Here is a 57,671-nt window from a genome sequence, read left to right as displayed (position 1 = left end):
AGGTTTGTAACAGTTTATTAGCTTGGTTGAGGGAATATGCACGAAAAATGCAATAAGGACAAGGTTTTGTTTAAATTTTTTGAAAATAGGACATCTGGAAGTCAAAAAAAGAAATGTTTTCAAAAAATCCTTTAGGGTATTTGAAGAATAAGCAGTCTAAAGACCAGTGACAACTTTCCTAATTTCAATTGTTCCATGGATAAGATTCAGGACTTTCCCCGCATATTCGACAAAATTCTTCATTCCCTGTTAATTCATTTCGATGTCGCAAACTATTTCATTTACATCAGATAATTGCATATATCTAGCAATTATAGGGCGCATTGAACTATATGGATTTTTGGAAACAAGGGAAAAGAGCCAGGAACTCCTCCCTATTGTGAAGCGCATATTTACACCGTACTATTTTTGGGGGAAACAATTCATTTAACTGGTTATGACACCACAATATTCCAAAGGATAGGATGACTATAGAATGCAAACACGCAAGGAAAGAATTCAAAATAATAAAAGAAAGAAGATGAAAGCAAGAGGTATGACGGCAGCCAGCACCGTTTTTGCGGCAGTAATCGCATCAGCCGGTTTCAGCGCTTCAGCAAAAGAAACTCATGCATTAACAGGATTCTATAAAGTGAAGCAAGGAGATACCTTATACAAAATCTCAAGAGTACATGATATGACTGTTAAAGAATTAAAAGCGGTTAACAACCTTAAGGCTGACACGATCCAGCCCGGCCAAAAATTGGAGGTTCGGATTGAACGACATATAGAAGATTCCATTAAGACAGCCGTTTACACCGTGGTGCCGGGCGATACACTTTGGGGAATCGCAAAGCGCTACCGTATGAGTGTCAATGAACTGAAAACATTGAACAAGTTAAAAAGAGATATGGTCCTCATCAATCAGAAATTGACCATTCAAGGTGATATTACCAAAACAAAGGCAGTCATCACAGGTGCTGCTGACAATTTTACAGTGGAATTTAAAAACGGGGATGATTATTTCACACTAAAGGTACCGTATGGGACAGCAACGTCTTATCAAAAAATGTCAGGAAGTGAAATCCTTGTGGTTTACAAGGACGATGCTCTGATCAATATTCAATAATGGGATGGAAAGCCGGATTCAGCCGGCTTTTCCTCGTTAACCACATCACCCACCCGCTCATCAACATTCCAACCACGTATGCCTGACGCTTAATAATGCAGTGATCTCATTTGACTGTCAGTTGCTTTAATCAACTCTCCCCAGGTTTTATGGCCCCTCTGCTGAAATTGATAAAGCAGCTCAACAAATAGATAAGCGGTCGTCAAAGCATCCCCAGCGGCACGATGCCGGTCATAAATGCGGGTGCCGAATGCCATGGCATACCTCTCAAGGTCGCGCATATCGCAGGACGGAGCGATAAAACCAATCAGATCCAGCGTATCAATGGTCAGGAAACTTTTTAACGAAAGCTTTTCGCGTTTACATTCACTTTTAATAGCCAAGGCATCGAAGCTAACATAATGCCCAATCAGGCATACCGCCTCCCTTGATTCGACATACTCAAAAAAGCTCTGAATAGCTTCCCAGGCCTGCGGGGCATCTTTTACCAGCTCATCGGTAATAGAGGTGAGTTCTTTTATTTCCCGAGAAATTTGTCGTTTTGGGTTAACATATGTCTGAAAAAGGTCCTTTTCCTGCACTTGAAATCCTTTTACCGGGACGGCGCCTATTTCAATGATTCGGTCTGCCGCAGAAACTTGAAATCCAGTGGTTTCCGTATCGAAGACTATAAAATTCAGATCTTCAAGGGGAGTGGATAATGGAATACTCTCATATTTTAACGAACATGACACATTTTTTCTGAGAAAAAACATACCAGCCTCCTTTTAAAGCTATAATGAGAATCTTGCCATTGCCTGGCTCTGCAGCTCCTTAAATGTCTTTAAGCTTAGAATCAATTCTTCTTTTTCTCGGGTAGACATTCTGGAAAATGAGACAACGGAAGATGGGGCGGCACCGTTTTGTTCCTGCTGCCAGCGCTGGGTGACATACAACGTAAGTATAGTGCTTACAGATCCTCTCAAATCGTGTGCAAACTCCTTTGAGAATACCTGCATTTCCTGCAGAAAATCTATTTTTTCAAGCGGTGTGCCTGATAGTTTCCCATGCATTAGGGAGAGTATCTGCAGGCTATGATGATAGGGAAATAAAACTTCTTTTTTCATATCCATGCTTTTGCGCTGCAGCTTAAATAAGGACCGGAGCGGCCGATCCAGCGTGGGAATGGTATGTTCCCTTTCAAGCTGTGCCAGACGGTATAAAAAAATTCTGGATCTTTTCATTTGCTCCTGAGCCATTGCTTCAAATTTTGCATGCAGCCCTTCACTCCCCGCAATGAACCGATAGGAGAAAAAGTTTTGCGCTAACAATAAATTGTCATTAGTGGATTGAAGCATCCAGGTTCGCAGCCGCTCCTCCCATACCGCAAGCGACCCCCGCCATTTCTCCTCACTGCTCATCATGAGACCTTTGCACCGTGCGTAACCTGCACTCTCCATGTTAGAAGTGATCCTTTTCCCAAGCTCTTCAAAAAAATCGTCAGCTTTCTCCGATTGGCTTTCATAAACCAGGAAATGATCCTGATCTGTGAGCATGAACTGCTCTCCACGGCCGCTCGAGCCCATATGATAGAAAGAAAATTCGCATGGCTGCTGCAAGCCTTTTTCCCTCAGTTCAGAAATAGATAGGTCTATAATTCTGCCGCTCATGCGATCGTACAGCTTTGTAATGATCTCAAGCGTTTTTAATATAGGAACACGGTCTCTTATTAAAGAAACAATTATCTCATAGATGCCGGTTTTCACTTGCGGAAGACTGTCCCGATCGGCTTTTTCGATTTTTTGAACCGTCTTTATCACATTCTCATTTTTCTTTCTCAGCAAATCTGATAATGTCACAATCCCAGCGACCTTTGAACCTTCCATTACCGGCAGGTGTTTGATTCCCTTAAAAAGAATCAGTGAAAGGGCGTCATAATAATAAGCGGACCTTGATACCGTGACTGGACCCGCTGTCATAATGGTGCTTGCTGGAGCAGTAATATCTGCCCCTTCAGCTGCCACCCCTTCCACAATGTCTCTTTCCGTAATAATGCCTTTTAAGCTGTCCTTTTCTGTAACAAGGATCGAGCTAATCTTTCTTTTAAGCATGAGCCGGGCAGCTTCCTGAATGGTTGCAGCGGTGCTGACTGAGGCTGCCTCACTGCTCATGACATCCTGAACCCTGATCATGAATGCATCGTTTTCCCCATAATCTGTCGCAAGCTTGACCTGTTCTGCAAGGGATGTGTATACATCCTTCAATCTGAGGGCTACCTGAGTCAGCAGGTAATCATGAACTGCAGGATCATCCCATCTTTTTCTCACCACTTCAAACGGAATGAACAGTGCCCTTACCTCACTGGAGGCTTTGACTTCAACCAGCTCTGCAGAAGTTTGTTTGGAAACACCCAGGAAATCAGCGAGGCTGGAAAATCCAATCAGCTCTCCTGTTTGGACTACTTCGAGCACTTCCTCCCGCCCGCTGTGGTCATTTTTCACTAATACCTCTGAAAGACCTTCTAAAAGGAGCAGAAGGCCTTCACGCGGTTTATTTTTTTTCAGGATCATATCATTCTTTTTGTAGCAGCGTACTTCACACATGGCTAGAAGTGAAAGGGCCGTGTCAGATTCCACCCCATGGAAAAAGGGGTGAAACCGCACAGCCTCCAAATTGTACAGGTTATACAGATTTTGATTCATCATCGTTCATCCATACTTCACCATCTTTATAGACCATTTGTTCCGGATAGCGAAGATCCATAACTTCCTCCTGAATTTTTTGCGAAGGAGCGGCTGTCATTAGAGAAACAATGATATTAGCTGCAAATGCCGCTGTGGCACCAAACACGCCGGCACCTGTATCAATGATTCCGAGGATTGTAAATCCGCCATATTTAGCTGCAAAGATGTACGCCAAGGTTACACCTAATCCGACCAGCAGACCGGCAATAACCCCCTGTGAATTTGAACGCTTCCACCAGACACCCAGAACGAGCGCCGGGAAGAATGTCCCTGTCGCGAGCGCGAAAGCCCAGGCAACAATTTGCGTAATGGCTCCTGGCGGGTTAAGTGCGATCACACCTGCCAAAAGAGTGGCGATGACAATGGACCAGCGGGCAACGGAGAGACGAGTTTTTTCAGTTGAATTCGGTTTTAGCACCCGGTAAAAAATATCGTGAGCAAATGCGGAAGAAATTGCAATCATCAATCCTCCGGCCGTTGATAACGCAGCAGCCATTGCCCCTGCTGCCACCAGACCGATGACAAACATCCCAAGATTGGCAATTTCCGGTGTCGCCATAACCACGATATCATTTGAGATAATGAGTTCCTTCCATTGCAGGACTCCATCGCCATTGCCATCCGCTACCTGAAGCTTGCCTGTATCCACCCAGGTTTTCGTCCAGGCTGGCAGCTCCGTAATTTTACTTCCGGCAACCTGTGTCATTAAAATGAAACGGGAGAATGCTGCGTATGCAGGTGCAGACAGATAAAGCAAGCCGATGAACAGCAATGCCCATGCTCCCGACCAGCGGGCTGCCTTCATCGTTGATACCGTATAGAAACGGACAATTACGTGCGGAAGTCCTGCTGTACCAGCCATGAGTGTAAACATAAGGGCAAGGAACTGCCATTTCGTTCCATTGGTAAATGGCGCAAAATATTCAGAGATTCCCAGTTCGCGGTCCAGCTCACCCATTTTACCGACAAGTTCACCGTAGGAAATCCATGGCATAGGGTTCCCTGTTAATTGCAGTGCCATGAAAATGACCGGAATTAAGTAAGCGATAATTAAAATGACATACTGAGCAACCTGCGTCCAAGTAATCCCCTTCATGCCTCCGAATGCAGCATAAAAGGCAATCAGAACGACACCGATCATGGTTCCAAGCTTTGCATCAATTTCAAACAGGCGGCCAATTACCACTCCCGAACCGGAAAGCTGGCCAATCGAATAGGTGAAGCTGATGATAATTGTACAAAGGGCTGCAATCACACGGGCAGTATGGCTTTCAAAGCGGTCACCGATGAATTCAGGAACCGTGTAGCGGCCGTATTTCCGCAGCTGGGGTGCCAGCAGGAAGGTTAAGAGCAGATACCCGCCCGTCCAGCCCATAATATAGGCAAGACCGTCATAGCCCAGAAGCATGATCGTTCCTGCCATCCCGATAAAGGAAGCGGCACTCATCCAGTCAGCACCGATTGCCATTCCATTGAAAATCGGCGGCACTCCGCGGCCGGCAACATAGAACTCAGAAGTTTCTTTTGCCTTATTGTAAATGGCTATGCCAATATACAAAGCAAATGTAGCTAAAATGATAGATAATGAGACCAAAAACTGTGTATCCAAGAACATCCCCCTTTTTTTCGATCGATTTTTTTATGACGCCCCTTTTATCTCTCTGTATTGCGGAAGTTCGAACAGCCGCTTATTTTTCGTTAATTAATGATCAAGAACTTTCCCTGAACTGATTTGTTCATTTTTGTTTTCATCAATTCCATATTTCCGGTCGATCGCATCTCCCATTTTTGCATTAACAAACAGCAGAATGATAAACGTCAGTACAGCTCCCTGTGCGCCCATAAAGTAATGGAATGGGAATCCGTTAATGGTAATGCCGCTTAATGGTTCTGCAAAGAAGACCACGCCAAAAGAAGCAAGGAAGCCAATAGCAAAATAAATGATCATATTCCGAGTCTTTTCGCGGAAATAACTGTCCGCTACCTTTTTATCGATTTTCTTCAAAACTCCACCCCCGATAAAAATAATAAATTGCATTCAAATACTGATGAATTTGGTCCAAAGTCACTCCTTAATCGTGATGTATGCAGCCGAATCGCTGCTATTTTACCGGATCCATTATCCGGACCCGGACAAAACCATTACCTTAAACTGAAAATAAATTTGACTGTATCCATGAAAGGTGCGGGAACAAGAATGATTTGAACGAGGAAGTAAGCAAAGATTGATAGAAATGGGACTGCCAGGAAGATTGGCCTTTTCTTCCTTAAAGCAAGAAAAAGGCAGGTACCTGTAATGATCATCATAGCCAGTAACGGAAGCAATTCGGTTTCCCCCTTTTAGAAAGCGTTGTCATTTTTCCGCTTTCTGTTTACACTTCAAGATGGCGCTTGATACATTTTCTGATTTCATTTAATTTTAAGAAAATTCATACTTCATTATGTACAAAAATCATTTTCAGGTCAAGTACATGCTGGGAAAAAATATAAATATTTTTGAAGGACTTTGATATATAAGGTTTTTTCAGCAAAAATAGTTGGCAAAGGCTTTTGGGTATTAGAGGAAAACACTATAGTAATAATGAAAAATGCCAAGAAAAAAAGAGCCATTCCGGCCCCTTAGTCCAATTCTGTTATGATCAGCGTAATTGCCTCCAGCAGATCGGCATCTGACCAGCTTGCCATGCTTTTTTTGCTGGCAGCCGCCAGTGCATGGGATGCCGGAATGTGTACAAAACCCGCCGGTAATTCAGTGTTTGTCAATTTCAGCAGGTGAAGCACGGAATACATAACGTTGTTGCATAGATATGTCCCCGCTGTGTTTGAGATGGCTGCAGGATATCCTGCTTCCTTAAGTCTATTAACCATCCGCCGGATCGGCAGGGTGGAAAAATAACCATCGGGGCCATTTTCCTCTATCAGTTTGTCTTCAGGTGCGATTCCGCTATTATCCGGCTCGCCGTCCTGGCAATTGATCGCGATTCTCTCAGGAGTGATGGCGGTCCGCCCGGCAGCCAGCCCGAGAGAAATCACTGCATCCGGCTTTTTTCCTGCCACTTCCTCTACTATTTTCTGTGGCGCGAGATTAAAATCCACCGGCAGCAGATGCCCCATGATTTGATAGTCTCCAATCGTCTTGCCATCCAATGCATTCACGATCTTTTCTGTAGGATTGATCGGAAAATCAAGAAAAGGTTCAAAACCGGTTAACAGCAGCTTCTTCATGTCTTCTCCCCCTATATAACACTTCGTTTATCGAAATATCATACAGGATAATGGCTGAATTGTCGAAATAATGATTATTCGACAAAATTCGGGTAATGCCAGTAACCAAAAAAGAGCCTGCCATTTCGGCAGACTCCCTATTATTATGCGTCAGTTGATTCAGTTGCAGTGTCTTCTTCAACTTGGTCGTCAGTTTGACCTTCGTCTTCAGAAGTTCCAGCTGGGTCTTCTTCTGTATCAGCAGACTCGTCTTCTTCCGTATTTCCGGCATTTTCATCTGCAGATTCTTCAGCAGAACCTTCATCTTCCGTTTTGCCGGACTCTTCAGTGGACTTGTCCTCAGAAGGAGCAGCCTCATCGTTTTCTTCAGTTGCACCGCTGTTTTCTTCAGCGTCTGCTTTGTCAGCTGTGTCCAGCTCTTGTAAAGAGCTTAGCGGCTTATTGAAGAAATCAAGCGGATTGACCGGTGTTCCGTCTTTGCGGATTTCAAAGTGTACATGTACGCCTGCTTCTTCATTAAACAAGCTTTCGCCTGCCTTTGCAAGGACATCACCTTGTTCTACCTGGTCGCCAACCTCAACATTCATCTCTGTAACAGATTGATATTGTGTTACAATTCCTTTGTCATGCTCCACTTCAATGACATTACCCAACAGTGAATCTTCTTCTACCTTGGTAACTTTTCCGCTTAATGCAGCAAGGACATCAAATGTTTCCCCATCCTTAGTGGCAATATCAATACCTGTGTTCGGATGGTATGTGTTATTGTAAAATACTAGAGCAGCTTCCTGTTCTTCAGCCTTGCCGTCATAGTCATAGAATTGTTTTTGAATGACAGCTGAGTCTGGGTCTTTGACAGGCATTACGAAGTTTTCCATTGCACGGTTAACTTCCAATGCTGGCTCGTCGTACTTTTTGCCGGTAATATCAGTGGCTTCGTAATCGTAGCTGTCAGTGTCTGTAGCGTTGTCGCTAGTCTGGTACCAAAGAACACCGGTTAGAATGATTGCTGCACTTGCAATGTAGATTGCTGGGAATGCCCACCGCTTTTTCATAAAGCGTTTAAAGCTGGAATCTTGAGAAGATCGTTTCTTTTCTTCCTCTCTCATTTATCATCACCTCAGCAATCAGTCTGAACAGATTGAGAGGATTATATACATTTCTCAAAAAAAATTTTTTGGGCTTATTTTTCGACAAACGTTTTTGGATTATGCATGATCTGAGAAAATATTTTTAAAGGAGTTACTGAAGAATGGTTAAGTGGATAATACGCGTGCTGCCTTTCCTGTATATGGCGCTGATTTGGATCCTGTCCAGCATGCCGGCAGATGCTGTGGTGGAGCTGCCGGATTTGGCTGTGGACCGATTTATAAAAGAATCTATGCATCTGATTGAGTTTGGTATTTTATATGTTCTTCTGGTTCTGGCAGCAATGACTGCCGTTAAGCTGACGCCGGGTGTGAATATTCTTTTGGCACTTATTGCGTGCTTTTACGGAATTCTCGATGAGATCCATCAGTCCTTTGTACCGTACCGGTCTGCTGCTGTGATTGATGCTGTTAAGGATATTACCGGTGTGGCGGTGTGCTGGTATTTTATCAGCAGGGCTCTTTTTTATGGGAAGTTTAAAAGGCTTGGTAAGCTTCTTAGTTTCTTTGGCAGGGCAAAACGAAAGAGCTGATTCTCTATGAACCAGCTCTTTCGTTTATTTTTTAGCCGTTACTTTCGTCAGCAGTTGGTCAGAAGCTTCAATTTCCACTCCTTTATAATAGTGAGCAACGATTTCTTTGTAGTTCTTTCCTTCAGCTGCCATGCCATTTGCGCCGTATTGACTCATGCCGACTCCGTGGCCATAGCCTTGGGTGTTGATGATGATATTGTCGCCTTTGCGTTCCCAGGTGAAGTCTGTTGATTTCAGGCCCAGTTTCTCTCTGATGTCTTTTCCGCTGACTACTTTCCCGTTAATATCCACTTTGGAAACCCGCTGGCCGGCTGTTCGCTCAGTCACTGTGCCTATGGTGCTGTCATTTGGAAGCTTCACGCCCAATTTCCTTTCAAAATCCTGTACAGAAAATACCTCTCTGCCGTTAAACTTCGGCGACTGCAGGTCCCATTTGCTTTCTACACTCTTTAAATAAGGAACGGAATTTGGCCAGATGGCTTCGGAATTTTCGGTAAAGCCGTTGCTTGTTGAAAAGAAGGAAGCTGTTATCGGCGAGCCGTCAAAGGTGAGGATCTGGCCCCTTGTTGAGTTTACGGCATCTTTAACCTTTTGAATTTTCCATTTGTAATCTGGTCCCCAAATTTGCTTCAGTTCACTTTCATTTTTATAAACCTGGTGGGTTACGGTATCATACACTAATGCCCCTTCAGGAAGTTCCACGCTATCTTTGTTCATCATTTGTTTCACGATAAAGGTTCTTGCCGCCAATGCCTGTGCCTTTAAAGCTTCTTCTTCAAACTCGGCCGGCATTTCTGATGCTACCACTCCGACAATATAATCTTCAAGCGGTACCGTCTCCACCCTTTTCTGTGCAAGGCGGTAGACTCCTACCTCTATGGCTGGCCCTTGAGGAATTTCTGCCGCCGTCTCTTTCTTGGCATCAGTTTTAAGCTCCTCACCAAGCTTCCCGCTGACATTCCCTTCTGTAAAAGGAATCACAAGCAGGGAGGGAACGATGAGCGTGACGGCAAACAACAGAGCGGCTAGTACGATGAAAGGTTTGAATTTTGTCATGTTTTAAGCCTCCATAGCAAATAAATAATTCGAACTCAATTCATGTTTATGGCTATGGACAAGCTAATATGACAATAGATTAATAATTGCTTCAAAGCAAAAACCGCAGAATCGATTTGTCAGTCCTCTGACAGCTCGATTCTGCGGTTTCAGTTTGAAATGCGCGCAAGGCGACTATTTTGATGACTCTAAGGAAGCCGCCTTGATTGGCATTACTTATGCGTTCATGTCAGAAACAAGACCATTATTAACAGGTGTTTCTTCCACTTCTGTCACACGTTCGATATCTGCTCCCAGTCCGGCAAGCTTTTCGTGGAAGTCCACATATCCGCGGTCAAGATGCTTCAGTTCTGTCACGCGTGTTACGCCTTCTGCCACCAATCCAGTCAGGATCAAGGCTGCTGCTGCACGAAGGTCTGTCGCAGCTACTTCTGCGCCCTGCAGATTGCTTGGTCCGTTCATGATCACGGAACGGCCTTCAATTTTAATATCGGCGTTCATGCGGCGGAATTCCTCCACATGCATGAAACGGTTTTCGAATACAGTTTCCGTAATCACACTTGTACCCTGAGCGTGAAGCAATAGGGCCATCATTTGTGATTGCATGTCTGTCGGGAATCCAGGATGAGGCATTGTTTTAATATCAACGGCCTTCAACTTGTCTGGACCCATAACACGGATGCCTTCAGCTTCTTCAATGAAGGTAACACCCATTTCTTCCATTTTGGCGATTAATGAAGCAGAATGCTCAAGTACAGCACCTTTTACAAGTACGTCTCCGCCTGTAATGGCAGCTGCCACCATGAATGTGCCTGCTTCAATGCGGTCAGGAATGATGTTGTGCTCTGCACCGAACAGTACGTCCACACCTTCAATGCGGATCGTGCCCGTTCCTGCCCCTTTAACCTTGGCACCCATTTTATTAAGGAAGTTAGCCAGGTCCACAATTTCAGGTTCCTTAGCTACGTTTTCCAAAACCGTTGTGCCTTTAGCCAATGTTGCAGCCATCATAATGTTCTCCGTAGCACCAACGCTAGGGAAATCGAGATATATTTTTGCTCCATGCAAGCGGCCTTCCGGTGCTTCCGCTTCAATAAAGCCATTACCAACCTTTACTTTCGCACCCATCGCTTCAAAGCCTTTTAAATGCTGATCGATCGGGCGGGAACCAATTGCGCAGCCCCCTGGCAATGCCACACGGGCACGGCCATTTCTTGCTAATAAAGATCCCATGACTAAAACTGAAGCACGCATTTTGCGTACATATTCAAATGGTGCTTCTACCTTCAACTCTCGAGATGCATTTACTGTTACTGTATTATTTTCAAACTCCACTTCGGCGTTTAAATAGCGTAATACTTCATTAATAGTATATACATCGGAGAGTGTTGGGACATCACGAATTACGCTTTTGCCATCACTTGCTAACAGTGTTGCGGCGATAACCGGTAAAACAGCGTTTTTTGCTCCTTCAACTTTGACAGAACCGCTTAACCTATTTCCGCCGCGGACGATGATTTTATCCAAAGTGTATTCCCCTCCGCGTCCAATTTCTCTATATTAATATTCAATCATTATGATGGGTGTGCCAATAACTATGTTTGTCTTGGCGCCCATTCCATTTGTCCGTAATCCAAGCTGCATGTTCATTTCATTGCCATTTGTCTCAATCGATTCACCAAAAAGCGGCGAATTTGCTGATGCTGAAATAAATTGGTCTTCTTTTAGTGCTTCTATTTCTGTCGCATTAAAAGCGTCCAGTAATTGACTAGCAGTATCAGGCAAAGACTTATTAATCTTACCATTGAATTCGCCTTGGATACAAGAGAAAATTGTGGCATTTCCTCGAAAAATGTCAGAAATCTTACTATTTAGTTCTGCAGCCAGTTTGCTCTGTTCTTGTTTCCACCCCTGACCTTTGGCCTCATAAATCACATACGTCTGAACTTGACCTTTTGTGGGGGTTGATAAAATTTTTACTGTTTCTGACTGAGCATCTGTCTGCTTAATAATAGCTTTTGCTTCCCATGATTTTTCTGTTTTTTGAAAGCTCCATTCCCAATCAGGATATTGAGACTGCAGATCATTGGTGAATGCTTTTACTTCCTGAAGGTTTTGGCTTTCCATTTTTTCTCTCGCATGCAAAGTCCAATCTTTGATAAAAATATTCTCGCCCTGTAAAACCGAGGCCATCGTCAACAGGTCAAGCTCCCCTTTGGCTACAGTCGTCTTATTCCCAATGTTTATCATCATGAAACCAATAATGGCAATAATAAATAATGTACTGAATGATTTTTTCATTTGTAAACTCCTCCCCTTAGTACCATTGTTACCAAGGATAGAGTGAGCATACTTGGGAATTGTCGTCACTTTTTGACAAACTGAAAGGCAGTTAAAATACTGTTAATTTGGAGCTCTTTGTGCGCTTTAGTGCATACTTTGAAAACCATTTCACAAAATAGTATGTATGCAAGGAAACTAGCAACAAAAAGATTTTACTCAATAATTGTCAAAATGAAAACATGTATGAAGACCTATATTTATAAAAAATATGGCTATCTTATACAGTACCTAAAAAAAGGTGATGTTCTGCAGTATAAGCGGAAGCTGCTGGGACCATAAAAGATAGTCGAGAAAGAAGTTGCTGACGGAAGATCCAATTACAATTGAAAGCAGAACATACAATACACGTGCCTGAAAAACATGATTTGCCCGCAAAAGAGTTTCAAACCGCAATGCCTGAAGCGCCCACCAGGCCAGCGCAATAAACACCAGATGCGACATAATGCTGATGAGTGCCTGCTGCCCAAATCCTGATATCATCTTCTTCCCTCCTTTAATTCATTGCCACTTCGCTTACCTGCTCTGTGCGCTACAATACCATTTGACGTTTATACTATCAGGTAAGTTTCATGACTGGATATTTTTTGAAAATTAAGTTTCTTTCTTTTTCGCCGATTGTATGTCCATTATATCGAATTGTCGAATAAACACGAAGTCTAAACCAAGGCAAACAAAAAGAAGGGGAAATTTCCCCCTCTTATTTATACCCCTTTTGTCCCCTTTTTCGTAAAAGCTTTTTAAAACCCCCATTTTAAAAAGCCTTTTCCCTTAAAAATCCTGTCCGTTGATTTCCACTGCGGCCACTTGCTTTCCGCGGGGAGGAACGGGAGCCTCCTCGGCTTCGCCTGTGGGGTCTCCCGCTCCCTCTCCTCCCGCAGGAGTCAAGTGGCCTCCGTTCCAATCAACTCAGTGGAAAAACTTATGTTTGTTTAGAAAACAACAAATTACATTATTAAACACGCTTATTGAAAGAAATCAGTAAACTGATTGAAATTGCCCTGCAGGAAGTCAAATGCGATATTTGGTGCAATTCCGAACAGAATGGTGGCTGCCAGGCTGATTCCGATAACAGCTGTTAAAGCCGCTGGAATCTTAACTTTTCCTGTATCAGCATCAGCTGCAGGCCTGAAGAACATTTGCACCATTACACCGAAATAGTAGAAGTATGAAACGACTGTGGTCGCAATCATAATCGATACCAGTACATAATGACCTTCATTTGGCACTAATGCACCCATAAAAATATTCAGTTTGCCAATAAACCCGGCTGTCCCCGGAATACCTGCAAGTGACAGCAGGAAGATAGCCATGGCGATGGCCAGGAACGGTGCGCGGCGGTAAAGCCCGGCAAATTGGCTGATATCTTCTGATCCCGATTTATGTGTCACCTGCTGGATAATCGCGAAAGCGCCAAGGTTCATGAATAAGTAAGCACCGAGGTAAAACCAGAGCGTATCAAACATGAATAGTGACATGCTTGCAATCACAACCAGCAGGTAACCGGCCTGAGCGATGCTGGAATAGGCAAACAAACGCTTGATATTCCGCTGTCTTAACGCAATCAAGTTCCCAATAATCATCGTGGCTCCTGCCAGGAAGGCAATGTAATCCTGAAGAGCCAGGATCATCGGAAGCCCCTGTACATCACCGGATGGCGCATTCGCAAAGATTGAAAACAGAATGCGGATAACAATGATGAATCCGGCTGTTTTGGAAACTACGCTTAAAAAAGCTGTTACAGGTGTAGGTGCACCCTGGTACACATCCGGCGCCCACATATGGAACGGCGCTGTAGCCAATTTAAAAGAAAGTCCCACCACGATCATAAAGAATGCAAGGCCTAACAGGTAAATATGCTGTTCATTATAGATGGATGTCAAAAATCCGGACATTTCCTTTAAGTTCGTCGTTCCAGTTAAACCGTATACGTAACTCATTCCGAACAAAGTGATCGCTGTGGCAATACTGCCGTTGATCACATATTTCATGGCAGATTCGTTTGAATGCAGATTTCTTTTTCTCATGCCTGCGAGAATGTAGGACGAAATGGAAAGAAGCTCAAGTCCCACAAACAGAGTAATTAAATCTCCGCTTGAAGACATGATCATTGCCCCTAGTAATGCAGCCATGAACAGATAGAAAAATTCCCCCCTGAATTCTTCCAATCCTTCATTCGGCTCATAGCCAATGGCAATCAGCAGTACCATCGCAGATCCGATTAAGAGCAGCAGCTTAAAAGCTTTTGCAAAGGAATCAAGCCTGAACGTATCAAATAAAATGGATTCCGGACTATGCCCGATAAGGCCCATTAAGGAAACAAGAGCCGCGAGAATTCCGGCAAAGCCGACCCAGCCGAGGATTTTCCGGCTTTGGGATTTCGGCATAAACAAATCCATTAGTGAAAGAGCGGTCGCAACACCAAGGATGATGAACTCCGGCGTCATTATGCCCCATTCATAAGATAATAATGTTTCGAGATCCATCCTTCATCACCCTCCTATCCCAAGCATGATCGTTTCAAGTGTTGAGGTCAGCGGTTCGCTCAGCACACTTGGATAAACACCAATCAGGACAATTAAGCCGACTAAGACCAGGACAGGCACGAACTCAAACTTTTTCATATCCGTTATGCCGGCAAAGTCCCGATGCGCTTTGCCGTATGTGATACCCAGGACCGCGCGAAGCAGGTAAACAGCTGTCATAATGATTCCGATTGTACCGACCGCAGCGAGAATCGGCATTTCTTTAAACAGGCCAAGGAAGGCCATAAATTCACTCACAAACCCTGACATGCCAGGCAGGCCAAGGGAGGCCATTGCCCCTGCAAGAAGGAAGCCTGCCGTAATAGGCATCCCTTTTGCCAAACCACCGAGATTTTGAATGCTGGAGGTTTGAAAGCGTTCATAAAAGACACCCACAAGGAAGAATAATAGTGCTGCGATTAAACCGTGAGAAACCACCTGGAAAATCGCCCCCTGCATTCCTGCCTCATTTAATGCGCCTAACCCGATTAAAACGATTCCCATGTGGGAAATAGAAGAGTAGGCAAGCACCATTTTAAAATCGGTCTGAACAAACGCCAGAAACGCTCCATACAGTAAATTCACGACTCCAAGCACAGCCAGCCATACAGCAAGGCTTTGGAATTGCTCAGGAAATATTCCCATCCCGAAGCGGATTAAACCGAATGCCCCTATTTTCAAAAGTACTCCCGCATGCAGCATGACGATTGATGGCGGAGCTTGTACGTGGACCCGCACCATCCAGCTGTGCAGCGGGAAAATCGGAAGCTTTACACCAAATGCAATTAAAAGCGCAATCAGCATGCCCATTTTCATATTTTCAGAGATTGGCGCAACAAGCTGCGGGTTATCCGCGTTCATTGCGGCCATCAAAGCATCAATATTGGCTGTGCCAGTACGGGCAAACAGTACCATAATGACAATCAGCAGAACAGCAGATCCAAGCCCGTTATAGATCAGGAAGCTGTATGCCGCATTTTCTTTTTCATAGTAACCCCATTTCCCAATCAGGAAGAAGGTCGGAATTAATGTGATTTCAAAGAAAATAAAGAAAAGAATCAGGTTTTCAGCGGCAAATACACCCAGCATGCCGACTTCAAGCAGCAAAAACAGCATGAAGTAACCCTTCCATTCTTTTTTAATATGAATAGAAGCAATCGCTGCAAGTGTAGAAAGTACAGCTGTCAGGACAATCATGATCAGGGAGAATCCATCCAGCCCCAATTCATAATCAATGGAAAAAAGGTTTCCAAGCTGGCCGGAATCGCCAAACTGAATCCAGCTTACTTTTTCATTCAGCTGTTCCAGACCAGCACCTGCCCGGTATTGAAAATAGGCGATTAGCGCCAATATCAGCGCAGGAAGCGTGGACAGAAAGCCAACTGTCTTGATCAATGATTCCTGCGTTCTCGGCAGGAAAGATAACACTAAAATACCAAGCAGCGGGGAGAAAACTAAAATGGATAGAAAATAAGCTAAGTTCATTTTAAGTACCCCCCTGTAAACGCATAGATGACAACTAAAATAGCCAGGCCGACAAACGCCACTGTTCCATACGTCTGAATTTGGCCGTTATGGAATTTTGAACCAAGTTTTCCGAGTGCAGACGTGATGCCAGTTACACTCTTTACAAGGCCTTCAACCAGGAATACTTCCAGGAAGCGCAGGAATGAGCTGATGAATTTCGCCCCATTCACTACGGTCAGCGAATAGAATTCATCGATATAGTATTTATTGTACAAAACACGGTATGAAAGCGGCATTCTGCTTGTCAGCCAATCGCGTGAAAGCGAGTGTTTGCCGTACATTAGCCAGGCAAGGAAAATTCCAAGCAGGGATACTGCAGTTGCAACAATCATAATCCATGCAGGCCCTTCAATATGGCCATGGCCAAGTGCATGGTTATCTTCTACCAGCCAATCTCCTAGAAATGTTCCAAACCATGGTGTATTCACATATCCAGCTACTATAGCCAGAACCCCAAGCACTGCCATTGGCAATGTCATAACACTTGGCGATTCATGAACATTTTTCATATCACTTCTTGCTTCACCAGTGAACACCATAAAGAACAGGCGGAACATATAAAATGCCGTAAAGAATGCGGCAATTACCGCAAGCCAGAACAGCACCGTGTTCCCGTGTGCCCAGGCAGCGATTAATATTTCATCTTTACTGAAGAATCCTGAAAATAATGGCACACCGCTGATCGCCAGTGTTCCGATCAGGAACAGAGGGCCAGTTATGCGCAGCTTTTTCCACAGACCGCCCATATGTTCAATGTTCTGTGTATGAACGGCATGGATGACACTTCCTGCTGCAAGGAACAGCAAAGCCTTGAAAAAGGCGTGCGTCATTAAGTGGAACACGCCGGCTACATATCCGGCAGAACCCAGAGCCAGCATCATATAGCCGAGCTGGCTGACGGTTGAATAAGCGAGCACCCGCTTAATATCCTTCTGAACCAAGCCGATGCTTGCTGCAAAGATGGCTGTGAAGGCCCCAATGACAGCAACAGTCATCAGTGCTGTTTCACTTGCTGCAAACAGCGGGAATAGCGCCGCCACTAAATACACACCTGCCGCTACCATTGTCGCTGCATGGATTAATGCGGAGACTGGCGTCGGCCCTTCCATTGCGTCAGGAAGCCATGTGTGCAGCGGGAACTGGCCTGATTTGCCGACAGCCCCTACAAAAATAAGAATCGCTGTTAATGTAATCATTGTGCCTGAAACGGCACCCGCTTCAACTGCTGCAAAAATCTCATCATACTCAAAGCTGCCAGCCTGCCAGAATAATAGAATCATTCCGATCAAAAGGCCGACATCTCCGATACGCGTCATGATAAATGCCTTTTTGGCCGCAGCCTTTGCTTCCTCTTTGTAAAAATAGAAACCGATCAGCAGGAAAGAACCAAGTCCGACAAGCTCCCAGAAGAAATACGTCTGAAGAAGATTAGGCGAGATAACAAGGCCCAGCATGGCAAATGTAAATAACCCTAAATAGGCATAGAAAACAGGAAAACGGTCATCCCCCTGCATATAGCCTTTCGAATACGTATGTACCAGGAAACTGACAAGTGAAACAATCACCAGCATCAGTGCATTTAACTGATTAACTTCAAAACCCGCTGTTAACTGAACATCCCCTATAGTCAGCCAAACGCCTTCTGCTTTATAAGTTGGTGCCGAAAACCGGTCAACCAGCACCAATATGGAATAGACAAGCGATGCCAGGGTAAACAGAATCCCAATATAAGCACTCGCTTCTTTTAGCCGTTTGCCGAATAAAATAAGGAACAAAAACGATAAAAGCGGGAAAAGCGGTATGATCCATGCATTCTCCATCATTATCACAATCCCCTTTTTTGAACACACCCTATTGCACGGCGTGCCAGATTGGGACCTTATGAACAGGTCCTTTCAGGCGGGTGGCCGCCTTTTCAATTCTCAGCCAGCCTGGCTGCATTTTTACAGTATTTTTAGTGCTTCATAGCATCCATTTCATCAATGTTAACGCTCTTTTTGTTACGGTAAAGTGAAATCAGAATTGCTATTCCAACTGCCACTTCTGCTGCGGCAACCGCAATAACAAATAGCGTAAAAATCTGTCCGGTAATGGACGGTGTGATGCCATATTTACTGAATGCCACTAGATTAATATTAACCGCATTCAGCATCAGTTCGATTGAGATCAGGACAATCACAGTATTGCGCTTAGTCAAAGCACCATACAGACCGATGCAAAAGAGGATTAAAGCCAATGCCAGGTATGCTTGAACGGGAACTGTACTCATTCCTTTTCAGCCTCCTTTTCATCGTCTTTTTTAGCCAAGACAACGGATCCAATCAAAGCGACCAATAATAGGACAGATGTTACTTCAAACGGAATAATGAATTTTGAGTAAAGTTCAATTCCAATTTGCTCAGTATTATTGACATGAAGGTCATTCGGCGCTGACGGCAAATCAAGGTTATAAATTCCGATGTAGACCGCGAAAGCGAAGCCAAGAACCCCCACGAATACTAACAGCTTACGCCAGCGGCCGGTTTTGGGCTCGCTTGTGTCGTTATGGCGTGTCAGCATGATCCCGAACAGCATGATGATGGTAATCGCTCCAGAGTAAATCAAAATCTGGACCGCAGCCAGGAATTCAGCTGAAAGCAGCACGTAAATTCCGGCGATGCTTACAAATGTAAATACAAGAGCGACAACCATATGCACAACTTTGGTAAGGTTCAATAAAAGCACGCCGCCGATGACCGCAACTAAAGCTAGAGACATAAACGCTAAAAACTCACCTGAAAACGTCATGCTTTATTCACCTTCCGTATATTTTCATCATTTTCATCGAGCCATTCAAGGTTTTTAAACAGCTCATCACGGCTATATTCCGCCAGTTCAAAATTATTGGTCATGATAATCGCTTCGGTTGGGCATACCTCTGTACACAAGTCGCAAAGGATGCAAATTTCGAAGTTGATATCATAGGTATCAATGATTTTCCCCTTTTTAGCAGGGTCCGGATGCTTTTTCCCTGTCAGCTCGATACAATCGGTGGGACAAATATTTGCACACTGATTGCAGACAATGCATTTTTCAGGGTAAAACTTTTGAATTCCCCTGAACCGGTCCGGAAGCGGAAGCGGCTCATTCGGGTAATCATAGGTTACCTTTTTGCGTGTCAGGTTTTTAAGGGTATACGATAATCCTTTCGCTAAACCAAGCATGTTTTTCACCCCTTGTTAAGAAATGCGGAAGCGCCTTGCCCACCCCCGACAGGCATAAGACGGTTCCTGTAAGAAGGCGTTCTTTCTTCTGAAAGGAAACGGCTTATGACCCCGAGTCCCTAGGAGCCGCAACTAGACAAGCTTGAGACCTCGAGGGGGTAGGCGCTAGAGCTAGACAATTATCGAAGTGCTATGGCTGTTCCTCATTAAAATATATTAAGCCACTCTTTCAGCAAAGCTGTTAAGAAAATATTCGCAAGTGCTACCGGCAGCAGAACCTTCCAGCCAAATTCCATGAGCTGGTCTGCACGGAGGCGCGGGAATGTAACTCGAAACCAGACTAAAACAAAGATTACAGCCGTAAACTTAAGCGCAAACCAGACGGCACCCGGAATGAACTCCAGGAACGGCAGCGGCAGCCACCCGCCAAGGAATAGTACGGTTGTCAATGAAGCCATGGCAAAGAAGTATACATATTCCGCAAGCATGAAGAACGCCCAGCGGAAGCCGGAGTATTCAACATGGAAACCGGCGACCAGCTCTGATTCTGCTTCAGGCAAGTCAAATGGAACACGGTTCAGCTCCGCTGTGGAAGCAATCAGGAATACGATGAAAGCAATAGGCTGCCAAATAATGAACCAGCCATTTTTTTGCGCTTCAACAATTTCATTCAGGTTTAGACTGCCTGTTAAAAGGATAATGCCTAATACAGACATTACGAGCGGAATTTCATATGAAATCATCTGTGCAGCGGCACGCATTCCGCCAAGCAATGCATATTTATTATTGGAAGCCCATGCCCCTGTGACAATACCGACTGTTGTCAGCCCTGAAATGGCGATGTAATACAGCAATCCAACTCCAATATCAGCAAACTGCAGTTTGTCTGTAAATGGAATTGTCGCCAGCACCATGAATGCCGGTGCAAAAGCAATAACCGGTGCAAGAATAAACAGCGGCCTGTCTGCAAGCTTAGGAATGGTGTCTTCTTTTAAAAGAAGCTTTAATACGTCAGCAACGGTCTGCAGAAGCCCCCAGCGTCCGCCGACCTGATTCGGGCCGTGGCGCAGCTGCATAAATCCCATGACTTTACGCTCCGCCAGAATGGCGTAAGTAACAAATCCCAAAACGACTAATAGTAAAACGGTGGCAAGCAAGAAGAAAATACCGAAATTCAGCAGACCTGCTTCGGAATGGAGAAGTTCTTCTACCATTAACCGTCCACCTCCCCAAGGACAATATCAATTGCCCCTAAAATAGCAATCAAGTTCGCAATGTTTTCGCCTTCAAGCAATTTTGGGAGAATCTGAAGATTATAGAATGATGGCCTCCGGAATTTCATCCGGTATGGTTCCTTCTTTCCATCACTCGCGATATAGCAGCCAATTTCTCCCCTTGGAGATTCGATTCTGACAAACGCTTCCCCTTTTGGCGCTTTGATGATTTTCGGCACTTTCGCCAGAATATCGCCTTCTGCCGGGAATTGCTCCACCGCTTGTTCAAGGATCTTTAGTGATTCTTCTATTTCCTGCATGCGCACATGATACCTGGCCCACGCATCCCCGCCGTCCTGAACCGCCACATCGAAATCAAAGCGATCATAGATGGAGTATGGCTCATCTTTGCGAAGATCCCATTTTACGCCTGTGCAGCGCAGATTTGCACCGCTTAGCGAGTAGTTTAAAGCATCCTCTTTCGTATACTTCCCTACCCCTTTGACACGGTTCATGAAAATTTCATTTCCGGTTACCAGCTGATGGTAGCCTTTGAGCTGTTCACGCATATATGGAACAAACTCCCTTACTTTATCAACCCAGCCCTCAGGAGCATCCCATTTAACGCCGCCGACACGCATATAGTTAAACGTTAAGCGGCCTCCGGATATCTCATTCAGCATATTGATAATCATTTCACGCTCTCTGAATGCATACAGGAATGGGCTTGTTGCCCCAATATCCAGTAAATATGTACCCCACCATACAAGATGGCTGGCAATCCGGCCAAGCTCCATCGTAATGATCCTCAGATATTCGGCCCGATCCGGAATTTTCAAATCCATCATCGTTTCAACCGCATGGACAAGGATATAATTATTCGTCATGGCGGCAAGATAGTCCATTCGATCTGTATAAGGAATAATTTGCGTATACTGCAGGTTTTCAGCCAATTTCTCCGTTCCGCGGTGCAGGTAGCCGATGACCGGTTTCGCCTCTTTGATGATCTCCCCGTCAATTTTCAGAACCAGGCGAAAAACACCGTGCGTACTTGGATGCTGAGGTCCAACATTCAATAGCATTTCTTCTGTTCGCAGCATTGGTTACACCTCCACATCGTACGGTTCATAGTCTTTTCGCAGCGGATGCCCGATCCAGTCTTCCCCCAGCATAATCCGGTATAAGTTAGGGTGCCCTTTGAATTTGATTCCCAGCAAATCATATGCTTCACATTCCGGCCAATTGGCTCCTGCCCATAACGGCTGCAGTGAATCAATCACCGGCTCATCGCGGTCAACCTTAACCTTCAGTGCAACAGATTGGCGGTTTTTGTATGAGTATAAGTGAGCATACACTTCCATGTGTGTCTCAAAATCGGTGCCATGAAGCTCTGACAGATAATCAAAGCCAAGCTGTTCATTATATTTCAGGAACTCTGCCAATTTAAAATAGGATTCAGCTCTGGCGACCAAAGTCGGCACTTCCTTGGAAAGATTATTAATATAGTACTCTTCAAGAACCTCAGATCCCAGATTTTTTTCAATTACCTTCACATATTTATCAAGATAAGGCTGATTAACGGATGGAGCTTTCTCTGCAGCTGGTTCAGCGTCAGCCTTGCTTCCGGCAGCTTTAGCCTTCGCTGCGGCTGCGGCCTTTGCTTTCGCGGCTGCGATTGCCTTGGCCTTTTCGTCATCAGCTGATCCGTCTGCTTTGCCTGCTGCGGCTAATTTTGCTTTTGCTGCGGCGGCGGCTTTGGCCTTGGCGGCTGCAATCGCTTTTGCCTTTTCATCGTCCCCGCCTGCTTGTTTTGCTTGAGCTGCTGCTTTCGCCTTTGCGGCGGCGGCAGCTTTGGCTTTTGCGGCTGCAATCGCTTTTGCCTTTTCGTCATCCCCGCCTGCTTGTTTTGCTTGGGCTGCTGCTTTCGCCTTTGCGGCGGCGGCAGCTTTGGCTTTTGCTGCGGCGGCGGCTTTTTGCTTCGCCAGATCCATGTCTTCTGCAGGTGTTTCTTCCTTTATTTCTCCTTGCTCTTTCGCTTTCATTTTAGCCAGGGCGGCTGCCTTTGCCTTCGCAGCTGCGGCGGCTTTTTGCTTCGCCAGATCCATGTCTTCTGCAGGTGTTTCTTCCTTTATTTCTCCCTGATCTTTCGCTTTCATTTTAGCCAGGGCGGCTGCCTTCGCCTTCGCGGCTGCGGCGGCTTTTTGCTTCGCCAGATCCATGTCTTCTGCAGGTGTTTCTTCCTTTATTTCTCCCTGCTCTTTCGCTTTCATTTTAGCTAGGGCGGCTGCCTTCGCCTTCGCGGCTGCGGCGGCTTTTTGCTTCGCCAGATCCATGTCTTCTGCAGGTGTTTTTTCCTTTGTTTCTCCTTGCTCTTTCGCTTTCATTTTAGCCAGGGCGGCTGCCTTCGCTTTTGCTGCAGCTTCTTTTTTCAGCTGTTCAAGATCTTTTTCTCCGCTCATAGGTTAGATCACCTTCTTCCCAGTCTTAGCCTCATAACGGATTTTCTCTTTTAACTTATTAATTCCATAAATCAATGCTGCCGGGTTCGGCGGGCATCCTGGTATGTATACATCAACAGGGACAATCTGGTCGACCCCTTTAACAACTGAGTAAGATTTCACATATGGCCCTCCAGCAGTTGCACAGGAGCCCATCGCGATTACCCATTTTGGTTCAGGCATCTGATCATAAAGACGGCGGACAATAGGTGCCATTTTCTTTGTTACTGTACCTGAAACAATCATGACATCAGACTGACGGGGAGATGTACGGAAAAAAGATCCAAAACGGTCCAAATCATAATGCGATGAACCTACACCCATCATTTCAATGGCACAGCAAGCAAGCCCGAAGGTCATTGGCCACAATGAATTGCTCCGCGCCCACGCTTTAATCTGTTCCAAAGTTGCCATAAACACATTGCGCTGCAGTTCTTCCATTTCTTCCGGTGTAATATTATCCAACTTTAAATCCATTTCAGCACCTTCTTTTTCCATGCATAAACAAGTCCAATTATTAACATAAATACAAAAATCAGCATCTCAATCAATGCAAAAATACCAAGCTTCTCATATGCCACTGCCCATGGGTACAAAAATACTGTTTCCACATCAAAAATGACAAACATCAGGGCAAAAATATAATAGCGGACATTGAACTGCACCCTCGAATCATGGAATGGCTCAATCCCGCTCTCATATGTGGTATACTTCGTATCATATGGCTTATAGGGCCGCAAAAGCTTTCCCAAAAACAAAGCCACCACAGGCAGCAATACGCCCAGGCATAAAAACACGAAAACTATCAAATAGTTATTCTGGTATAAATTCCAAAGCTCCATGCCCATCCCCTCCAATGCTGAAAATTTTCACAACATTTAAACATGTAACCGTAACCATTATACACCCTACTCTCCCATGTGTCGACACAACCTCAGACTATTATTGGAAATTCTCAATGGACGCATAATTGGATCTCCGGGAGAGAATTTACATAGCCAATTTTGACACATCTTCCTTAAATTATATGAGCTTGCCCCCTGTCAATATCCATTAAATTCTTCATTATATTCATCTATCATTAAAAAATAAATTTTCTGCAGTGTCAGTGAGATATGTAACACACCGAGAGAAATTTTCTATCTTACTCAATGGAAAAACTTTCTATTTAAACCATCTTAAGGTTTGAATATATCAAATATGACCATATCTAAGGCTTTTCGTCCATCTAGTATGAACATTATGATGGTTTTCCATTTCTTCGTTAATTTCCTGAAATGTGCGTAATTTAATTATAACCTCTCTGTTCTTTTACTCAGAATTTTCTGTGCTAGCATAATAATTGTCAACCAAGTTTATAGGAGGTTAAACATGAAAAAGTATCTTTATTATCTGCTCGCGAGCTTAATCATCTGGAGCACAGCAGGTGTAAGCGCATATGCAGAAGAAGTAACTGTAAATAAAGGGGATACCCTATGGTCCATAGCACAAAAACACGAAGTGTCCGTTCAGGATATTAAAAACTGGAATGGCCTATCAGGGGATCTGATCCACCCAAATGACCAGCTTGATGTTTCACCTGAAGAAATATACATAGTAGAATCCGGTGATACTCTCTGGAATATTGCCAAAACATACAATATAAGTGTACATAACCTTAAGAAGTGGAATCAGCTGAAATCCGATTTTATTAAACCTGGATTAGAGCTAATCATCTATAAAAATGAATCAATGAAAAAAGAAGCTGCTAATCCTAAGACCGTCGTAAAAGCAGCGAACACTAATGAGCCTGCAGCAAAAGAAGGAAAAGTTCTGACTGTCACTGCAACTGCCTATACAGCGAGCTGTGAAGGATGTATCGGCATTACAAAAACAGGAGTCAATCTTATCGATAACCCGGATGAAAAAGTAATTGCTGTTGATCCGGACGTAATTCCTTTGGGTTCAAAAGTATTTGTAGAAGGATATGGCTATGCAACTGCCGAGGATATTGGCGGCGGAATTAACGGACATGAAATTGATGTGTTTATTCCTGGAGAACAGGATGCACTGCATTGGGGAAGAAAAGATGTAAAGGTTACTATCCTTAATTAAAACAAAGAGGTCTCTCACTGCAGGGACCTCTTATTTCAATTGCTCTATTCATTTATAGGCTGCTAATGGATCAAGTGTGTTTCAGATATCCGGCAAAAAGCTTTTAATAGATTTTGCATACATCGAATCCGGATCGCTTCGTCAAATAAGAACACATTGAATATCTCCGCTTCAAGCATAAGGAATACTTTCATCGCAGCATCATCCTTATTGCGTATATGATTATTTGTAAAATAGCTGATTAATTCTCTTTCATAATATTCTACCGTTCCAAATAATACAGTCGACAAGGATATCACCCCCTGGTTTTCTTAAACCTTGTCTTCTAAGTTGATACTATATGACTCTATTCAACGAGTTTCAACAAAATCTGACACTTTTAACAAAATAGTTAAGATGGCAATTCCTTTTTAATATAAATGAAATATAGCTGTTTCCTTTGAAATTAATTTTTGTGATAAAGTTATATTAAGAGCTTAGATTAGGAGAATTACTTATGACTAAAAACAACTGCCCAGCTATTCAAAAATTCGATGAGCTCGTTACTAAAAGCAATGAGCTAAAAAGGGAGCTGGATGTCACTCCTTTTGAAGATAAACAAAAGTTCATGAGCCTTCTAAAAAAACTCATGACCGTTCATAAGAATTTGGATCAGTTAACCCTATATGACCAGACAAAGTACTAAAATAAATGAAGGACAGGCATTTGCCTGTCCTTTCTTCATGTATCAGCTTCAACCACTCACCCACCAACATATCAACCATCAATAAATCCACCAAAAAAACAGGCTGCCCTCTATATGGCAGCCTGTTTCTATCATTAGCGTCTTCTGCGGTTTCTAAGGAACGCCGGTGTATCAAGTGACTCTTCCTGCGGGTCAGCCTGCACACGATAGTTATCCTGCACCGATTCCCGATATTCCCGGGGCTCTCTGACCGGCCGGCGATTGCTTGGTTCTTCTGCATAATGATATGTAGGTTCATATTCTTTTTCTACAGATGGTCTTGTACTCGGTTTCGCCCTTAACTCCTCTTGTTCATTGAAGCCGGTAGCGATAACCGTAACAAGAATTTCTTCTTTTAAGGAATCATTAATGACCGAACCAAAAATCATATTCACTTCTTCATCTGAAGCAGAAGCAACAATATCTGCAGCCTCCTGCACTTCATATAAGCTGATATTTGCTCCGCCTGTAATGTTCATGATAACGCCACGGGCTCCGTTAATGGACGTTTCAAGCAGCGGGCTTGAAATGGCTTTACGGGCTGCTTCAGCCGCACGGTCCTCCCCAGTGGCGATTCCGATCCCCATCAGTGCTGTTCCTTTATGGGACATTACTGTTTTGACATCGGCAAAATCAAGATTGATTAAACCGGGAACGGCAATAAGGTCTGAAATGCCCTGAACGCCCTGGCGAAGAACATTATCCGCTTCCATAAACGCTTCAAGCATAGGTGTTTTCTTATCAATAATCTCCAATAAGCGATCATTTGGAATAATAATTAGCGTATCAACAGCCTTTTTCATGGCTTCGATGCCTGCATCAGCATTGGCTGCACGTTTGCGTCCTTCAAATTTGAAAGGACGGGTTACGACACCAATGGTCAGTGCACCCACTTCACGTGCAATGCGTGCAATAGCAGGAGCAGCACCTGTTCCGGTTCCGCCGCCCATTCCGGCAGTAACGAATACCATGTCAGCACCCTTCAGCACTTCACGAAGCTGGCTTTCACTTTCCTCAGCTGCTTTTCTGCCCACTTCAGGATTAGCCCCAGCACCCAGGCCCCTTGTTAAGGCTGCACCGATTTGCATGGTTACTTCTGCCTTTGATTGATTTAGAGCTTGTCCATCTGTATTTACAGCGATAAACTCTACTCCCTCAACTCCATGTTCGATCATCCGATTTACAGCGTTATTCCCCCCGCCGCCGACTCCGATGACTTTGATCGTAGCGTATTGGTCTATATTTGTATCAAACTCCAGCATTGCGGCTCCTCCTTTTATTTCAAATAGACTTGCATGATAGCTTTAAAAAAGAGAGTAACCTTTAAAGGTTTACTCTCTTCTATTGTAAAGGCCTATATAAAAGAATTCGAGTGATTTATCTCTTTTTTGGGGCAATTTTCTTAAAATTTGGGTGGTAAATATTTCTGAATCAAAAGCTCCAGCGCCTTGCTCACCCCCGACACCTCGAGGGGGTAGGCGCTGGAGCTAGATGCAGACACTCTTCCACAGAGTTATTCACATTGTTCAATTTTGTAATTTCCTATACAAAAACAAAAACACCTCCCAGCTAGGCCAGGAGGTGTTATGAATTGTTATTAGAACTTTCTTTCCGAAACTTCGATACGGTTGATCGCACGCTGCAGTGCAAGCTCTGCACGGCGGAAATCAATGTTTTCACGCTTCTGCTCATTCAGGCGCTGTTCAGCACGCTGCTTGGCGCGAACGGCACGCTCTACATCAATTTCATCTGCCTGCTCAGCAGATTGCGCTAAAATCGTTACCTGCTCCGGACGGACTTCAAGGAATCCGCCGCTTACTGCGACGAAATCAGTTTTTCCGCCGTTTTTTAAACGAACGGCTCCAATTTGTAACGGTGCAACCATTGGAATGTGTCCAGGTAAAATTCCAAGCTCACCGCTTTGAGCTTTTGTGCTTACCATTTCCACATCTGATTCATACACCGGGCCATCGGGAGTAACAACACTGACTTTAATCGTCTTCATTTTTTACCCTCCTGGTCCAGAATTAGACCTCTACGCCCATTTTCTTTGCACTCTCGATTACTTCTTCGATTCGGCCGACAAGTCGGAATGCATCTTCTGGCAGGTGGTCGTACTTGCCTTCAAGAATATCTTTGAAGCCTTTAACTGTTTCTTTAACAGGTACGTATGAACCTGGCTGGCCAGTAAACTGCTCAGCAACGTGGAAGTTTTGTGATAAGAAGAACTGGATACGGCGCGCACGTGCTACGATTAGCTTGTCTTCATCAGAAAGCTCATCCATACCAAGGATCGCAATGATATCCTGAAGTTCTCTGTAACGCTGTAATGTCTGCTGTACCTGGCGTGCAACTGAGTAGTGCTCTTCGCCAACGATTTCCGGTGACAATGCACGGGAAGTGGAAGCAAGTGGATCCACCGCAGGGTAGATACCCATCTCAGAAAGCTTACGCTCAAGGTTAGTTGTTGCATCTAAGTGGGCGAAAGTTGTAGCCGGAGCCGGATCCGTATAGTCATCGGCTGGTACGTAAATCGCCTGGATCGACGTAACAGAACCTACGTTAGTAGATGTGATACGTTCCTGTAATTTACCCATTTCAGTAGCAAGTGTCGGCTGGTAACCAACGGCAGATGGCATACGGCCTAATAGGGCTGATACCTCTGAACCTGCCTGTGTGAAACGGAAGATGTTATCCATGAAGAAAAGAACGTCCTGTCCCTGGTCATCACGGAAGAATTCTGCCATAGTCAAACCAGTCAGGGCAACACGCATACGCGCTCCCGGCGGCTCGTTCATCTGGCCGAATACCATCGCTGTTTTCTTGATAACGCCTGAATCCGTCATTTCATGATAAAGGTCATTACCTTCACGCGTACGCTCACCAACACCGGCAAATACAGAAATACCGCCGTGCTCCTGAGCGATGTTATTGATCAATTCCTGGATTAATACGGTTTTACCTACTCCGGCACCACCGAACAGACCGATCTTACCACCTTTAATGTATGGAGCAAGAAGGTCTACTACCTTAATTCCAGTTTCAAGAATTTCTACTTCAGTAGAAAGCTGCTCAAACTTAGGAGCCTCTCTGTGAATAGAATCACGACGTGCATCTGCTGCGATTGCAGGATCTAAGTCGATTGATTCACCAAGCACGTTAAATACACGTCCAAGTGTTACATCACCTACTGGTACAGAGATAGGAGCACCCGAGTCAATAACTTCACTTCCGCGCTGTAAGCCGTCAGTAGAAGACATTGCAATGGTGCGGACTGTATCATCACCTAAATGAAGGGCAACTTCAAGGGTTAAGTTGATGGCAACTTCAGATTCGTTACGCGCTGGGTTTGTAACAGTCAATGCATTATAGATCGCAGGTAGCTGGCCGCTTTCGAACTTTACGTCAACAACCGGACCCATAACTTGAAGAACGCGTCCTTTGTTCATCTTTTTCCCTCCTCTTTCATTTCACGTAATGGGAGAGTACAGGCAGGACCCGTTCTCCTCATTTCGTTTGTGTCTAGCTCCAGCGCCTAGCCCCTCGAGGTCATAAGCCAATCCCTTCCGGAAGGAAAGAACACCTTCCAAAAGGGCTCGTCTTATGCTTGTCGGGGCTGACCGAGGCGCTTCCGCTTTTCGTTTTTATTCTAACGCGGCTGCTCCGCCGACGATTTCGGTAATTTCCTGCGTGATAGCTGCCTGACGGGCACGGTTGTAGCTTAAGCTTAACGAGTTGATAAGCTCTTTAGCGTTATCCGTTGCATTCTGCATCGCTGTCATCCTTGCAGCATGTTCACTTGCCTTACTGTCTAAAAGCGCTCCGTAGATTAAGCTTTCAGCGTATTGAGGCAGCAATACTTTTAAAATTTCTTCAGCGGAAGGTTCAAACTCATAAGATGTAAGCTTTGTCGAGCTGGAGATATCCGTAAGCGGAAGAAGCTTCTTCTCTGTTACATCCTGTTGAATCGCGCTGACATAATGGCTGTAATACATATATAATTCATCAAATGTCTCATCAGCGAACATGCCAACTGTTTTGCTGGCAATATCCTTGATTTCAGCAAATGCAGGCTGGTCCGCAACAGCAACAATATCCAGAATGACGTTCATATTGCGCTTTTTGAAAAAGTCACGGCCCACACGTCCGACTGCAATGATTGCATACTCATCCGGTGATTTATGGCGCTTTTGAATTGTCTGGTAGACATTTCGCAAAACGTTACTGTTATAAGCTCCCGCAAGTCCGCGGTCAGAAGTGATTACGAGGTAACCAGTTTTCTTGACTGGGCGGCTGGTCAGCATTGGATGTGATACATCTTTGCTTCCCAAAGCGATGCTTGCCGTAACTTCCTGGATTTTCTCCATATAAGGCACGAATGACCTTGCATTCATTTCCGCCTTATTCATTTTCGCAGCCGATACCATCTGCATTGCTTTTGTAATTTGACTCGTTTTCTTCGTAGAAGTAATACGATTTTTTATATCGCGTAATGATGCCACAGGTTCTCACCACCCTTATACAAGTTTGTCAGAACCGAATGCGAGCTGCTTAGATGGGGAGCACTTCCCCATCCAGGCAATCTCCATTATTCGGATACTGCGAAAGTTTTCTTAAAGTCGTTAATCGCAGATGCCATATCGTCATCAGAAGGAAGTTCTTTTGTAGTCACGATATGGTCTAACAAATCTTTGCGGTTATGGTCTAACCATGAAAGGAATTCAGATTCGAAACGACGAATATCCTGTACAGGAATGTCATCTAAGAAGCCGCGAGTTAGAGCGTAAAGGATTGCAACCTGCTTCTCAACTTTTAACGGCTTGTTAAGATCCTGCTTTAGAACCTCTACTGTACGGGCACCACGGTTAAGTTTAGCCTGTGTTGCTTTATCAAGGTCAGAACCGAACTGGGCAAATGATTCAAGTTCACGGTATGAAGCAAGGTCAAGACGCAGTGTACCTGCAACCTTTTTCATTGCTTTGATCTGTGCAGATCCACCTACACGTGATACAGAAAGACCTGCGTTGATCGCCGGACGTACACCGGAGAAGAATAGGTCAGACTGAAGGAAAATTTGTCCGTCAGTGATTGAGATAACGTTTGTCGGAATGTAAGCAGAAACGTCGCCTGCTTGTGTTTCGATAAATGGAAGCGCAGTGATTGAACCTGCACCTTTCGCATCACTTAGCTTTGCAGCGCGCTCTAATAAGCGGCTGTGCAAGTAGAATACGTCCCCTGGATATGCTTCACGGCCTGGAGGACGGCGCAATAGCAATGAAAGCTCACGGTAAGCAGAAGCTTGCTTTGTCAAGTCATCATACACAACAAGAACGTGCTTGCCGTTGTACATGAACTCTTCACCCATTGTTACACCGGCGTAAGGAGCCAGGTATAGCATTGGAGCAGGCTGTGATGCAGATGCTGTTACAACGATTGTGTAATCAAGCGCACCTTGCTTACGAAGTGTTTCTACTGCATTACGAACTGTAGATTCTTTTTGTCCGATTGCCACATAGATACATACCATATCCTGATCTTTTTGGTTCAGGATTGTATCGATTGCAACGGATGTTTTACCTGTTTGACGGTCACCGATGATTAACTCACGCTGTCCGCGGCCGATTGGCACAAGTGCGTCAATCGCCTTGATTCCTGTTTGAAGCGGCTCGTGTACGGATTTACGATCCATAACACCTGGTGCCTGGCTTTCAATCGGACGTGATTTTGTTGTGTTAATTGGTCCCATGCCATCTACTGGCTGTCCAAGAGGGTTTACTACGCGGCCGATAAGTTCTTCACCAACCGGTACCTCCATGATGCGGCCCGTACGGCGTACTTCATCGCCTTCACGGATTTCTGTAAATGGTCCTAAAATGATAATACCGACGTTATTTTCTTCAAGGTTTTGTGCCATACCCATAACGCCGTTTGAAAATTCAACAAGTTCTCCAGCCATGACATTGTCGAGGCCATGAGCACGAGCGATACCGTCACCAACAGAGATAACCGTACCTACATCACTCACTTGAATTTCCGACTGATAGTTTTCGATTTGCTTTTTTATCAGCGCACTGATTTCTTCAGCATTGATGCTCATGAGTTTCACCCCTATCTACGAATCTTAGCCTAACAATTGACGTTCAAGACGCTCTAGCTTCCCGCGCAAGCTGCCGTCGAAAATCCGGTTTCCGATTCGAAGCTTGATGCCGCCGAGCAAGTTAGTATCAACTATATTGTCAATACGAAGTGATTTTTTTCCAACCTTAGCTGCAAATGACACAGATAATGCTTCCTTCTCTGCTTCAGATAGCGGACGGACAGTGTATACTTTTGCATCCGCAATTCCTTTTTTGTCATTCGCCAGGCTTATAAAATGATCTGCCACATCAGAGATATGATCTTCACGGTGGCGTTCAATTAATATCATTAATGTGTTTAGTACAAAGGTGTTCACAGATGCAAATGCTTCTTTTAAAATCTCTTTTTTCTTCTCGATTGAAAGCTTTGGAGATTTCAAAACAGACTTTAAATCTGAGTTATGGTTTACTACTTCTTTCACTGCACGAAGCTCTTCTTCCATTTGGTCAAGAAGCTGGTGTTCATTCGCAAGCTGGAAAAGAGCCAACGCGTAGCGCTTTGCTACTGTGGAGCCCGTCATCGCTTTTCTCCTGCCTCTTGAATGTATTCATTGATCAGCTTTTCCTGATCAGCTGCACTTAGTTCCTTCTCGATAACCTTGGAAGCAATTAGGACAGACAATGAAGCGACCTGCTCGCGGATAGCGGCAACCGCCTGTTCTTTCTGCTGCTCGATTTCAAGCTTTGCAGATTCCTTAATGCGCTCAGACTCAGTGCGGGCAGCCGCAACGATCTCCTCACGCTGAACATCGCCTTGTTTCTTCGCATTTTCGATAAGACCCTGCGCTTCTGTACGTGCTTCTTTTAAAAGACTTCTTTGCTCTTCTAAAAGTTTCTTTGCTTCTGTACGGCTTTCTTCTGCCGCTTGAATTTCACTGGCAATGTGCTCTTCACGCTGCTGCATAATGCCCATTAACGGACCCCACGCGAATTTTTTCAGCAATGCCAACAAGATAATGAACATGACCAGCTGGTACAAAATGTCCCCGCCGTTAAAACCGCCGCCTGCAGCGCCTAATACTAGACTGTTTGTTAACACCCTCGATTCACTCCCTTCAAGAGTTGTTCCACTTATGAAACGGAGTCATATGCATGATTCCGAATTAGTTTACGGTAAAAAAACATAAAGGAATGGCGAAGGTTCATGGAATGATCTTCGCCATTTTTGAACGATTGGTACAGTATTAATTAACCGCCGATAACCATGAACGCGATAACAACGCCAATGATCGGAACGGCCTCAACTAGTGCAACCCCGATGAACATTGTAGTTTGAAGCATACCGCGAGCTTCTGGCTGGCGAGCCATACCTTCTACTGTTTTTGAAACGATAAGACCGTTACCGATACCGGCACCTAGTGCTGCTAAACCGATTGCAATTGCTGCTGCTAAAAGACCCATTATTGAGTTCCTCCTTAAATTGTATGAAAATTTATTTGTTTAAAATGTTTTGTCCATAAAATGAACAGGTATATATTAATGGTCCTGGCTCACTTTGTGTGCCATATAAACCATTGTTAACATACAGAAAATGAATGCCTGGATAGATCCGACAAAGATTGAGAATCCCTGCCATACAAGTGTTGGTATAACTGCGGCAAGCATTCCGCCTACACCGGCACTTGCGAGTCCTCCGACAAGCAACGTCAGCAGGATTTCACCTGCGTAGATGTTACCGTAAAGACGAAGTCCTAATGTCAGAGTATTTGCAAACTCTTCAATGATTTTCAATGGGAACAAGAAAGGCATTGGCCTGATAAAATCCCGGCCGTATTCTCCTACTCCTTTAAGCTTTACGCCATAGTAATGCGAAAGCCCGACTACCATTGCCGCTAATGTTAAGGTGATAACAGGATCGGCTGTTGGCGATTTCCACCATAAAGTGTGATCATAAGTGATCGCGAACGGAAGTCCGAGCATGTTTGAAACAAAAATATACATGATCAGGGTTAATCCAAGGATATGGAATCTTCCGCCTGTCTTCCAGTCCATCGTACTGTTAATGATATTCTTAACAAAATCCATTACCCATTCGAAGAAGTTTTGCATCCCCGTTGGTTTCATGGCCAATCGACGGGTTGAAAGCAAAGCAATAATGAATACAATAGCACTTGCCACTGTGATCATCAGTACGTTTGATAAGTTAAAATTCAATCCTAAAAAGTCCACTATAGGAGCTTCATGATGCAATAGTGTTCACCTCTCTTCCCGCTATTTACGTAATTGAAAAGATTGAAGAAAATAATCTATCATAATGACAATATAGGATGTCATTAATCCAAATACCACACTGATCAGATGCAGCTTCTCAGGGTATTCCAGAGCGATCATCACAGCAAATACTGCTGTAGCCATTCTGGATACCGTTCCAAGTGAACGCACCTTCTCGCCTCTCTCGACCGCCTCTCCAAACTGCAGCGCCTTTCGGGAAATCAGCCACAAATTGAACAGACTTAAGCTTGTACCAAAGATCAAGCCAAGAAAAATAGATTGATAAGGTGTAAAACCCCAGCCGAGAACGTATACAGACAACAAAAGGAATATGTATTTCCGCTGTCTTTGAAAAGTTGCTTTGATTTCCGGCATGTTGTTCATTCCCCTGTGAAAAAATGTTGGATTAGGCGAAGCATGGCGTAAATCCCGGCGCCCAGTCCAATGAACAAGCCGATTAAAAGGAATAAAGGCTCAGTTCCTGCCTTGCTGTCAAGCCATCTTCCGGCGAAAATGCCAATGAGCGTGGAACCTACTAACTGGGAAAGAATGGCGGACATTAAGGCCACCGCCTTAAATGGGTTGCGGTCTTTTTGACGCATAAAAACGCATCCTCCCTTAAAGAGAATGGTAAGAGGGTTTTGAGGCCATAAATAATCATATAAACATCATGCAGAAGTGGGAAATATGTCTGCAAAAATATTTTGAAAACCCTATCATCTTTTACCCTTTGTAAGCATACAATAGGGCTTTGTCAATGTCAATGCGTTTGGAGTGAAAAAGTTCACAAACAAAAAGGCAAAAATATGGTATGTTCACATATTTATCACATTTGATTTTCGGATTTTCTATTGAAAAAGGAGCGAGATTCTGCATCGCTCCTGAAAACGCTTTATTTTCATTTACTTCGCACTCTCTTCTGATTCTGCTGAAGGCTCCGGTTCACCCAGCTGGCCATCCGGCCTCACAAATAGATAGGTTTCGATCCAGTCTTCCCTGCCGGCCTTTTTGGCAAACACTTTCGCCAGGTATAGCCCCGGACCGGGGAGTTTGTCAGCAGGGATTTCCTGCAGCAGCTGCCCCTTGCCGGCATTTCTTTTCCAATCCAGAAATCCCATGAAACGGAGACTTTCCGAATCAAACATTGCAATTCCGAATTCCTCTGCCCCGCCCGGCAGATACACTTCATATCGATACGTGCCTGGCTTATCTCCTTTGCCGATTCCAAATCCCATCACCCTTGGGTAATCCGGCTCTTCCAGCACATACAGGTATGGAATATGGATACTCTCTGCACCTGCTTTCAATAAAAGGTACCCGTCATGGATCTTTTTCTGTAAAAGGGTCGGATCAGCAGACATTTTAATTTCAGCCTTTTTCTTTTCGCCCGGGTTCAATTGAAACGTCATAGGCATTTCCCAATTGATGCCCTGCTCCTTATGTGGTACGGAAAAGGAATAAGACTGCGTGTTTTCACTTATATTTTCAACCGTTATAAAACTGCTGTGGTCATGAAGCCTGTCTGCGATCTGAAATTTCCCGAATTGCATGGACGCCGGGAAGACAAGCGTTTCTGCTTTCAGCGCCTGATCAAGCTGTATCCTGCCGGCCCCCTGCTCATACGTTCTATATGTTTGTCCATCCGCATTCCTAATAAGTTTAGCGGTATTCATGAGTGCCGCCTTGATTTGTTCCGGCCCCCATTCGGGATGAGCCTGTTTGAGGATCGCACAGGCACCTGCTACATGCGGAGCGGCCATGCTTGTTCCCTGGAGCGGCAGGTAGCCGCCGGGAATGGTGCTATTTATGGCAACTCCCGGTGCCACAACATCCGGTTTAATTTCCCATGTGGATGTAACAGGTCCGCGGGAGCTGAAGTCAGCCAGTATGTCCCTTTCTTCTATTATATTAGTCCGGGCAAGTAGCCTTCCTTCCTTCATGAGCTTCTTGAGCTCCTCTCCTTCTTCCTTTGAAAGCGCCGCTGCCGGAATGGGAACCTGGCTGTCCAGATTGCCGAAGAACCTGCCTTTTGTATTGTTATAGATAATGATTCCTTCTGCTCCTGCTTCCATCGCATGGACAGCTTTATCTGTAAACGTCAATTCCCCTCTTTCTATTAGTACTATTTTTCCTTCCGCATTCTTTAATTCATCCGGATGTCCAAGTCCCCCATCGATCATTTCATAGGAGCGGTCAAATTCCCATTCCTTTGAACCCTGGAGCAAATCAAGGCGGATTTCGCGTCCGTTTATGCTCAAAAATGGCACCTTTATTGTTGGTGTAGAGGCTCCGACAGAAATAGCCTTCGACGCTGTTCCTGGAGATCCGACTGTCCAGATATTTGGTCCCGAATTGCCTGATGAAGTGACAGCCGTTATTCCTTTTTCAACCGCTTTATTCAGAGCCATGCTTATTGGAAGGTCTGGCCCGTTTACGTTATTTCCCAATGAAAGGTTTAACACATCCACTTTATCCTTTATGGCCTGTTCGATGGCCGCTATCACCTGTTCTGTTGTTCCGCTTCCGCCTGGTCCGAGAGCCCTGTAAGCGATGATAGTTGATTCCGGTGCAACCCCCTGGATCCTGCCATTTGCCGCAATGATGCCCGCGACGTGAGTGCCGTGCAGTGTGCCTTGTCCCCCGGCAGCCTTTGTTTCCATCGGATCTCTATCATTATCCACCAAATCGCGACCGCCGCCATAGCTTCTTCGCAAGTCAGGATGATTATAATCGATGCCGGTATCGATTACGCCTACTTTCACACCCTTGCCCGTAAGGCGCTGGTTATTTTCATCATAATAGCCTCTGGCATTGAGGCCGCCAATCAGCTTGATATTGTCATCAGAATGAACATGATAGGTATTAACCGGTGAAACAGCAGAGACTGACTCCAGCTTTTGCAGGCTTTGCAATGCAGATGGCTTTCCTTTTACTGAAAAGCCGTTTAATGCCTGATTGAATGTATGCCTGATTCGCAGATCAGGATTTTGCTCTATCATTTTTTTTATTTCCTGTTCCTTCTTTGCATCACTTAATACAATGATTGCCACTTTTTCAATATCAGGTGACTCTTCCGGTATAGGAGGGTGTGAAAGTGTTCGTGCAGAAACGGGAGTTTGACTCCAAAACAAGGATAAGACTGTTATGGACAGTAAGAGTTTTTTCATTAGAAAACCCACCCTCTTTTTGTTTTAGGGTGGGCTGAATAGAAGCCTTGTATGCATCAATATAAAATTACGGCTAGTTCAAGGATTCATAAACAATATTAGCTACTGCTTTAGAAAGAGCGCCTGTGCTGCGGTATGATCCGCTTGGTAAAGGGCCATTGTTTTGTTTGTTCGTCAGCAGGATAATCTGAAGATTTTCCTTTGGATCAATAATAACCTGCGTTCCAGTAAAACCAGTATGGCCAAAGGCTTTGTCAGAATAGTGTTCTCCCATATACCAGCTTTTATCCAGCTCCCAGCCATAACCCTGGCCAAAGCGCTGAGAAGAGGTAAAGGTATCAATCACTTCTTGATCATACATTTTCATTTTCCCATATATTCCGCCATTTAACATGGTCTGGCCCAATACAGCAAGGTCCCTTGCTGTCGAAAATAAACCGGCATGGCCTGCAACCCCTTTATTGCCATAGAAACTATTCCCATCATTAACTTCTCCAACTAAGGTGTAATTTCTCCAGTATTTGAACATGTCCGGGCTTTCTTCAACGTAGTACCCGAAATTAGGGTCATCAATCATTTTATACTCATAAGGATTTCCCCATGAGGTAGCCGCAATTTTTTTCTTGAAATGATCCGGTGGGGTAAACATCGTATCATTCATTTTTAAGGGCTTATAAATATTTTTTTCTAAGTAAATATCCAATTTTTGTCCGCTGATCTCTTCAATTAAAAAACCCAGCATCATAAAGCTAAAATCGCTATATCTTCTGTCCGTGCCAGTCGGATATTCAAGTGGCAGCTTGTTTATATAATTCAAAACCTCTTCCGAATTATCAGCGTAAAGGTATGTCGGTTTCCAGGGAGTTAAACCAGAAGTGTGTGTCAGCAGGTCAGCTACTGTAATATCCTGTTTTCCATGCTGGGCAAACTCAGGAATAAAATCAGATACCCTGTCATTGACCGAGAGTTTCCCGTCACCAACAAGTTTCATAATGCCCTGAGTGGTTCCCATTACCTTCGTAACGGAAGCAAGATCAAACAATGTTTTCTTTTTCATTTTTCTGGGGTTCTCGAGCAATTCCCCCATATCATACTTTTGTGCATATCCGTACGCTTCTTCTTTGACAATCTTTCCATCCTTGGCTACAAGAACTACTGCACCCGGTGTAACACCATCCGCAATAGCCTCCGTAATGACTTTATCAATACCTTTCAATTTCTCCGGATCAAAGCCTGCCTTTTTCGGATGGGCTTGACTTAATTTCTCCCCGGACCGTTCTTTCGCATTCACCATATTTCCTGAAAAAGCTGCAGAACTTAAAACTAATGTGAATACGATTAACAATAACCTTAATCTTTTCAAATCTTCATCTCCTTTTCAAAAACCGACCAATATACAATATTCTGTATAATTAATTCTATCTATCTTCCAATTGATTATCAATATAGTTTTAGTATTTTCAGAAAATGGTACTTTTAGATTATTTAAAAAAACCATCAAATGAATGATGGCTTTCTCCCTTTATGTATTAAAACAGTTGATTCGGTTCCAGTTTTCCTTTTTGAATTAAATGGTCCCGCTTTTTATCTCTCCACATATCCGCTATGGTCGCGGCTATCAGTAATACTGTAAGCAGGATTCCTTTTCCTTCTGCCAGCTTAAATACCAGGGCGATAAAACCTTCAGACATGAAGGTTCCCATTAATGAACCCACAAGCATGATGATCCAGACAATCAATGCTCCTTCTAAAACGGCTAATGCTCTCATTTATTCGACCTCCCGGGTATATAAAATCATTATGCCAATACCCCGCAGACAGCAGTCTAAACGTTGATCTTGCAATTCGGGCATTCCTTTACTTTCCAAATATCTTCTGCCAGATGCTTTTGCTTTTTTCAGCCTCTAATGCACCGGCTACTTCTTCTACAGACTTTTGTGTCGCCATCAGTTTTTCATAGAGGGAAGTAACTTTTTCGCTCTCTTTTTCATAGCCTTGTGCATGGGCATTTCTTAAATCTTCAATTGTGAGTTTTAGCTCGTGCACCTCATGTATCAGCTGTTTGTTTTGTTCCCTGATTTTATTCTGGGTAAGACGGGATTGCTCGTTTTGCTGCACGAGGAAGCTGACAAGCTTTTTCATATCTGTCAGTTCGGAATTCACATTTACAAGCGAGGTGGAGCTGCTTTCTTCCTCATCCTCCACTGTAATGATGACCGGAATTCCTGCATCCTCAAGCTTTGCTGTAACTTCCTCTTTTTTCAGCCCATCTGAATATAATTTCCGGATAAATTTAAGCTTTTCAATTTCGGAAGCCTGGATTTTATAGCGATTATGTTCCTTCCGATAATTTATGTATTCTGCATGCTCCTGCAAATAACGCTTTAAGCTATTCTCAGGTATTTCCGGAAGTGCCTCTTTAAGCTCTTTCATTGTCAAATACTGATTCGCCAACGTCCTCAGCACCTTTCTTGGTATCTTGCCGATCCCCCAGCTTCCGCCGGGCATTACCCATGACTAACCACCTAACCGCCAACAAAACCACCATGGTCATTTTTGCGGTAAATGCTTCATCACTGATGTCATTTCTGCCGCCCTTTCTTCAACCATGAGTACGTCACTTGATCACTCTACACTCTTTGGAAACATTGATATATCAACATTTTGCAAATAACCATCCACCCATCAACCTGTTAACCGCTTACTGTTTCTGTTCAAATCTATCTTCCATTTCATCTATACTCTATCATAACTTTTCCAGCGTGGCGGGGAAAGAGACTTTTAACATAAAAATAAAATAGATTTCTCTATTCAATTTCAACCATCCAACCACCAACATATCAACCATGTTGTTTTTCAGGGAATGAGGCCCGCTTCTCCCCTCCCCTTTTTTGAAAATAGAACAGAAAAATGCACCTCGACTTAAGAGAGGTGCATTTCTATTAGTTTTGCGGTTTATATTCTTCCGGCCGTTCATTCGTCTGTTTAAAATGGTAACGGATCGCATCGCAAATTCTCCTGGAAGCATTTCCGTCTCCATACGGATTTACAGCTTTAGCCATTTTTTCATAAGCCGCCCCATCAGTCAGAAGCTCCGTTGCCAGTTCGTAAATTGGCTGTTCCTCGATGCCGGCAAGCTTAAGGGTTCCTGCTTCAATTCCTTCAGGCCTTTCCGTTGTATCACGCAGAACAAGTACAGGTACACCAAGTGATGGTGCTTCTTCCTGAACTCCGCCTGAATCGGTCAGAATCAGATGAGCTCGTGAAGCAAAATTATGGAAATCAATAACGTCTAGCGGCTCAATTAAGTGTATGCGGCTATCGCTGCCAAGGATTTCTGATGCAATCTCCCGTACAGCAGGGTTCATGTGAACGGGATAGACGACTTGTATATCTTTCTGTTCTTCCACCAGCCTTTTAATAGCCTTGAACATGTTGCGCATCGGCTCTCCCAGGTTTTCACGGCGGTGTGCAGTCAGCAGCACAAGGCGGTCATCGCCAATTTTCTCAAGGACTTCATGATGATACGAATCTTTAACCGTTGTTTTAAGCGCATCGATTGCCGTGTTTCCAGTGATGAAAATACTGTCACTCTTTTTATTCTCATTTAAGAGGTTTTCCGCTGACTTGGATGTTGGCGAGAAGTGCAGATCAGCCATGACACCTGTTAGCTGGCGGTTCATTTCCTCAGGGAATGGAGAATATTTATTCCATGTGCGCAGTCCCGCTTCAACATGGCCTACGACAATCTGGTTATAGAAAGCGGCAAGGCTTGCAATAAACGTTGTAGTGGTATCACCGTGAACAAGCACGATATCCGGCTTTACTTCCTTCATGATCTTATCAAGGCCTTCAAGTCCGCGTGTAGTCACATCCACCAGTGTCTGGCGGTCTTTCATGATATTCAGGTCATAATCTGGTGTGATCTTAAAAATATTTAATACCTGATCAAGCATTTCGCGATGCTGTGCCGTCACGGTCACAATCGATTCAAAATGCTCAGGATGTTTTTGAAGTTCAAGAACAAGAGGGGCCATTTTAATGGCTTCCGGCCTTGTCCCGAAAATCGTCATTACTCTTATTGAGGAAAACATTTAAAGCACCTTCCCCTTACATAAAAGATAAATACCTCTTATCTTTCTATGATTAAAAAAGGGATAAGGTGCTTCAAAAAGGAATTATTTTGTTCCAAATAAACGGTCGCCTGCATCGCCCAAACCAGGGACGATATAGCCTTTTTCGTTCAATTTTTCGTCTAATGCTGCAATGTAGATGTCAACGTCAGGATGAGCTTCTTTCACAGCTTCAACCCCTTCAGGAGCGGCAATCAGGCACATGAATTTAATGTTTTTGCCTCCGCGCTTTTTGAGAGAGTGGATGGCTTCAATCGCAGAGCCGCCAGTTGCAAGCATAGGGTCAACTACGATGAAATCTCTTTCTTCCACATCACTTGGAAGCTTCACATAGTATTCAACAGGCTGCAGGGTTTCCGGGTCACGGTATAAACCGATATGGCCCACTTTTGCAGCTGGAATCAGCTTCAGGATACCGTCAACCATTCCAATTCCTGCACGCAGAATTGGGATGATTCCCAGCTTCTTACCTGCAAGAACATTGGACTTCATCGTGCTGACTGGTGTATCAATTGTGATTTCTTCTAAAGGCATGTCACGGGTAATCTCGAATGCCATCAGAGTTGCCACTTCATCGACAAGCTCGCGGAATTCCTTTGTTCCCGTACTCTTTTCACGAATGTATGTAAGCTTATGCTGAATTAATGGATGATCAAAAACGTAAACCTTTGCCATGAGTATCTCTCCTTTTCATTATGCAGATTAGTCGAACCACACTTCGTCTAATTTTACAGAAAAACAATTCCATCGGCAACTATGATTCGTATTTGTAAAAGAAAAGTCATTATTACAAGAAAAGCGGAAGTAAACCTTTTATTGGCGACTTTGAAGGATTAGCTTAGAACAGGGAGCCAGACAGTTTCACTAAGTCCAAAATTTTCTTATGTTACCACATAAAAGCCGGCCTCAAGCTGAGACCGGCTGATTGATTAATATTCTGGATATAAAGTGAAGGTTCCTGTTAGGGCTTCTACGCGCTGAGCCGCTTCTTTAAGCTTCCCTTCATCTTCGTGATTTTTAAGTGTGAAGGCGATGATGGATGCAATTTCCTGCATTTCTTTTTCACCAAATCCGCGGGATGTAACGGCCGCTGTACCGATACGGATGCCGCTTGTGACAAATGGGCTTTCCGGATCGAAAGGAATCGTGTTTTTGTTGACTGTAATGCCGACCTCATCAAGTACTTTCTCAGCTACTTTCCCGGTTAGGCCAAGGGAGCGGAGATCAACCAGCAACAAATGGTTGTCTGTACCCTGTGATACAAGATCAATTCCTTCAGTCTTTAGTGCTTCAGCCAGCTTTTTGGCATTCGAAATGATATTGCCTGCATAGGTTTTGAAATCATCCTGAAGCGCTTCGCCGAAAGCAACCGCTTTTGCCGCAATGACGTGCATTAAAGGACCGCCCTGGATTCCAGGGAAAATGGATTTATCAATTTTCTTCGCATATTCTTCTTTGCAGAGAATCATGCCGCCGCGCGGTCCGCGTAATGTCTTGTGAGTAGTAGTTGTTACAAAGTCCGCGAACGGTACCGGATTCTGATGAAGCCCAGCAGCTACAAGGCCTGCAATGTGAGCCATATCAACCATCAGCATGGCACCGACTTCATCGGCAATTTCACGGAAACGCTTGAAGTCAATTTCACGCGGATAGGCACTTGCACCCGCTACAATTAATTTAGGCTTAGACGTGCGGGCTTTTTCAAGGACATCTTCGTAATCAATGCGGTGTGTTTCTTTATCCACGCCATATTCAACGAAATTGTACTGCACGCCGCTGAAGTTAACAGGGCTGCCGTGCGTTAAATGTCCGCCATGTGAGAGATTCATACCGAGAACAGTATCTCCCTGCTCTAAGACAGTGAAGTATACGGCCATGTTTGCCTGTGCACCTGAATGCGGCTGTACATTCACATGCTCTGCACCGAAAATTTCTTTCGCACGGTCACGGGCTAAATCTTCGACTACATCCACATGCTCACATCCGCCATAATAGCGGCGGCCCGGATAGCCTTCAGCATACTTGTTTGTTAAAACAGAACCCTGTGCTTCCATTACCGCTTCACTGACAAAGTTTTCAGAAGCGATTAATTCAATCTTTGATCTCTGGCGTCCTAATTCTTCCTGAATCGACTTGAAAACCTGCTCATCCTGCTGTGCTAAATGCTTCATAAGAATCCTCCCTTTTCTCCAACACACTTTTAATGAAGGCAAGCCTCTGAGGGCTTTCCAATTCTATGTATCGATCTTTTTGTGAAAATTCTTTTTTATTTTAGCATGTTTTCTGAAAAAGTGACAGGCACCTATACCAGTTTGGGAGATTGGTATGGGTACCTGTCACCATTCTTTTGGCGTGGCGGGTTCGGACTCTGAATCTATGACTTATGCTTTTTCTGTCCGAAGTTGCGCTGACTTCGGACTCTGAATCCCCGATTTCTACTTTTTGTGTCCGAAGGTGACCTAACTTCGGACTCTGAATCCTCTATTTCTACTTTTTGTGTCCGAAGGTGACCTGACTTCTGACTTTGAATCCCTGATTTCTGCTTTCTATGTCCGAAGTTAACCTGACTTCGGACTCTGAATCCATGATTTATGGTTTTTCAGTCCGAACTGACCTCCAGCGGTCAAAACTCATCAAGAATCCAACAGGGAGTATAAAGCCCCAATCACCAGGCGATCGGGGCATCAAATTAATATTTATCTACCTGCAGGATTCATTCTCAGCGTTCCGTTCATAGATCGCCCGGACACCGCCGATGAGTTTCGGCCTGGTTTTAGCCAGGGTGACGTGGGCCTCGCCGACTGATTTTTGGGATGTCCTGATTGGAACTGCGACATGCTTCAGGTGCATGCCGATCAGTGTGTCGCCGATATCAATGCCGGCATCTGCCTTGATAAACTCCACCATGACGGGATCTTTGAAGTGTTCATAGGCATATGTCGCCATCGCACCGCCGGCCTTGCGGTGAGGGATGACGGCCACTTCATCCAGATTTCTTGCCTCGGCAACAGCCCGCTCCACGACTAATGCCCTGTTCAAATGCTCGCAGCATTGAAAAGCCAGAGCAGCTCCGGTGTCCTGGCTGAGCTTGTCCAGACGCTCAAATATCATTTCAGCCACTTGTTCCGTTCCGGCTGTGCCTATTCGTTTCCCGGCGACTTCACTTGTGCTGCAGCCCACGGCAAGAATATGCTTTTCATTAAAAGGTACTTGTTCGCTGAATTCACGAATGATGGTATCCCATTCTTTTTTCCATTGATTGATCAAAAAGCTCACCCTTTCGAAAGTTTACTTCGTTTCGTAAGCAGTAATCTTTCCGACACGGTTTTCATGGCGGCCGCCTTCAAAATCTGTTGAAAGCCAAACTTTTGCAATTTCACGGGCCAGGCCAGGGCCAATTACCCGTTCACCCATCGCAAGGATATTGCTGTCATTATGTTCACGGGTTGCTTTGGCACTGAATACATCATGCACCAGTGCACAGCGGATTCCCTTTACTTTGTTGGCAGAGATGCTCATGCCGATTCCGGTTCCACAGATCAGAATGCCCTTATCGAATTCGCCGCCTGCAACCTTTTCGGCAACTGGCAATGCATAATCCGGATAATCTACTGAAGTTTCACACTCACAGCCGAAATCTTCATATTCAATGCCCATTTCATCCATTAAGCTTTTTATTTCTTCGCGGAGATTAAGTCCGCCATGATCTGATGCGATTGCAATTTTCATAATGAAACCCTCCAGTTTGAAGCCGCTTTATTTTGACATTATGCTCTTATTTTGACACAAAACCTTGAAAATATAAAGAAAGGGAGCCGCAATTTGGGCTCCCTTATAATTTAAATTTCGTAATGGTGCTATTTAATTTTTCTGCCTGCTCTTTTAGCTCAATAGCGAGCTTTTCCACATTGCCGATAACAGCGGTCTGGTGCTGAGTGGCAGCCGAAACCTCCTGTGCACCCGCTGATGTTTCTTCCGCAATGGCCGCTACTTCCTGAGATTGGGTGGATGTATGCTGGATGCCTTCCATCTGGGAATCCACCAGTCCTGAAATGGCAGACACTGAAGCAGCCATTTCATTGACCACTTTCGCCATTTCCTCTATCACTTCATTTGTTTTCGTGCCTTTTTTCACTTCATTATTAGCAGTCTCCACCTGATAAGAGATTTGCGTGACAACATTGCGGACCTCTTCCTGTATGTTCTGTATCAGCTCCGAGATGCCCTGGACTGCTTTAGCACTCTCATCTGCAAGCTTCCGCACTTCTTCAGCGACTACGGCAAATCCTTTGCCATGGTCCCCCGCACGGGCCGCTTCAATGGAAGCATTTAAAGCAAGAAGATTCGTCTGGGCTGCAATGTCACCGACAAGCTGTATAATCTGCTCTACCTTTACGGCATTCTGCTCAAGACGCTTGACTGTCTGAAGTGATTCCTCATTATCCTGGGCCAGTTTTTCTATGCCGGAAATAAGTGAATGGATTACCTTCTTTGATTCCATCAGGTCCTGAACCATTTCACCGGAAACATGCTGTGATGCTTTTGCTGTATCCTGGACTTCCTGGGCAATGCGCAGAACATCTTCCATGGATTCAGCTGTTGACTGAATGGAAACGGCAGAACTATCTGCTCCCTGGGAAATCTCGCTGATGGTCCTGGCAATCGCATCAGCCTGTTCTGCAGCTGCTGAGGACTCGGAGGACATGGCAATGACTTTTTCATTCGTTTCCCGGAAGTTCTCGTCAATCTTATGAACCATATCCCTTAAATTGAAAAGCATATGGTTGAACGCAATCCCCAATGAACGGATCTCATCATCTGACTTGGAAAGCTCTGCATCCTGGCCGATATCGCCATTGGCAGCCATGAGGGCCGTTTTTTCCAGCTTCTGCAATGGTTTAGTGATAAAGCCTGCTGCAAAAAAGGCTAGTACACCTGACCAGAAAATCCCCATTCCTAAGGTTAGAATAGTAAAAACAGCCTCTCCAAATGGAAGCATCTCTTCAATGCTTGGAAATAAGAAGTAAAGAAATATTGCACTTGTTGTGTATGTAATGATGGCCAGCGATGTGATGAATAACACGAGCTTTTTTCTCAGGCCGAATTTATAGCCCTTTTTCTCCCCCATTATGTTGTCCCCCTGATTAATCTTGTCTCTTTACGCGATCCAGAATCTGCTCAATCGCTTCTGTCAGATCTTTAAATGTGCTTCTATATATCTCAACCGGCCCGCCATATGGATCGATAATATCTCCCGATGCTCCGGCAAACTCTTTTAATGTGAAGGTTTTGCCCTCTGCACCTGGAAACATGGACAAAACCGTATTTTTGTGGCCTGCTGTCATCGTTAAGATATAGGTTGCCCAGTCTATTAGCTCTTCACCCAAACTGGATGACTGATGCTGAAGCGGAATTCCGTTCTCCTCCAGTACACTTTTCGTATTCTCGGACGCTTTACTGCCGTCTGCCGCATATACGCCAGCAGACTTCACTTCCAAATCGGGAATCGATCTGCTTTTTAAAATGGCTTCTGCCATCGGGCTTCTGCATGTATTTCCCGTACAAACAAATAATACATTTGCCATAGAAACTCTCCCTCCTTTTATATCGGTTTATTACTCTAAAACTTTATCCAAACTTTTCTTACATTATAAGACAATTTTCCTATAACACCTATAGCTCCCAAGCAAAAAAAAAGAAAAAGGGCAGCCTGCACCCTTTTCATTTTTCACAAAATATTAACATTTAAACAACGGCTGCATTTCCGCGACTTCTTATTCGACAAAATTCGAGCGGTACCTGTTACCCTATTAAAAGCTTTATCCCAAAAGCGAGGAGGATGGCGCCACCGAGAGCTTCGCTGTAGGAGCCGATCCAGCTTTGGACTTTTCTTCCGGTGAGGAGGCCGGCCCATGTGAGGATGGTCGCCCCGGCTCCGAAGAAGACGAGTACCAGTAAAGTTTTAGCTCCGTAGATTCCAAGGCTTAGGCCGACTGAAAAACTATCAAGGCTGACGCTCAGTGCAAAAATCAGCAGCCCTATGCCCACTGGCGTAATTAAGCTGTCTTCTTCATCCCTGAAGCTTGACCAAATCATCTGCACACCTAATAAAAGGAGCAGCCCCCCGCCAACATATCCGGCAATGGCTCCAAATGTATTTGAAAGGAATCTGCCTGCTATCATTCCCAATAAAGGCATCCATACATGGAAAAGTCCAATGGTGATGCCGATTTTAGCTATTTGTCTGAGGCGGAGTTTGTACATCCCCATGCCAAGACCTACTGAAAAGGCATCCATTCCCAATGCGAATGCCATTAAAGCCAGTGTTAGAATTTCCCCAATCATTGCAGACATTTTTCCGCCCCCTTGGACTTGCTAATTCAGCATATGCACGTCCAGGCGGATTTAGAATGCCCTTCCTCTTTACAAAACAAAAAACCGCTTCATGACGAAACGGTTTCTATATTATCTGCTAATGACCCTGTGTCCGGCTGCTTTCATCAGGCGGTTCATGATGGCATGCCCGACGCCTTCCCCCGGAAACATCTCACAGAAAATAATATCAGCATCAGTTGTATTAAAATATCTTAACGCTTCATAGAGAGAGCTTGCCACGGTCTCAAGCTTTTCCCGCTGCCCGCAGGCATACACATAGTCAGCATGATAGAATTCCCGGTTTTCCACTGTCGTCAGAACGCCAACCGAAAGACCTTCCTGCTTCTTATCCTCAACAAATTGCTGGATATCCTCTCTTGTTCCTTCTACTAAATAAAGAGGTGCATCCGGCGCATAGTGACGGTACTTCATGCCCGGAGATTTCGGCGCCTGGCTTTCATCCGTTAAGGCAGGGTCAACACTGACCTCTCCCACAACCTCTTCCAGCTGTTCTCTTGTAATGCCGCCCGGCCTTAAGATAACCGGCACTTCTCCCGTACAATCCACAACAGTTGATTCCACACCAACACCAGTCGGACCTCCGTCCACTAATCCGGCAATTCTTCCATTCAGGTCTTCCCAGACATGGTCAGCCGTTGTCGGACTTGGCCTTCCGGACCGGTTCGCACTTGGAGCCGCAATGGGCAGCCCAGTTTTCTTCAGCAAAGCCAGGGCAACAGGATGATCCGGCATTCTCACAGCCACTGTGGATAAACCTGCTGTGGCATATTCGGAAAGAACGCCCTCCTTATGAATAAAAATAAGCGTGAGCGGTCCCGGCCAAAAATGTTCTATCAGCGTCTGCGCCTTTTGCGGAATTTCTGTTATAAAAGCGTCCAGCTGAGCTTTATCAGCAATGTGGATAATCAGGGGATTATCACTCGGACGTCCTTTTGCCTCGAATATTTTTTTGACCGCTTGGTCATTTTTCGCATTCCCACCCAATCCATATACGGTTTCTGTTGGAAAAGCGACTACTTCATTATTTTTCAGCAAATCGGCAGCCTGTGTACACTGTGAATAACTATCTTCTTTATCCACACTGTTATCCACCGACCATCTTTTTGTAATCATTGTTATCCACCTTCATAAAAAATGTTTTTTTGCTGTCAAAATTCCTATGTTTTCGACATTTTTTTGAACATTCCTTTGGAAAGTATAGTAGAAGAAGCTGGATAACTCAAGTCTTATCCACAAATTGTGTATAAATAAGACGGATTTGTGTATAACTTTGGCAAGATACCCACAATTCACATCGATAATTTCAAAAAGAAAGAGTTATCCACAGTCAGGATGTGTTTAACATGCTCTGAATTGAATAATACTTCCGGCAAGTAAGCTGTTTCTTCTTCTTTGAAACCAAGCAGGCTGAAAAAGGGCAGTGAATTTCGTTTATTCGATGCGAGATACAAAGCCTCCATGCCCCGATCCCTGGCCAGCATTAATATTTGCTCAAACAAAATAAATAAATCTTTTTCAGTTGCTGTGGATGTCATCACAAGCGATCTCAAAAGACCGGCCTTTCCATGGGGTTCAATTCCCAGGGTAGCCTTAATATCCCCGGAATCATTCTCCATAATTAAAAAATATTCAATTGCTTCCTTTATCCCGTCCGTACTTAAGTTTGCCGATTCCAGAAATGATGCCAGATTCTCCACATCTGAAGCATGAGCACATCTCACTACACCTGTTTCCATTTCTTCACCCCATTTTCTTATTGTCACTCTATGAATATGAAAAAATAGAAAAAGTAGAACTAGATTTTCAGAGAAGAGGAAGTGTCTTGCCGACACCTCGAGGGGGCAGTCTGCTTGTGCTGGACAGTTAGCGGCATAAACTATGACTAAATAGAAAACACGGCAGCTGTCTGATGCGGCTGCCGTGTTATATTACTATCATATACATTTTTTCTGCGGCAGGTTTAGTCGTTCGAGTTGCCGCCTTTCCGGCCGATTTCTTCATAGAAATCGCGGTCATGATTTTCACTGGTTGCTTCTCCGCCTTTTTTGCCTATTTCCTGGTAGAATTCCTTGTCATGGTTTTCGGCTGTTGCTTCTCCGCCTTTTTGGCCAATCTCCTGATAGAAATCACTATCATGATTTTCTGCCGTCGCTTCGCCGCCTTTTTTGCCAATCTCCTGATAGAAGTCCTTGTCATGGTTCTCAGCTGTTGCTTCTCCGCCTTTGGAGCCGATTTCCTGATAGAAATCCTTATCATGGTTGCGGCTTGTTGCTTCTCCGCCCATGCGTCCCCGTTCCTCACGAGACATTTTATCATTGTTATTATTGTTGTTTTTAGCCATAATCTTTCATCTCCTTTTTTGTTTGTGTTTTGTTGCTACACTCCTTTAAATATCCGTTTTTAAGAGAATCAAACGCATGAAAGAAAGATGTTATATGCTTGTCTTAATTGTAATTTGATTTCCAACTTTTAAAATGATTCTAAAAAGGGGGTGGGGACGGGCTCGGGGTTCTGACTCTGCCTGCGCTTTTTCCTGCGTTTGTGTCTGAAGTTGACCCAGGTTCTGACTCTTCCTGCGCTTTTTTCTCACTTTTGTGTCTGAAGTTGACCCAAGTTCTGACTCTGAATCCCCTTTTCCCGCTCCCACTGTCCGAAGCCGACTCCAGGCACACCCATTAACTCACCGTAAAAAGAAAAACCCTGCTCTGCAGCAGGGTTTAACCAAAGATTTTTTCCCATATTTCTACTAAGAAGAATTTTACTTCTACCGGTTCTTCATCTTCCTCTGTATAAACCGGAGGAGTTTCTTTTTCGGAGTCTGTGTCAGCCGCGATTTCTTCTGCTTGTACTACTCCCTTCTTTTCTCCTTCTTCAAACCCTTCGCTTACAGCTACACCGTTTGAGAAGTCAAGGAAGCATAGAGGAGGGAATAGCACACACCACCAGTTGGCGCCTTTTCCTTCGCCAAGAGTGATGAGGATCGCTTCGTATTCGCCAGCAGGATATAAGAATTGTCCGTATAATTTCGTCGGGAAGCTGACTTTTCCAAAGTCGGCATTTACACTTTGGTTCGCCCCTTCTTCAGCAACTACTTGTTCGGCAATCTTCTGAATCTCAGGCAATCTGGACTGGATCAGTTCGCGGGCATCTTCGATAGAAGTCAGCTCTGCCACCCACTCTGTGATTTCTGCATTTACTGCGTCCCTTACTTTTCTTTTAACCGCCTGGTCCTCTTCATTATCACTATTGGCCAGAATGCGCAGCCTGATGGCCTCATTTGGTATGACCATCGGTTCATCAGCTGTCACTTCTGTCTGTGGTATATATAAACTCAAAATAGTTCCTAAGGATAAAATCAGTACATATAATTTCACAATCGTTTTTGTGTTCATCATTTCCGCCACCATCCCTTCACTATCCACAGTGTGGACAGGATGGCAGAATCTTAAACTATTAAAATTAATATTTTTCTAGTTTCTATTATTCGACAAAATTCGGGTGTTGCCTGTCACCCGATTTCCGCAAAAACCATCCGGTCTTTGCCGTTTATATCGTAGATGGTTTCGATATTGGCCTGTGGAAAAGTCTTTTGCAGGAGTGCAGAAACTGCTGCACTTTGGCCGGCTCCTACCTCGAAACCGATGAGGGAACGGTCTTTGATGACAGCTGGCAACTCTGCCATAAAGCGCTTGTATAGATCCAGTCCTTCTTCCCCTGCAAAAAGGGCACGATGCGGCTCGTGCTTGGTGACTACATCTGACATCCACTCGATATCCTTTTCCGGTATATACGGAGGGTTTGATAGAATGATATCAAATTTTTTTCCTTTTGAGATAAGAGGCTGGAGAAGGTCACCTTGGAAAAATTCGATTTCTGCGCCATTTTGTTCTGCATTTTTTTGAGCAAGCTCAAGGGTCGGCCCATAGATATCTGTGGCCGTGACATTTAATTCCGGTTTCTCGAGCTTCATCGTAACAGCAATCGCTCCGCTTCCTGTGCCAATGTCCGCCATTTCAAGCCCAGTTGCGGTACCAAACAGCTTATTTATCTTCTGCAGAGCGTTATAAACCAGTTCTTCTGTTTCCGGCCTTGGAATAAGCACATCTTCATTCACCTGGAAGGTGCGCCCGTAGAATTCCTCAGAGCCGATGATATACTGAACAGGATGGCCCGCTGCGTGTGCCTGCACTGCTCTCTGGAATTCAGCGATGACTTCCGGATGCAATTCTTCGCGCAGATTAGCCAGAAAGCTCGCCCTGCTCATCTTCATAAAATGCTGCAATAGCAGCTCACCGGCATTCTCATCCCGATTTGACTTCTTTAAAAAAGAAGAAGCCCAGTTGAGGGCTTCATATACTTTCATCGTTGAATTACTCATTGGATGCACTGTCCAACTTGGCAGATTGCTCTTCCACGATCAGTGCGTCAATAACCTCATCGAGCTTGCCTTGAAGGATCTGATCAAGCTTTTGGATCGTTAAGCCGATGCGGTGATCGGTTACACGGTTTTGCGGGAAGTTGTACGTACGGATACGCTCAGAGCGGTCTCCGGTACCAACTGCTGATTTACGCTGCTGGTCATATTCCGCCTGTGCTTCCTGCTGGAACTTATCATAAACACGTGCACGAAGAACCTTCATCGCTTTTTCTTTATTTTTGATCTGTGACTTTTCATCCTGGCAGGATACAACCGTACCTGTCGGCAAGTGAGTCAGACGAACAGCTGACATCGTCGTGTTAACACTCTGTCCGCCCGGTCCGCTTGAAGCAAATGTATCCACACGGATATCTTTTTCATGAATATCGATTTCCACTTCTTCTGCTTCCGGAAGAACCGCAACCGTTGCCGTAGAAGTGTGGATGCGCCCTCCGGATTCAGTCTCCGGTACACGCTGAACACGGTGTGCGCCATTTTCAAACTTAAGCTTGGAATATGCGCCATTTCCGTTGATCATGAAGATGATTTCCTTATAGCCGCCTACACCTGTTGAGCTGGTTTCAATGACATCGATTTTCCAGCCCTGCGTCTCAGCAAAGCGGCTGTACATGCGGTATAGGTCACCTGCAAATAAGGCAGCTTCATCACCGCCGGCAGCACCGCGGATTTCCATAATAACGTTTTTGTCATCATTCGGGTCTTTAGGAATGAGGAGGATTTTCAGACGCGCTTCCAGGTCCTCTTTTCTTTCTTCAAGCTCAGACAGCTCTTCTTTTACCATTTCGCGCATTTCTGCATCCAGCTTCTCTTCAAGCATGGCACGCGCATCCTGATACTGCTCTTTCACTTCTTTATATTCGCGGTATGTGTCAACAGTTTCCTGAATACCGGACTGTTCTTTTGAATATTCGCGAAGCTTTTTCGGATCATTGACAATTTCAGGATCGCTCAAAAGCTCATTTAATCTTTCATAACGGTCCTCGACAGATTGAAGACGATCAAACACAGCCATTCACCTCAATTTTTTATCCAATAACCGCGGGGGATTTCCCGGCGGAGTATAGTTAAATTTATTTACAGACATAGCTCCATAACATTCTAATTATAGTATAGCTGAAAGTTACAGTCAAAACGATTCATGGCTTTCTTTTTGTCCGGGAATTTTCTGAAAAATCATTGCCTGGAGTGGTTATATCCTATATATTGGTTTTATCTCTGCAAGGTAAATTGGCTCAGCGCTTTTAACTGGGAAATGAGGTGAACCGGCATGAAAGCCATTGTATTAGGCATTTTCTCCGCCTTCTTCTTTGCTTTCACTTTTGTATTAAACCGGGCAATGGAAATGGATGGCGGGAGCTGGCTATGGAGTGCATCGCTCCGCTATTTTTTCATGATTCCACTGTTGGGTGCCATTGTGGCATTCAGGGGGAATTTGCGGCCCTTATTTACTGAAATGAAAAAGGCCCCAGGACCATGGCTGCTATGGAGCTTTGTAGGCTTTGGCTTATTTTACGCACCTTTATGTTTTGCGGCAGCCTATGGACCCGGCTGGCTGATTGCCGGAACCTGGCAGATTACGATTATCTCCGGTTCCCTGCTTGCACCGTTTTTTTTCGTTGCGTTTCAAACCGGAAATGGAACGGTGAAAGTAAGAGGGAAAATTCCTTTTCGCGGAATGATGATGAGCCTGGTCATTCTTCTTGGAGTTGCGGTTATGCAGGTGGAGCACGCATCCTCCATTTCTTTGCGGGATACGCTGCTTGTCATCATTCCTTTGATTATTGCATCCTTTGCCTACCCGTTAGGCAACCGTAAAATGATGGATGTGTGTGAGAATCGGCTTGACGCCTACCAGCGTGTGCTCGGAATGACGATTGCCAGTCTTCCGTTTTGGTTCCTGCTCTCAGTTGTTGCCATGGCAACAAGCGGAGTGCCCAGTTTCAGCCAGGTCACTCAATCCGGTTTAGTCGCTCTCTTTTCCGGAGTTTTTGCTACAGTATTATTCTTTGCAGCAACAGACCTAGTCCGGGGCAATATGCAAAAGCTGGGGGCTGTGGAAGCAACCCAATCTCTAGAGGTTCTTTTCGCTGTACTCGGTGAAGTGGCGCTGCTGTCAAGCCCGCTGCCATCTGGAATTTCTTTAACAGGGATGGCCCTTGTCATTGCTGGTATGGCACTGCACAGTTTTGTGACCTCGAACAAAGCTATTTTAAAAAGAAAAGCTGCGTAAAAAAATGCCCTGGTAAGCAGGGCATTTTACGTGCGGTCTTCCTGAACCTTCACCTCAATATGATAACGGGGCAGAGCCTTGATCAGCATTTTGTGCAGTTGCGCTTGAGAATCTATTTTTTCCTGATGGGTCATATTGCCTCGTCGATAAGCTGTCACCCACATATCTTCTCCATTAACCCAGACAGCTCCAGGACGGAATCCATCATGAGCAGCAATCACCTTGCGGGCCTGGTCGATATCATCCTGGTTATCCAGGCGTTTGCCGTCAAAATTGATAAAGTTCGGGTTCTGGTCACCGCTCATCGTCCGGTCCATTGTATCATTGTCCTCCGTGCGGTCCAGTTCATTATTGATAAATGAAACCCCATCTCGGCTCTCATGGTCATACTCACTTTCAGTTGCCTGATTGTTGGCACAGCCAGCCATAAATGCGAGCATCAAAAGGAAAATACTCAGTTTCTTCATTTCTTACACCTCCTTTTTATAGCATGTCCGCTAGAGGGAGGATTGTGCGGTCCAATATAAGGCAGAGCTGGGGTGTGAAGGCGTTGATTTTTGATTTGCTGAAGCTTTGGTGAGCATTTTTCTTAGTTTCTTGTCTGAAGCCACTCCGAGTTCAGACTCAAATCATTGGATTTTCGCTTTTTGTGTCTGAAGTTAACTCAAGTTCGGACTCAGTCTCCCGGATTTTACTTTTTTGTCTGAAGTTGACCAAGGTTCGGACTCACTCACGGATTTTTCGCGGATCTTCTGCTTTTCGGCTTCATGAACTCTTCATGGCGACCAATTCTGCTCGGCAAAATAAAAAAACTGCCCGGAACACGCCAGGGCAGAGAGATCGTTAAGTATGAATTTATGATAAAAACTCGGTTGTCTTCTGTTTTTCTAAAACATTGGGTGATTTGGGAACTTCATGGTGATGGCGGCAGCGCGGTTCATAGGCTTCTGAGGCGCCAACTAAAATAACCGGGTCATCATATGAAGCTGGATTTCCATTGATCAGGCGCTGTGTACGGCTTGCAGGTGATCCGCAGACGGCACAGACGGCTTGAAGCTTTGTAACCAATTCTGCTATCGCCATGATGGCAGGCATTTGGCCAAACGGCTCCCCGCGGAAGTCCTGGTCAAGTCCGGCAGCAATGACACGATGTCCGCTGTCAGCCAGGTGCTGAATGACTTTGACAATTTCATCATCAAAGAATTGCACTTCATCAATAGCAATCAAATCAGTTTCAGGTGTAATGTATTTAAAAATATCGGTAGACTGGGTCAGGGGTTTAGCTATGACCGAAGTTCCATTATGTGAAACGACAGCTTCATCACTATATCGGTTATCAATCTGCGGTTTAAATACAGCGATTTGCTGTTTGGCGAACTGAGCTCTGCGCACACGGCGAATCAGTTCTTCTGATTTACCGGAGAACATGCTGCCGCAAATGACTTCCACCCATCCGTGATGATTCATAACGTACATGAACGGCCTCTCCTTCCTCGTTCTAACTAATAGAATGGCTTGTTTTAACTATTTTATGAAGAAAAGGGTCGCGCTTCTAAAAGCAAAAAGGTCCCTAAAGCAATTCTTCATAACAGCTTATTTTGCAATAAAAAACAGGCAAGAAAGTTAACTTGCCTGTTTTTGTTGTTTATTATTTTTGTTCTGACTTAATGCCGTATTTCTTATTGAAACGGTCAACACGTCCGCCGGCTTCAGCGAATTTCTGACGTCCAGTATAGAATGGATGGCACTCAGAGCAAGTTTCAACGCGGATCTCTTCTTGAACAGAACCGGTTTCGAACTCGTTACCACAAGCACATTTCACCATTGCTTTTTTATAGTTAGGATGAATTCCTGATTTCATTCTTTTCATCTCCTTCCGCCCTGAATCATTCGAAACAGAGTTATATATTACGGGCAATCATGAATTGCCGTAAACTTCAAAAACACACTGTCATCATTATAACAAGTCCATGTGTTTTTTGCAATAAGCGAATTCTGCATCCTGGAATTTCCAGATGGAATTTTGTTTATTAACGTTACCCGTTAGTTTCCGCTGCAGGCATTTGCTTTCCGCGGGGAGGAACGGGAGCCTCCTCGGCTTCGCCTGCGGGGTCTCCCGCTCCCTCTCCTCCCGCAGGAGTCAAATGCCCTCCGCTCCAACCAACTCAGTAGAGTAATTTAGATTACTGCAGAAAACAAATTTAAATAAACAGCATTCTTAAAAAAGACAATTGCATCCAAATTTAATTACGAACGCTTAGCCTTCATTTCTTCAGCAAGGTTAGCGAAAAATTCTTCGTTTGATTTTGTCTGTCTTAGCTTGCGAAGCAGTTTTTCGGCGAAGTCCGGTGAATCTGACATGGACTTGCGGATTGCCCACAGCTTGTCCAAGTGATCTTTCTGAATAAGAAGTTCCTCTTTACGCGTGCCGGAGCGGCGGATGTCGATGGCCGGGAAGATTCTTCTTTCAGCCAGTGAACGGTCAAGGTGCAGCTCCATATTACCTGTCCCCTTGAATTCTTCGTAAATAACATCATCCATTCGTGAACCCGTGTCAACGAGTGCAGTTGCCAGAATCGTTAAGCTTCCGCCCTCTTCAATGTTTCGGGCAGCACCGAAGAAACGCTTTGGACGGTGGAATGCCGCCGGGTCAATACCGCCGGACAGGGTTCTGCCGCTTGGAGGAATAACCAGGTTATAGGCTCTTGCCAGTCTTGTGATGCTGTCCATTAAAATGACAACATCACGTTTATGCTCAACGAGACGCATAGCACGTTCAAGAACGAGCTCGGCCACTTTAATGTGGTTTTCCGGCACTTCATCAAATGTGGAACTGACTACATCGCCTGCAACGGAACGTTCGATGTCTGTTACCTCTTCCGGACGCTCGTCAATCAATAGCACGATCAGTTCCGCTTCCGGGTGATTGGTTGTAATGCTGTTGGCAATTTCTTTTAACAGCATTGTCTTACCTGCTTTTGGAGGCGCGACAATCAGACCGCGCTGTCCGAATCCAACCGGTGCAAGCAGGTCCATAATTC

The 57,671-nt window shown here is 44.6% G+C and carries 62 protein-coding genes (1 of these 62 only partly in view); 5 read left to right on the top strand and 57 right to left on the bottom strand.

All coding sequences use genetic code 11. The annotated features are described in order from the left end of the window. Nucleotides 1-475 precede the first annotated feature (475 nt). Entirely contained in the window at nt 476-1,108 is a 633-nt protein-coding gene (locus ACTHRG_RS04515) for a LysM peptidoglycan-binding domain-containing protein (protein ID WP_076257168.1), read from the top strand. Nucleotides 1,109-1,197: 89 nt separating this feature from the next. On the opposite strand, the gene ACTHRG_RS04510 is transcribed toward ACTHRG_RS04515, so the two are convergent. From ACTHRG_RS04510 to ACTHRG_RS04475, 8 genes are all read right to left on the bottom strand, one after another. Beyond that, entirely contained in the window at nt 1,198-1,863 is a 666-nt protein-coding gene (locus tag ACTHRG_RS04510) for a 3'-5' exonuclease (protein WP_076257165.1), read from the bottom strand. Between the two features lie 18 nt (nt 1,864-1,881). Continuing rightward, nucleotides 1,882-3,789, bottom strand: coding sequence for a DUF294 nucleotidyltransferase-like domain-containing protein (locus ACTHRG_RS04505; protein ID WP_440230631.1), 1,908 nt, complete (start codon nt 3,787-3,789; stop codon nt 1,882-1,884). Next, the gene (locus ACTHRG_RS04500; protein WP_076257160.1) at nt 3,770-5,440 is read right to left on the bottom strand and encodes a sodium:solute symporter family protein; all 1,671 of its coding nucleotides are present in this window, start codon (nt 5,438-5,440) and stop codon (nt 3,770-3,772) included. Before ACTHRG_RS04500 ends, ACTHRG_RS04505 begins: the two co-directional genes overlap by 20 nt. 93 nt (nt 5,441-5,533) lie before the next feature. Then, complete coding sequence (locus ACTHRG_RS04495; RefSeq protein ID WP_076257283.1) at nt 5,534-5,836, bottom strand: DUF4212 domain-containing protein; 303 nt, start codon at nt 5,834-5,836, stop codon at nt 5,534-5,536. Between the two features lie 137 nt (nt 5,837-5,973). After that, nucleotides 5,974-6,156: a hypothetical protein gene (locus ACTHRG_RS04490; RefSeq protein ID WP_048008002.1), complete on the bottom strand. Its 183-nt coding sequence runs from the start codon at nt 6,154-6,156 to the stop codon at nt 5,974-5,976. A gap of 294 nt (nt 6,157-6,450) precedes the next feature. Next, nucleotides 6,451-7,056, bottom strand: coding sequence for a pyroglutamyl-peptidase I (locus ACTHRG_RS04485; protein ID WP_076257158.1), 606 nt, complete (start codon nt 7,054-7,056; stop codon nt 6,451-6,453). Then, a complete protein-coding gene (locus ACTHRG_RS04480; protein ID WP_175609059.1) occupies nt 7,028-7,180 on the bottom strand; it encodes a hypothetical protein in 153 nt (50 codons plus the stop codon). The genes ACTHRG_RS04485 and ACTHRG_RS04480 overlap by 29 nt, the downstream gene beginning before the upstream one ends. Before the next feature lie 19 nt (nt 7,181-7,199). After that, nucleotides 7,200-8,165 carry a M23 family metallopeptidase gene (locus ACTHRG_RS04475; protein ID WP_076257156.1) on the bottom strand — a complete coding sequence of 322 codons (966 nt, stop codon included), beginning with the start codon at nt 8,163-8,165 and terminating at the stop codon, nt 7,200-7,202. 143 nt (nt 8,166-8,308) lie between these two features. Between ACTHRG_RS04475 and ACTHRG_RS04470 the strand changes: the two genes are divergently transcribed. Further along, nucleotides 8,309-8,737: a VanZ family protein gene (locus ACTHRG_RS04470; protein WP_076257154.1), complete on the top strand. Its 429-nt coding sequence runs from the start codon at nt 8,309-8,311 to the stop codon at nt 8,735-8,737. Between the two features lie 24 nt (nt 8,738-8,761). Here ACTHRG_RS04470 and spoIID read toward each other — a convergent pair whose 3' ends face one another. From spoIID to ACTHRG_RS04395, 15 genes are all read right to left on the bottom strand, one after another. Further along, on the bottom strand, nt 8,762-9,793 hold the full coding sequence (spoIID, locus tag ACTHRG_RS04465; RefSeq protein WP_076257152.1) for a stage II sporulation protein D: 1,032 nt from the start codon (nt 9,791-9,793) through the stop codon (nt 8,762-8,764). A gap of 216 nt (nt 9,794-10,009) precedes the next feature. Further along, nucleotides 10,010-11,320 carry a UDP-N-acetylglucosamine 1-carboxyvinyltransferase gene (gene murA, locus ACTHRG_RS04460; RefSeq protein ID WP_076257150.1) on the bottom strand — a complete coding sequence of 437 codons (1,311 nt, stop codon included), beginning with the start codon at nt 11,318-11,320 and terminating at the stop codon, nt 10,010-10,012. A gap of 33 nt (nt 11,321-11,353) precedes the next feature. After that, on the bottom strand, nt 11,354-12,094 hold the full coding sequence (locus tag ACTHRG_RS04455; protein WP_076257148.1) for a YwmB family TATA-box binding protein: 741 nt from the start codon (nt 12,092-12,094) through the stop codon (nt 11,354-11,356). 270 nt (nt 12,095-12,364) lie between these two features. Then, entirely contained in the window at nt 12,365-12,616 is a 252-nt protein-coding gene (locus ACTHRG_RS04450; protein ID WP_076257146.1) for a DUF1146 family protein, read from the bottom strand. Between the two features lie 482 nt (nt 12,617-13,098). Then, on the bottom strand, nt 13,099-14,619 hold the full coding sequence (nuoN, locus tag ACTHRG_RS04445; protein WP_076257144.1) for an NADH-quinone oxidoreductase subunit NuoN: 1,521 nt from the start codon (nt 14,617-14,619) through the stop codon (nt 13,099-13,101). Nucleotides 14,620-14,625: 6 nt separating this feature from the next. Then, a complete protein-coding gene (locus tag ACTHRG_RS04440; protein ID WP_076257142.1) occupies nt 14,626-16,143 on the bottom strand; it encodes an NADH-quinone oxidoreductase subunit M in 1,518 nt (505 codons plus the stop codon). Next, complete coding sequence (gene nuoL / locus ACTHRG_RS04435; RefSeq protein WP_076257140.1) at nt 16,140-18,008, bottom strand: NADH-quinone oxidoreductase subunit L; 1,869 nt, start codon at nt 18,006-18,008, stop codon at nt 16,140-16,142. Before nuoL ends, ACTHRG_RS04440 begins: the two co-directional genes overlap by 4 nt. Before the next feature lie 131 nt (nt 18,009-18,139). After that, nucleotides 18,140-18,454, bottom strand: coding sequence for an NADH-quinone oxidoreductase subunit NuoK (nuoK, locus tag ACTHRG_RS04430; protein WP_035327883.1), 315 nt, complete (start codon nt 18,452-18,454; stop codon nt 18,140-18,142). Continuing rightward, nucleotides 18,451-18,972, bottom strand: a complete 522-nt coding sequence (locus ACTHRG_RS04425) for an NADH-quinone oxidoreductase subunit J (protein ID WP_048007953.1) — start codon at nt 18,970-18,972, stop codon at nt 18,451-18,453. Before ACTHRG_RS04425 ends, nuoK begins: the two co-directional genes overlap by 4 nt. Further along, nucleotides 18,969-19,388, bottom strand: coding sequence for an NADH-quinone oxidoreductase subunit NuoI (gene nuoI / locus ACTHRG_RS04420; protein ID WP_035327886.1), 420 nt, complete (start codon nt 19,386-19,388; stop codon nt 18,969-18,971). The genes ACTHRG_RS04425 and nuoI overlap by 4 nt, the downstream gene beginning before the upstream one ends. A 206-nt stretch (nt 19,389-19,594) precedes the next feature. Continuing rightward, on the bottom strand, nt 19,595-20,602 hold the full coding sequence (nuoH, locus tag ACTHRG_RS04415) for an NADH-quinone oxidoreductase subunit NuoH (RefSeq protein WP_048007952.1): 1,008 nt from the start codon (nt 20,600-20,602) through the stop codon (nt 19,595-19,597). After that, nucleotides 20,602-21,702, bottom strand: a complete 1,101-nt coding sequence (locus ACTHRG_RS04410; protein ID WP_076257138.1) for an NADH-quinone oxidoreductase subunit D — start codon at nt 21,700-21,702, stop codon at nt 20,602-20,604. Before ACTHRG_RS04410 ends, nuoH begins: the two co-directional genes overlap by 1 nt. Nucleotides 21,703-21,705: 3 nt before the next feature. Then, nucleotides 21,706-23,061: an NADH-quinone oxidoreductase subunit C gene (locus tag ACTHRG_RS04405; protein ID WP_440230627.1), complete on the bottom strand. Its 1,356-nt coding sequence runs from the start codon at nt 23,059-23,061 to the stop codon at nt 21,706-21,708. 3 nt (nt 23,062-23,064) lie between these two features. Next, on the bottom strand, nt 23,065-23,577 hold the full coding sequence (locus ACTHRG_RS04400; protein WP_035327895.1) for a NuoB/complex I 20 kDa subunit family protein: 513 nt from the start codon (nt 23,575-23,577) through the stop codon (nt 23,065-23,067). Further along, nucleotides 23,568-23,942, bottom strand: coding sequence for an NADH-quinone oxidoreductase subunit A (locus tag ACTHRG_RS04395; RefSeq protein ID WP_035327896.1), 375 nt, complete (start codon nt 23,940-23,942; stop codon nt 23,568-23,570). Before ACTHRG_RS04395 ends, ACTHRG_RS04400 begins: the two co-directional genes overlap by 10 nt. Before the next feature lie 529 nt (nt 23,943-24,471). Here ACTHRG_RS04395 and ACTHRG_RS04390 point away from each other — a divergent pair. Further along, the gene (locus ACTHRG_RS04390; protein WP_076257134.1) at nt 24,472-25,194 is read left to right on the top strand and encodes a LysM peptidoglycan-binding and 3D domain-containing protein; all 723 of its coding nucleotides are present in this window, start codon (nt 24,472-24,474) and stop codon (nt 25,192-25,194) included. 62 nt (nt 25,195-25,256) lie between these two features. Here the strand turns inward: ACTHRG_RS04390 and ACTHRG_RS04385 are convergent, their stop codons facing one another. Beyond that, complete coding sequence (locus tag ACTHRG_RS04385; RefSeq protein WP_076257132.1) at nt 25,257-25,484, bottom strand: hypothetical protein; 228 nt, start codon at nt 25,482-25,484, stop codon at nt 25,257-25,259. Between the two features lie 206 nt (nt 25,485-25,690). On the opposite strand from ACTHRG_RS04385, the gene ACTHRG_RS04380 reads away from it, so the two are divergent. Next, nucleotides 25,691-25,879 carry a hypothetical protein gene (locus ACTHRG_RS04380; RefSeq protein WP_076257130.1) on the top strand — a complete coding sequence of 63 codons (189 nt, stop codon included), beginning with the start codon at nt 25,691-25,693 and terminating at the stop codon, nt 25,877-25,879. 134 nt (nt 25,880-26,013) lie between these two features. On the opposite strand, the gene ftsZ is transcribed toward ACTHRG_RS04380, so the two are convergent. The 29 genes from ftsZ to prfA form a co-directional block, all read right to left on the bottom strand. Continuing rightward, nucleotides 26,014-27,180, bottom strand: coding sequence for a cell division protein FtsZ (ftsZ, locus tag ACTHRG_RS04375; RefSeq protein ID WP_076257128.1), 1,167 nt, complete (start codon nt 27,178-27,180; stop codon nt 26,014-26,016). A gap of 335 nt (nt 27,181-27,515) precedes the next feature. Beyond that, nucleotides 27,516-27,923: a F0F1 ATP synthase subunit epsilon gene (locus tag ACTHRG_RS04370; RefSeq protein WP_035327916.1), complete on the bottom strand. Its 408-nt coding sequence runs from the start codon at nt 27,921-27,923 to the stop codon at nt 27,516-27,518. A gap of 22 nt (nt 27,924-27,945) precedes the next feature. Next, on the bottom strand, nt 27,946-29,367 hold the full coding sequence (atpD, locus tag ACTHRG_RS04365; protein WP_076257126.1) for a F0F1 ATP synthase subunit beta: 1,422 nt from the start codon (nt 29,365-29,367) through the stop codon (nt 27,946-27,948). A gap of 195 nt (nt 29,368-29,562) precedes the next feature. Beyond that, nucleotides 29,563-30,420, bottom strand: a complete 858-nt coding sequence (locus ACTHRG_RS04360; protein WP_076257124.1) for a F0F1 ATP synthase subunit gamma — start codon at nt 30,418-30,420, stop codon at nt 29,563-29,565. 86 nt (nt 30,421-30,506) lie between these two features. After that, on the bottom strand, nt 30,507-32,015 hold the full coding sequence (gene atpA, locus ACTHRG_RS04355; RefSeq protein ID WP_076257122.1) for a F0F1 ATP synthase subunit alpha: 1,509 nt from the start codon (nt 32,013-32,015) through the stop codon (nt 30,507-30,509). A 24-nt stretch (nt 32,016-32,039) separates the two neighbouring features. After that, entirely contained in the window at nt 32,040-32,576 is a 537-nt protein-coding gene (locus ACTHRG_RS04350; RefSeq protein WP_035327929.1) for a F0F1 ATP synthase subunit delta, read from the bottom strand. Further along, nucleotides 32,573-33,094: a F0F1 ATP synthase subunit B gene (locus ACTHRG_RS04345; RefSeq protein ID WP_076257120.1), complete on the bottom strand. Its 522-nt coding sequence runs from the start codon at nt 33,092-33,094 to the stop codon at nt 32,573-32,575. Before ACTHRG_RS04345 ends, ACTHRG_RS04350 begins: the two co-directional genes overlap by 4 nt. 149 nt (nt 33,095-33,243) lie before the next feature. Continuing rightward, nucleotides 33,244-33,456 carry a F0F1 ATP synthase subunit C gene (gene atpE, locus ACTHRG_RS04340; protein ID WP_009332220.1) on the bottom strand — a complete coding sequence of 71 codons (213 nt, stop codon included), beginning with the start codon at nt 33,454-33,456 and terminating at the stop codon, nt 33,244-33,246. Nucleotides 33,457-33,531: 75 nt separating this feature from the next. Further along, nucleotides 33,532-34,245 (bottom strand): F0F1 ATP synthase subunit A, encoded by a 714-nt coding sequence (atpB, locus tag ACTHRG_RS04335; protein ID WP_076257117.1) that lies wholly within the window; start codon nt 34,243-34,245, stop codon nt 33,532-33,534. 21 nt (nt 34,246-34,266) lie between these two features. Beyond that, nucleotides 34,267-34,641 (bottom strand): ATP synthase subunit I, encoded by a 375-nt coding sequence (locus ACTHRG_RS04330; protein WP_076257115.1) that lies wholly within the window; start codon nt 34,639-34,641, stop codon nt 34,267-34,269. A gap of 5 nt (nt 34,642-34,646) precedes the next feature. Next, on the bottom strand, nt 34,647-34,868 hold the full coding sequence (locus ACTHRG_RS04325) for an AtpZ/AtpI family protein (protein WP_076257114.1): 222 nt from the start codon (nt 34,866-34,868) through the stop codon (nt 34,647-34,649). A 300-nt stretch (nt 34,869-35,168) separates the two neighbouring features. Continuing rightward, the gene (locus tag ACTHRG_RS04320) at nt 35,169-37,433 is read right to left on the bottom strand and encodes a S8 family serine peptidase (RefSeq protein ID WP_076257113.1); all 2,265 of its coding nucleotides are present in this window, start codon (nt 37,431-37,433) and stop codon (nt 35,169-35,171) included. 73 nt (nt 37,434-37,506) lie between these two features. After that, complete coding sequence (locus ACTHRG_RS04315; protein ID WP_286147877.1) at nt 37,507-38,796, bottom strand: serine hydrolase; 1,290 nt, start codon at nt 38,794-38,796, stop codon at nt 37,507-37,509. A 166-nt stretch (nt 38,797-38,962) separates the two neighbouring features. Continuing rightward, a complete protein-coding gene (locus tag ACTHRG_RS04310; RefSeq protein WP_076257111.1) occupies nt 38,963-39,202 on the bottom strand; it encodes a hypothetical protein in 240 nt (79 codons plus the stop codon). 88 nt (nt 39,203-39,290) lie between these two features. Further along, complete coding sequence (locus tag ACTHRG_RS04305) at nt 39,291-39,887, bottom strand: hypothetical protein (RefSeq protein WP_076257281.1); 597 nt, start codon at nt 39,885-39,887, stop codon at nt 39,291-39,293. 488 nt (nt 39,888-40,375) lie between these two features. Next, nucleotides 40,376-41,527: a non-hydrolyzing UDP-N-acetylglucosamine 2-epimerase gene (wecB, locus tag ACTHRG_RS04300; protein WP_076257109.1), complete on the bottom strand. Its 1,152-nt coding sequence runs from the start codon at nt 41,525-41,527 to the stop codon at nt 40,376-40,378. Nucleotides 41,528-41,611: 84 nt separating this feature from the next. After that, complete coding sequence (gene upp / locus ACTHRG_RS04295) at nt 41,612-42,241, bottom strand: uracil phosphoribosyltransferase (RefSeq protein ID WP_076257107.1); 630 nt, start codon at nt 42,239-42,241, stop codon at nt 41,612-41,614. A gap of 254 nt (nt 42,242-42,495) precedes the next feature. Beyond that, entirely contained in the window at nt 42,496-43,737 is a 1,242-nt protein-coding gene (gene glyA, locus ACTHRG_RS04290; RefSeq protein ID WP_076257105.1) for a serine hydroxymethyltransferase, read from the bottom strand. 529 nt (nt 43,738-44,266) lie between these two features. Then, nucleotides 44,267-44,833, bottom strand: a complete 567-nt coding sequence (locus tag ACTHRG_RS04285) for a TIGR01440 family protein (protein WP_083675292.1) — start codon at nt 44,831-44,833, stop codon at nt 44,267-44,269. A gap of 21 nt (nt 44,834-44,854) precedes the next feature. Further along, a complete protein-coding gene (gene rpiB / locus ACTHRG_RS04280; RefSeq protein WP_048010927.1) occupies nt 44,855-45,295 on the bottom strand; it encodes a ribose 5-phosphate isomerase B in 441 nt (146 codons plus the stop codon). A 103-nt stretch (nt 45,296-45,398) separates the two neighbouring features. Further along, on the bottom strand, nt 45,399-46,694 hold the full coding sequence (locus ACTHRG_RS04275; protein ID WP_076257101.1) for a methyl-accepting chemotaxis protein: 1,296 nt from the start codon (nt 46,692-46,694) through the stop codon (nt 45,399-45,401). Between the two features lie 16 nt (nt 46,695-46,710). Next, the gene (locus tag ACTHRG_RS04270) at nt 46,711-47,151 is read right to left on the bottom strand and encodes a low molecular weight protein arginine phosphatase (RefSeq protein WP_076257099.1); all 441 of its coding nucleotides are present in this window, start codon (nt 47,149-47,151) and stop codon (nt 46,711-46,713) included. Between the two features lie 217 nt (nt 47,152-47,368). Beyond that, nucleotides 47,369-47,920, bottom strand: a complete 552-nt coding sequence (locus ACTHRG_RS04265) for a manganese efflux pump MntP (protein WP_076257097.1) — start codon at nt 47,918-47,920, stop codon at nt 47,369-47,371. Between the two features lie 111 nt (nt 47,921-48,031). Beyond that, on the bottom strand, nt 48,032-49,075 hold the full coding sequence (locus tag ACTHRG_RS04260; protein ID WP_076257095.1) for an L-threonylcarbamoyladenylate synthase: 1,044 nt from the start codon (nt 49,073-49,075) through the stop codon (nt 48,032-48,034). Between the two features lie 176 nt (nt 49,076-49,251). After that, nucleotides 49,252-49,698, bottom strand: coding sequence for a hypothetical protein (locus ACTHRG_RS04255; protein WP_076257093.1), 447 nt, complete (start codon nt 49,696-49,698; stop codon nt 49,252-49,254). Nucleotides 49,699-49,922: 224 nt separating this feature from the next. Continuing rightward, entirely contained in the window at nt 49,923-50,303 is a 381-nt protein-coding gene (locus ACTHRG_RS04250; protein ID WP_076257091.1) for a KGG domain-containing protein, read from the bottom strand. Between the two features lie 376 nt (nt 50,304-50,679). Continuing rightward, the gene (gene spoIIR, locus ACTHRG_RS04245; protein ID WP_286147941.1) at nt 50,680-51,354 is read right to left on the bottom strand and encodes a stage II sporulation protein R; all 675 of its coding nucleotides are present in this window, start codon (nt 51,352-51,354) and stop codon (nt 50,680-50,682) included. Between the two features lie 116 nt (nt 51,355-51,470). Beyond that, the gene (prmC, locus tag ACTHRG_RS04240) at nt 51,471-52,325 is read right to left on the bottom strand and encodes a peptide chain release factor N(5)-glutamine methyltransferase (RefSeq protein ID WP_076257085.1); all 855 of its coding nucleotides are present in this window, start codon (nt 52,323-52,325) and stop codon (nt 51,471-51,473) included. A 7-nt stretch (nt 52,326-52,332) separates the two neighbouring features. Next, nucleotides 52,333-53,406 carry a peptide chain release factor 1 gene (gene prfA, locus ACTHRG_RS04235; protein ID WP_076257083.1) on the bottom strand — a complete coding sequence of 358 codons (1,074 nt, stop codon included), beginning with the start codon at nt 53,404-53,406 and terminating at the stop codon, nt 52,333-52,335. Nucleotides 53,407-53,667: 261 nt separating this feature from the next. Here prfA and ACTHRG_RS04230 point away from each other — a divergent pair, with 261 nt between their 5' ends. After that, entirely contained in the window at nt 53,668-54,630 is a 963-nt protein-coding gene (locus tag ACTHRG_RS04230) for a DMT family transporter (RefSeq protein WP_076257081.1), read from the top strand. Nucleotides 54,631-54,656: 26 nt separating this feature from the next. Here ACTHRG_RS04230 and ACTHRG_RS04225 read toward each other — a convergent pair whose 3' ends face one another. The 4 genes from ACTHRG_RS04225 to rho form a co-directional block, all read right to left on the bottom strand. After that, complete coding sequence (locus tag ACTHRG_RS04225; protein ID WP_076257079.1) at nt 54,657-55,097, bottom strand: hypothetical protein; 441 nt, start codon at nt 55,095-55,097, stop codon at nt 54,657-54,659. Nucleotides 55,098-55,485: 388 nt separating this feature from the next. Continuing rightward, entirely contained in the window at nt 55,486-56,106 is a 621-nt protein-coding gene (locus ACTHRG_RS04220) for a thymidine kinase (RefSeq protein WP_035327985.1), read from the bottom strand. A 172-nt stretch (nt 56,107-56,278) separates the two neighbouring features. Next, a complete protein-coding gene (rpmE, locus tag ACTHRG_RS04215) occupies nt 56,279-56,491 on the bottom strand; it encodes a 50S ribosomal protein L31 (protein WP_009332279.1) in 213 nt (70 codons plus the stop codon). Nucleotides 56,492-56,877: 386 nt separating this feature from the next. Next, a protein-coding gene (gene rho / locus ACTHRG_RS04210) for a transcription termination factor Rho (RefSeq protein ID WP_009332281.1) crosses the window boundary here: on the bottom strand, nt 56,878-57,671 show its 3' portion. The gene runs 472 nt beyond the window's last position; only the last 794 of its 1,266 coding nucleotides appear in the window; its start codon lies off the right edge, out of view — the gene reads right to left on this strand; the stop codon is at nt 56,878-56,880.

It is taken from the genome of Cytobacillus sp. SAFR-174 (genome assembly GCF_051964675.1).
Classification (GTDB): domain Bacteria; phylum Bacillota; class Bacilli; order Bacillales; family Cytobacillaceae; genus Cytobacillus.
This window is presented reverse-complemented; position numbering and strand designations above follow the sequence as displayed.

Bases quoted from the DNA above. Each gene is read 5' to 3' on its own strand.
- ACTHRG_RS04515 (WP_076257168.1), top strand. From the start codon at position 476: ATGCAAACACGCAAGGAAAGAATTCAAAATAATAAAAGAAAGAAGATG.
- ACTHRG_RS04510 (WP_076257165.1), bottom strand. From the start codon at position 1,863: ATGTTTTTTCTCAGAAAAAATGTGTCATGTTCGTTAAAATATGAGAGT.
- ACTHRG_RS04505 (WP_440230631.1), bottom strand. From the start codon at position 3,789: ATGAATCAAAATCTGTATAACCTGTACAATTTGGAGGCTGTGCGGTTT.
- ACTHRG_RS04485 (WP_076257158.1), bottom strand. From the start codon at position 7,056: ATGAAGAAGCTGCTGTTAACCGGTTTTGAACCTTTTCTTGATTTTCCG.
- ACTHRG_RS04480 (WP_175609059.1), bottom strand. From the start codon at position 7,180: ATGGCAGGCTCTTTTTTGGTTACTGGCATTACCCGAATTTTGTCGAAT.
- ACTHRG_RS04475 (WP_076257156.1), bottom strand. From the start codon at position 8,165: ATGAGAGAGGAAGAAAAGAAACGATCTTCTCAAGATTCCAGCTTTAAA.
- ACTHRG_RS04470 (WP_076257154.1), top strand. From the start codon at position 8,309: ATGGTTAAGTGGATAATACGCGTGCTGCCTTTCCTGTATATGGCGCTG.
- spoIID (WP_076257152.1), bottom strand. From the start codon at position 9,793: ATGACAAAATTCAAACCTTTCATCGTACTAGCCGCTCTGTTGTTTGCC.
- ACTHRG_RS04455 (WP_076257148.1), bottom strand. From the start codon at position 12,094: ATGAAAAAATCATTCAGTACATTATTTATTATTGCCATTATTGGTTTC.
- ACTHRG_RS04450 (WP_076257146.1), bottom strand. From the start codon at position 12,616: ATGATATCAGGATTTGGGCAGCAGGCACTCATCAGCATTATGTCGCAT.
- nuoN (WP_076257144.1), bottom strand. From the start codon at position 14,619: ATGGATCTCGAAACATTATTATCTTATGAATGGGGCATAATGACGCCG.
- ACTHRG_RS04440 (WP_076257142.1), bottom strand. From the start codon at position 16,143: ATGAACTTAGCTTATTTTCTATCCATTTTAGTTTTCTCCCCGCTGCTT.
- nuoL (WP_076257140.1), bottom strand. From the start codon at position 18,008: ATGATGGAGAATGCATGGATCATACCGCTTTTCCCGCTTTTATCGTTT.
- nuoK (WP_035327883.1), bottom strand. From the start codon at position 18,454: ATGAGTACAGTTCCCGTTCAAGCATACCTGGCATTGGCTTTAATCCTC.
- ACTHRG_RS04425 (WP_048007953.1), bottom strand. From the start codon at position 18,972: ATGACGTTTTCAGGTGAGTTTTTAGCGTTTATGTCTCTAGCTTTAGTT.
- nuoI (WP_035327886.1), bottom strand. From the start codon at position 19,388: ATGCTTGGTTTAGCGAAAGGATTATCGTATACCCTTAAAAACCTGACA.
- nuoH (WP_048007952.1), bottom strand. From the start codon at position 20,602: ATGGTAGAAGAACTTCTCCATTCCGAAGCAGGTCTGCTGAATTTCGGT.
- ACTHRG_RS04410 (WP_076257138.1), bottom strand. From the start codon at position 21,702: ATGCTGCGAACAGAAGAAATGCTATTGAATGTTGGACCTCAGCATCCA.
- ACTHRG_RS04405 (WP_440230627.1), bottom strand. From the start codon at position 23,061: ATGAGCGGAGAAAAAGATCTTGAACAGCTGAAAAAAGAAGCTGCAGCA.
- ACTHRG_RS04400 (WP_035327895.1), bottom strand. From the start codon at position 23,577: ATGGATTTAAAGTTGGATAATATTACACCGGAAGAAATGGAAGAACTG.
- ACTHRG_RS04395 (WP_035327896.1), bottom strand. From the start codon at position 23,942: ATGGAGCTTTGGAATTTATACCAGAATAACTATTTGATAGTTTTCGTG.
- ACTHRG_RS04390 (WP_076257134.1), top strand. From the start codon at position 24,472: ATGAAAAAGTATCTTTATTATCTGCTCGCGAGCTTAATCATCTGGAGC.
- ACTHRG_RS04380 (WP_076257130.1), top strand. From the start codon at position 25,691: ATGACTAAAAACAACTGCCCAGCTATTCAAAAATTCGATGAGCTCGTT.
- ftsZ (WP_076257128.1), bottom strand. From the start codon at position 27,180: ATGCTGGAGTTTGATACAAATATAGACCAATACGCTACGATCAAAGTC.
- ACTHRG_RS04370 (WP_035327916.1), bottom strand. From the start codon at position 27,923: ATGAAGACGATTAAAGTCAGTGTTGTTACTCCCGATGGCCCGGTGTAT.
- atpD (WP_076257126.1), bottom strand. From the start codon at position 29,367: ATGAACAAAGGACGCGTTCTTCAAGTTATGGGTCCGGTTGTTGACGTA.
- atpA (WP_076257122.1), bottom strand. From the start codon at position 32,015: ATGAGCATCAATGCTGAAGAAATCAGTGCGCTGATAAAAAAGCAAATC.
- ACTHRG_RS04350 (WP_035327929.1), bottom strand. From the start codon at position 32,576: ATGACGGGCTCCACAGTAGCAAAGCGCTACGCGTTGGCTCTTTTCCAG.
- atpE (WP_009332220.1), bottom strand. From the start codon at position 33,456: ATGGGTCTTTTAGCAGCAGCAATTGCAATCGGTTTAGCAGCACTAGGT.
- ACTHRG_RS04330 (WP_076257115.1), bottom strand. From the start codon at position 34,641: ATGCCGGAAATCAAAGCAACTTTTCAAAGACAGCGGAAATACATATTC.
- ACTHRG_RS04325 (WP_076257114.1), bottom strand. From the start codon at position 34,868: ATGCGTCAAAAAGACCGCAACCCATTTAAGGCGGTGGCCTTAATGTCC.
- ACTHRG_RS04320 (WP_076257113.1), bottom strand. From the start codon at position 37,433: ATGAAAAAACTCTTACTGTCCATAACAGTCTTATCCTTGTTTTGGAGT.
- ACTHRG_RS04310 (WP_076257111.1), bottom strand. From the start codon at position 39,202: ATGAGAGCATTAGCCGTTTTAGAAGGAGCATTGATTGTCTGGATCATC.
- wecB (WP_076257109.1), bottom strand. From the start codon at position 41,527: ATGTTTTCCTCAATAAGAGTAATGACGATTTTCGGGACAAGGCCGGAA.
- upp (WP_076257107.1), bottom strand. From the start codon at position 42,241: ATGGCAAAGGTTTACGTTTTTGATCATCCATTAATTCAGCATAAGCTT.
- glyA (WP_076257105.1), bottom strand. From the start codon at position 43,737: ATGAAGCATTTAGCACAGCAGGATGAGCAGGTTTTCAAGTCGATTCAG.
- rpiB (WP_048010927.1), bottom strand. From the start codon at position 45,295: ATGAAAATTGCAATCGCATCAGATCATGGCGGACTTAATCTCCGCGAA.
- ACTHRG_RS04275 (WP_076257101.1), bottom strand. From the start codon at position 46,694: ATGGGGGAGAAAAAGGGCTATAAATTCGGCCTGAGAAAAAAGCTCGTG.
- ACTHRG_RS04270 (WP_076257099.1), bottom strand. From the start codon at position 47,151: ATGGCAAATGTATTATTTGTTTGTACGGGAAATACATGCAGAAGCCCG.
- ACTHRG_RS04265 (WP_076257097.1), bottom strand. From the start codon at position 47,920: ATGTCTGCAATGATTGGGGAAATTCTAACACTGGCTTTAATGGCATTC.
- ACTHRG_RS04260 (WP_076257095.1), bottom strand. From the start codon at position 49,075: ATGATTACAAAAAGATGGTCGGTGGATAACAGTGTGGATAAAGAAGAT.
- ACTHRG_RS04255 (WP_076257093.1), bottom strand. From the start codon at position 49,698: ATGGAAACAGGTGTAGTGAGATGTGCTCATGCTTCAGATGTGGAGAAT.
- ACTHRG_RS04250 (WP_076257091.1), bottom strand. From the start codon at position 50,303: ATGGCTAAAAACAACAATAATAACAATGATAAAATGTCTCGTGAGGAA.
- spoIIR (WP_286147941.1), bottom strand. From the start codon at position 51,354: ATGAACACAAAAACGATTGTGAAATTATATGTACTGATTTTATCCTTA.
- prmC (WP_076257085.1), bottom strand. From the start codon at position 52,325: ATGAAAGTATATGAAGCCCTCAACTGGGCTTCTTCTTTTTTAAAGAAG.
- ACTHRG_RS04230 (WP_076257081.1), top strand. From the start codon at position 53,668: ATGAAAGCCATTGTATTAGGCATTTTCTCCGCCTTCTTCTTTGCTTTC.
- ACTHRG_RS04225 (WP_076257079.1), bottom strand. From the start codon at position 55,097: ATGAAGAAACTGAGTATTTTCCTTTTGATGCTCGCATTTATGGCTGGC.
- ACTHRG_RS04220 (WP_035327985.1), bottom strand. From the start codon at position 56,106: ATGTACGTTATGAATCATCACGGATGGGTGGAAGTCATTTGCGGCAGC.
- rpmE (WP_009332279.1), bottom strand. From the start codon at position 56,491: ATGAAATCAGGAATTCATCCTAACTATAAAAAAGCAATGGTGAAATGT.